Annotated in this window: 55 protein-coding genes (2 of these 55 cut by a window edge); 12 read left to right on the top strand and 43 right to left on the bottom strand. The window is 68.0% G+C overall.

Features of this window, described 5'->3' with window-relative positions:
- Together BM172_RS16425 and BM172_RS16420 are read left to right on the top strand one after the other, a co-directional pair.
- On the top strand, nucleotides 1-3,554 hold the 3' portion of the coding sequence (locus tag BM172_RS16425) for an NHL repeat-containing protein (protein ID WP_026636726.1). Its footprint begins 31 nt before the window's first position; only the last 3,554 of its 3,585 coding nucleotides appear in the window; the start codon falls outside the window, past its left edge; its stop codon occupies nucleotides 3,552-3,554.
- Complete coding sequence (locus BM172_RS16420) at nucleotides 3,554-5,650, top strand: pentapeptide repeat-containing protein (RefSeq protein WP_026636727.1); 2,097 nt, start codon at nucleotides 3,554-3,556, stop codon at nucleotides 5,648-5,650. The genes BM172_RS16425 and BM172_RS16420 overlap by 1 nt, the downstream gene beginning before the upstream one ends.
- Before the next feature lie 444 nt (nucleotides 5,651-6,094).
- Here BM172_RS16420 and BM172_RS16415 read toward each other — a convergent pair whose 3' ends face one another.
- The 18 genes from BM172_RS16415 to BM172_RS16330 form a co-directional block, all read right to left on the bottom strand.
- Entirely contained in the window at nucleotides 6,095-6,565 is a 471-nt protein-coding gene (locus BM172_RS16415) for a chemotaxis protein CheW (RefSeq protein WP_026636728.1), read from the bottom strand.
- Between the two features lie 43 nt (nucleotides 6,566-6,608).
- Nucleotides 6,609-7,646 carry a flagellar motor protein MotD gene (gene motD, locus BM172_RS16410; RefSeq protein WP_051549125.1) on the bottom strand — a complete coding sequence of 346 codons (1,038 nt, stop codon included), beginning with the start codon at nucleotides 7,644-7,646 and terminating at the stop codon, nucleotides 6,609-6,611.
- The gene (locus BM172_RS16405) at nucleotides 7,643-8,383 is read right to left on the bottom strand and encodes a flagellar motor protein (protein ID WP_026636729.1); all 741 of its coding nucleotides are present in this window, start codon (nucleotides 8,381-8,383) and stop codon (nucleotides 7,643-7,645) included. Before BM172_RS16405 ends, motD begins: the two co-directional genes overlap by 4 nt.
- Before the next feature lies 1 nt (nucleotide 8,384).
- A complete protein-coding gene (locus BM172_RS16400) occupies nucleotides 8,385-10,337 on the bottom strand; it encodes a chemotaxis protein CheA (protein WP_026636730.1) in 1,953 nt (650 codons plus the stop codon).
- Nucleotides 10,338-10,350: 13 nt separating this feature from the next.
- Nucleotides 10,351-10,983, bottom strand: coding sequence for a protein phosphatase CheZ (locus BM172_RS16395; RefSeq protein ID WP_051549127.1), 633 nt, complete (start codon nucleotides 10,981-10,983; stop codon nucleotides 10,351-10,353).
- Nucleotides 10,980-11,387, bottom strand: a complete 408-nt coding sequence (cheY, locus tag BM172_RS16390) for a chemotaxis response regulator CheY (RefSeq protein WP_026636732.1) — start codon at nucleotides 11,385-11,387, stop codon at nucleotides 10,980-10,982. Before cheY ends, BM172_RS16395 begins: the two co-directional genes overlap by 4 nt.
- Nucleotides 11,388-11,571: 184 nt before the next feature.
- Complete coding sequence (locus BM172_RS16385; RefSeq protein WP_026636733.1) at nucleotides 11,572-12,351, bottom strand: RNA polymerase sigma factor FliA; 780 nt, start codon at nucleotides 12,349-12,351, stop codon at nucleotides 11,572-11,574.
- Nucleotide 12,352: 1 nt separating this feature from the next.
- Nucleotides 12,353-13,315, bottom strand: a complete 963-nt coding sequence (locus BM172_RS16380; RefSeq protein WP_231504255.1) for a MinD/ParA family ATP-binding protein — start codon at nucleotides 13,313-13,315, stop codon at nucleotides 12,353-12,355.
- On the bottom strand, nucleotides 13,312-14,658 hold the full coding sequence (flhF, locus tag BM172_RS16375) for a flagellar biosynthesis GTPase FlhF (RefSeq protein WP_026636734.1): 1,347 nt from the start codon (nucleotides 14,656-14,658) through the stop codon (nucleotides 13,312-13,314). Before flhF ends, BM172_RS16380 begins: the two co-directional genes overlap by 4 nt.
- A 179-nt stretch (nucleotides 14,659-14,837) precedes the next feature.
- A complete protein-coding gene (flhA, locus tag BM172_RS16370; RefSeq protein ID WP_026636735.1) occupies nucleotides 14,838-16,937 on the bottom strand; it encodes a flagellar biosynthesis protein FlhA in 2,100 nt (699 codons plus the stop codon).
- Nucleotides 16,938-16,958: 21 nt separating this feature from the next.
- Nucleotides 16,959-18,092: a flagellar biosynthesis protein FlhB gene (gene flhB, locus BM172_RS16365; protein WP_026636736.1), complete on the bottom strand. Its 1,134-nt coding sequence runs from the start codon at nucleotides 18,090-18,092 to the stop codon at nucleotides 16,959-16,961.
- A gap of 15 nt (nucleotides 18,093-18,107) precedes the next feature.
- On the bottom strand, nucleotides 18,108-18,878 hold the full coding sequence (gene fliR, locus BM172_RS16360; RefSeq protein ID WP_026636737.1) for a flagellar biosynthetic protein FliR: 771 nt from the start codon (nucleotides 18,876-18,878) through the stop codon (nucleotides 18,108-18,110).
- Nucleotides 18,875-19,144 carry a flagellar biosynthesis protein FliQ gene (gene fliQ / locus BM172_RS16355; RefSeq protein WP_026636738.1) on the bottom strand — a complete coding sequence of 90 codons (270 nt, stop codon included), beginning with the start codon at nucleotides 19,142-19,144 and terminating at the stop codon, nucleotides 18,875-18,877. The genes fliR and fliQ overlap by 4 nt, the downstream gene beginning before the upstream one ends.
- Nucleotides 19,145-19,241: 97 nt before the next feature.
- Nucleotides 19,242-19,982 (bottom strand): flagellar type III secretion system pore protein FliP, encoded by a 741-nt coding sequence (gene fliP / locus BM172_RS16350; RefSeq protein ID WP_035324188.1) that lies wholly within the window; start codon nucleotides 19,980-19,982, stop codon nucleotides 19,242-19,244.
- On the bottom strand, nucleotides 19,982-20,353 hold the full coding sequence (locus BM172_RS16345; protein ID WP_026636740.1) for a FliO/MopB family protein: 372 nt from the start codon (nucleotides 20,351-20,353) through the stop codon (nucleotides 19,982-19,984). The genes fliP and BM172_RS16345 overlap by 1 nt, the downstream gene beginning before the upstream one ends.
- Before the next feature lies 1 nt (nucleotide 20,354).
- Entirely contained in the window at nucleotides 20,355-20,642 is a 288-nt protein-coding gene (gene fliN / locus BM172_RS16340; protein ID WP_231504260.1) for a flagellar motor switch protein FliN, read from the bottom strand.
- A gap of 59 nt (nucleotides 20,643-20,701) precedes the next feature.
- Nucleotides 20,702-21,718, bottom strand: coding sequence for a flagellar motor switch protein FliM (gene fliM / locus BM172_RS16335; RefSeq protein ID WP_026636742.1), 1,017 nt, complete (start codon nucleotides 21,716-21,718; stop codon nucleotides 20,702-20,704).
- Nucleotides 21,719-21,725: 7 nt separating this feature from the next.
- Nucleotides 21,726-22,241 carry a flagellar basal body-associated FliL family protein gene (locus tag BM172_RS16330; protein WP_026636743.1) on the bottom strand — a complete coding sequence of 172 codons (516 nt, stop codon included), beginning with the start codon at nucleotides 22,239-22,241 and terminating at the stop codon, nucleotides 21,726-21,728.
- Between the two features lie 293 nt (nucleotides 22,242-22,534).
- Here BM172_RS16330 and BM172_RS16325 point away from each other — a divergent pair, with 293 nt between their 5' ends.
- The gene (locus tag BM172_RS16325; protein ID WP_231504256.1) at nucleotides 22,535-22,729 is read left to right on the top strand and encodes a type II toxin-antitoxin system HicA family toxin; all 195 of its coding nucleotides are present in this window, start codon (nucleotides 22,535-22,537) and stop codon (nucleotides 22,727-22,729) included.
- A complete protein-coding gene (locus BM172_RS16320) occupies nucleotides 22,726-23,067 on the top strand; it encodes a type II toxin-antitoxin system HicB family antitoxin (protein ID WP_026636745.1) in 342 nt (113 codons plus the stop codon). Before BM172_RS16325 ends, BM172_RS16320 begins: the two co-directional genes overlap by 4 nt.
- A 9-nt stretch (nucleotides 23,068-23,076) precedes the next feature.
- Here BM172_RS16320 and BM172_RS16315 read toward each other — a convergent pair whose 3' ends face one another.
- From BM172_RS16315 to fliE, 7 genes are read right to left on the bottom strand one after another with little or no spacing between them, the layout of a single operon-like run.
- Nucleotides 23,077-24,117: a flagellar hook-length control protein FliK gene (locus BM172_RS16315; RefSeq protein ID WP_026636746.1), complete on the bottom strand. Its 1,041-nt coding sequence runs from the start codon at nucleotides 24,115-24,117 to the stop codon at nucleotides 23,077-23,079.
- A gap of 14 nt (nucleotides 24,118-24,131) precedes the next feature.
- Nucleotides 24,132-24,566 carry a flagellar export protein FliJ gene (gene fliJ, locus BM172_RS16310; protein WP_026636747.1) on the bottom strand — a complete coding sequence of 145 codons (435 nt, stop codon included), beginning with the start codon at nucleotides 24,564-24,566 and terminating at the stop codon, nucleotides 24,132-24,134.
- Nucleotides 24,563-25,921, bottom strand: a complete 1,359-nt coding sequence (gene fliI / locus BM172_RS16305; RefSeq protein ID WP_026636748.1) for a flagellar protein export ATPase FliI — start codon at nucleotides 25,919-25,921, stop codon at nucleotides 24,563-24,565. The genes fliJ and fliI overlap by 4 nt, the downstream gene beginning before the upstream one ends.
- On the bottom strand, nucleotides 25,918-26,565 hold the full coding sequence (locus BM172_RS16300; protein ID WP_026636749.1) for a FliH/SctL family protein: 648 nt from the start codon (nucleotides 26,563-26,565) through the stop codon (nucleotides 25,918-25,920). The genes fliI and BM172_RS16300 overlap by 4 nt, the downstream gene beginning before the upstream one ends.
- Complete coding sequence (fliG, locus tag BM172_RS16295; protein WP_197022902.1) at nucleotides 26,565-27,554, bottom strand: flagellar motor switch protein FliG; 990 nt, start codon at nucleotides 27,552-27,554, stop codon at nucleotides 26,565-26,567. Before fliG ends, BM172_RS16300 begins: the two co-directional genes overlap by 1 nt.
- A gap of 7 nt (nucleotides 27,555-27,561) precedes the next feature.
- Nucleotides 27,562-29,259 (bottom strand): flagellar basal-body MS-ring/collar protein FliF, encoded by a 1,698-nt coding sequence (gene fliF, locus BM172_RS16290; protein WP_026636751.1) that lies wholly within the window; start codon nucleotides 29,257-29,259, stop codon nucleotides 27,562-27,564.
- A 55-nt stretch (nucleotides 29,260-29,314) separates the two neighbouring features.
- Nucleotides 29,315-29,644 (bottom strand): flagellar hook-basal body complex protein FliE, encoded by a 330-nt coding sequence (fliE, locus tag BM172_RS16285; RefSeq protein WP_026636752.1) that lies wholly within the window; start codon nucleotides 29,642-29,644, stop codon nucleotides 29,315-29,317.
- A 270-nt stretch (nucleotides 29,645-29,914) separates the two neighbouring features.
- On the opposite strand from fliE, the gene BM172_RS16280 reads away from it, so the two are divergent.
- Nucleotides 29,915-30,988, top strand: a complete 1,074-nt coding sequence (locus BM172_RS16280) for a fimbrial protein (RefSeq protein ID WP_051549129.1) — start codon at nucleotides 29,915-29,917, stop codon at nucleotides 30,986-30,988.
- A gap of 155 nt (nucleotides 30,989-31,143) precedes the next feature.
- On the opposite strand, the gene BM172_RS16275 is transcribed toward BM172_RS16280, so the two are convergent.
- The 17 genes from BM172_RS16275 to flgB form a co-directional block, all read right to left on the bottom strand.
- A complete protein-coding gene (locus BM172_RS16275; protein ID WP_026636753.1) occupies nucleotides 31,144-32,610 on the bottom strand; it encodes a sigma-54 dependent transcriptional regulator in 1,467 nt (488 codons plus the stop codon).
- Nucleotides 32,611-32,977: 367 nt separating this feature from the next.
- Complete coding sequence (locus BM172_RS16270; RefSeq protein ID WP_035324191.1) at nucleotides 32,978-33,556, bottom strand: PilZ domain-containing protein; 579 nt, start codon at nucleotides 33,554-33,556, stop codon at nucleotides 32,978-32,980.
- Nucleotides 33,557-33,681: 125 nt separating this feature from the next.
- Nucleotides 33,682-33,963, bottom strand: a complete 282-nt coding sequence (locus BM172_RS16265) for a flagellar protein FliT (protein WP_026636755.1) — start codon at nucleotides 33,961-33,963, stop codon at nucleotides 33,682-33,684.
- Nucleotides 33,960-34,379: a flagellar export chaperone FliS gene (fliS, locus tag BM172_RS16260; protein WP_026636756.1), complete on the bottom strand. Its 420-nt coding sequence runs from the start codon at nucleotides 34,377-34,379 to the stop codon at nucleotides 33,960-33,962. The genes BM172_RS16265 and fliS overlap by 4 nt, the downstream gene beginning before the upstream one ends.
- 15 nt (nucleotides 34,380-34,394) lie before the next feature.
- The gene (gene fliD / locus BM172_RS16255; protein ID WP_026636757.1) at nucleotides 34,395-35,789 is read right to left on the bottom strand and encodes a flagellar filament capping protein FliD; all 1,395 of its coding nucleotides are present in this window, start codon (nucleotides 35,787-35,789) and stop codon (nucleotides 34,395-34,397) included.
- A 60-nt stretch (nucleotides 35,790-35,849) separates the two neighbouring features.
- Nucleotides 35,850-36,986: a flagellin gene (locus tag BM172_RS16250; RefSeq protein ID WP_026636758.1), complete on the bottom strand. Its 1,137-nt coding sequence runs from the start codon at nucleotides 36,984-36,986 to the stop codon at nucleotides 35,850-35,852.
- A 245-nt stretch (nucleotides 36,987-37,231) separates the two neighbouring features.
- Nucleotides 37,232-38,422, bottom strand: a complete 1,191-nt coding sequence (gene flgL, locus BM172_RS16245; RefSeq protein ID WP_026636759.1) for a flagellar hook-associated protein FlgL — start codon at nucleotides 38,420-38,422, stop codon at nucleotides 37,232-37,234.
- A gap of 11 nt (nucleotides 38,423-38,433) precedes the next feature.
- Nucleotides 38,434-40,311, bottom strand: a complete 1,878-nt coding sequence (gene flgK, locus BM172_RS16240; protein WP_026636760.1) for a flagellar hook-associated protein FlgK — start codon at nucleotides 40,309-40,311, stop codon at nucleotides 38,434-38,436.
- 48 nt (nucleotides 40,312-40,359) lie between these two features.
- Nucleotides 40,360-41,340: a flagellar assembly peptidoglycan hydrolase FlgJ gene (gene flgJ / locus BM172_RS16235; RefSeq protein WP_231504257.1), complete on the bottom strand. Its 981-nt coding sequence runs from the start codon at nucleotides 41,338-41,340 to the stop codon at nucleotides 40,360-40,362.
- A 1-nt stretch (nucleotide 41,341) separates the two neighbouring features.
- Nucleotides 41,342-42,430 (bottom strand): flagellar basal body P-ring protein FlgI, encoded by a 1,089-nt coding sequence (locus BM172_RS16230; RefSeq protein WP_177218829.1) that lies wholly within the window; start codon nucleotides 42,428-42,430, stop codon nucleotides 41,342-41,344.
- A 146-nt stretch (nucleotides 42,431-42,576) separates the two neighbouring features.
- Nucleotides 42,577-43,263 carry a flagellar basal body L-ring protein FlgH gene (gene flgH, locus BM172_RS16225; protein WP_035324193.1) on the bottom strand — a complete coding sequence of 229 codons (687 nt, stop codon included), beginning with the start codon at nucleotides 43,261-43,263 and terminating at the stop codon, nucleotides 42,577-42,579.
- An 8-nt stretch (nucleotides 43,264-43,271) separates the two neighbouring features.
- Nucleotides 43,272-44,057: a flagellar basal-body rod protein FlgG gene (gene flgG / locus BM172_RS16220; RefSeq protein WP_026636764.1), complete on the bottom strand. Its 786-nt coding sequence runs from the start codon at nucleotides 44,055-44,057 to the stop codon at nucleotides 43,272-43,274.
- A gap of 41 nt (nucleotides 44,058-44,098) precedes the next feature.
- Complete coding sequence (flgF, locus tag BM172_RS16215; RefSeq protein WP_026636765.1) at nucleotides 44,099-44,839, bottom strand: flagellar basal-body rod protein FlgF; 741 nt, start codon at nucleotides 44,837-44,839, stop codon at nucleotides 44,099-44,101.
- A 68-nt stretch (nucleotides 44,840-44,907) separates the two neighbouring features.
- Nucleotides 44,908-46,128: a flagellar hook protein FlgE gene (gene flgE, locus BM172_RS16210; RefSeq protein WP_026636766.1), complete on the bottom strand. Its 1,221-nt coding sequence runs from the start codon at nucleotides 46,126-46,128 to the stop codon at nucleotides 44,908-44,910.
- Nucleotides 46,129-46,181: 53 nt separating this feature from the next.
- Complete coding sequence (locus BM172_RS16205; protein ID WP_026636767.1) at nucleotides 46,182-46,835, bottom strand: flagellar hook assembly protein FlgD; 654 nt, start codon at nucleotides 46,833-46,835, stop codon at nucleotides 46,182-46,184.
- 18 nt (nucleotides 46,836-46,853) lie between these two features.
- Nucleotides 46,854-47,273 (bottom strand): flagellar basal body rod protein FlgC, encoded by a 420-nt coding sequence (gene flgC, locus BM172_RS16200; protein ID WP_026636768.1) that lies wholly within the window; start codon nucleotides 47,271-47,273, stop codon nucleotides 46,854-46,856.
- Nucleotides 47,273-47,671: a flagellar basal body rod protein FlgB gene (gene flgB / locus BM172_RS16195; protein ID WP_026636769.1), complete on the bottom strand. Its 399-nt coding sequence runs from the start codon at nucleotides 47,669-47,671 to the stop codon at nucleotides 47,273-47,275. Before flgB ends, flgC begins: the two co-directional genes overlap by 1 nt.
- A 307-nt stretch (nucleotides 47,672-47,978) precedes the next feature.
- On the opposite strand from flgB, the gene BM172_RS16190 reads away from it, so the two are divergent.
- From BM172_RS16190 to BM172_RS16160, 7 genes are all read left to right on the top strand, one after another.
- Nucleotides 47,979-49,679: a ShlB/FhaC/HecB family hemolysin secretion/activation protein gene (locus BM172_RS16190; protein WP_051549131.1), complete on the top strand. Its 1,701-nt coding sequence runs from the start codon at nucleotides 47,979-47,981 to the stop codon at nucleotides 49,677-49,679.
- Nucleotides 49,680-49,832: 153 nt separating this feature from the next.
- Nucleotides 49,833-51,407 carry a filamentous hemagglutinin N-terminal domain-containing protein gene (locus tag BM172_RS16185; RefSeq protein WP_026636770.1) on the top strand — a complete coding sequence of 525 codons (1,575 nt, stop codon included), beginning with the start codon at nucleotides 49,833-49,835 and terminating at the stop codon, nucleotides 51,405-51,407.
- Between the two features lie 204 nt (nucleotides 51,408-51,611).
- A complete protein-coding gene (locus tag BM172_RS16180; protein WP_026636771.1) occupies nucleotides 51,612-52,922 on the top strand; it encodes a methyl-accepting chemotaxis protein in 1,311 nt (436 codons plus the stop codon).
- Nucleotides 52,919-53,602 carry a flagellar basal body P-ring formation chaperone FlgA gene (gene flgA, locus BM172_RS16175; protein ID WP_026636772.1) on the top strand — a complete coding sequence of 228 codons (684 nt, stop codon included), beginning with the start codon at nucleotides 52,919-52,921 and terminating at the stop codon, nucleotides 53,600-53,602. Before BM172_RS16180 ends, flgA begins: the two co-directional genes overlap by 4 nt.
- Nucleotides 53,603-53,683: 81 nt before the next feature.
- Complete coding sequence (gene flgM / locus BM172_RS16170) at nucleotides 53,684-53,992, top strand: flagellar biosynthesis anti-sigma factor FlgM (protein WP_026636773.1); 309 nt, start codon at nucleotides 53,684-53,686, stop codon at nucleotides 53,990-53,992.
- Entirely contained in the window at nucleotides 53,989-54,432 is a 444-nt protein-coding gene (locus BM172_RS16165) for a flagella synthesis protein FlgN (RefSeq protein WP_026636774.1), read from the top strand. Before flgM ends, BM172_RS16165 begins: the two co-directional genes overlap by 4 nt.
- Before the next feature lie 90 nt (nucleotides 54,433-54,522).
- Nucleotides 54,523-55,797, top strand: coding sequence for an EAL and HDOD domain-containing protein (locus BM172_RS16160; RefSeq protein ID WP_231504258.1), 1,275 nt, complete (start codon nucleotides 54,523-54,525; stop codon nucleotides 55,795-55,797).
- A gap of 199 nt (nucleotides 55,798-55,996) precedes the next feature.
- On the opposite strand, the gene glpK is transcribed toward BM172_RS16160, so the two are convergent.
- Nucleotides 55,997-56,086 carry the 3' portion of a glycerol kinase GlpK gene (gene glpK, locus BM172_RS16155; RefSeq protein ID WP_026636776.1) on the bottom strand. It continues 1,410 nt past the right edge of the window, so 90 of the gene's 1,500 nt are visible here — the last part of the coding sequence; its start codon lies beyond the right edge, outside the window; it ends in the stop codon at nucleotides 55,997-55,999.

Below are 56,086 nucleotides of genomic sequence, written 5' to 3'. Positions count from 1 at the left end.
ATCTGCTGCATTTCGATGCCGCCTCTTCGCTTCAGCGCGATCGCACGCTCACCTACTATGCCGGCCTGGAGCCGCACCGCATCCACGCCCACAGCAAGGCCACGCGCGCCGATGCCCGCGTCGGCAATCCGCTGCTGCAGCGGATGCCCGACGCGCGGCTGAGCCACTATCTTGAAGTGGACCTGCCATCCGACGCGGTCATGGTCACCTATCTGGCGCGCGCCACCGAGGTCGACGGCGCGGCCACCGAGGATTTCCTCTCGCTGGCCGTGCACGTGCCGCGCGAAGGGCGGCGCCAGCTGCGGGAAAACCGTCTGCTGCGCGGCGCTCCGCACGAGCTGCACCCCAAGCTCGCCTGGCTGCTGGAAGACGAGGAGCTGGGACAGGGGCTGCACAGCCTGCTCCGCGGTGACGCCATGCGGCTGGACACCGACCTGCTGCACGACTTGATCGATCCGTTCGAGACCGCCTCCACCCTGCTGTTCCAGCATCCGTCGCTGATCAACCTCAACACCGAGCACGGCGGCGCGATTCCCGCGCTGATCCTGCGCGAATGCGTCGGCCGCGCGCTGCGCAAGCGCAGCCGCCTGGTCGACGAGATCCGCCGCCTCGGCGAGGCATGGTCGCGCCGCGTGCCGCTGCTCGACGAGAACGGCAAGGTGGTCACCGATGCCGAAGGCATCATCTTCACCATCGACGTGCACGAGAACGTGCGCCGCCAGATGAGCGCACCGATGGGCCTGGCGCTGAAGTATTCGCAGCAGATGGAAGAACTGCAGGGCCAGACCTGGCGCATGCAGTACGGCCAGACCGTGGACGAACATCGCCCGGTGCGGGCCACGAACCTGGGCAAGCGCCCGCTGCTGCGCGCCGACCAGACGCGCTGGACGCTGAAGGCGCTGGGCACGATGAATGGCGTAAGTACCGGCGCGGTCAGTTTCGATCCGCCGCGCGAAGGCGGCTGGAGCATCGAGGAGGGCTGGTCAACGGAAGATGCCGTGCCGCTGACCAGGGACGTCATCGATGCCTTGGTGCAAGGCCGCATGTTCGTGCACATCGAGACCGCGGACGACGCCAGGTCCTGGGAGGGCGCGTTCACCGCGCAGCCGCTCAAGGGGGATCGGGAAACCGTGTTCGAAGCCGCCTACACCAGCGGCAGCGGCGGCGGCGAACTGGTCAGGGTGACCGTGCGGCTGGACGAGCTGCTGATGGATCTGTACCTCCACGTGCAGATGCGCTCCACCTCCAGGAAGCTGCTCAAGGCCGCCCACCTGTACGTGCGCGAGCCCAGCGGGGTGGAGCGGCACGCATGGAGCGCCGCGGTCACCGCCAAGGGCAAGTACGGGCAGCTGCGCGTGGACATGAAGAACGAATGGCTGCGGCACCTGGTCGCCTATGCCGAGTTCTTCGACACCGCCGGCCGCGTGATCACGCCGCAGGGCTGGTCCGGACAACTGCCGTCCGTGCTCGCGCCGGAGTTCGACAGCCACGCCACCAAGCGCTACATCGGCCTGATCGGCCCGATCACCACGATCTTCGGCGTACCGCTCCCGGCGGACACGCAGACGCTGAGCATCAACGTTCCGGAATCGGCCTCGTCGGTCAAGCTGTACTGGGGCGGGCTGGGTACCGGCGAATACGACGCAACGGCCTGCCCGCTGGGCATCATCAGCACCGCGGTGCTGGAGATGGCCTTGCCCATCTACCTGCTGATCAAGGGCTCGTCGGAGAAGAACACCGGTTTCATCAGCTCGCTGATGAACGATCCCAAGGTCCGCTTTGCGATCTACTCCCTGGGCATCGGCGTGTTCTCCGGCTATCTGCTCAGGGACGCGCAGGATCCGGGCAAGGCCATCGCCAGGGTTTCGGCGAAGGTACTGCCGGTGCTGGCGAAGCTGGAGGCGAAGAAGTTCTCCCTCTACCTCGCGCGCAAAGCCGGCGAAGCCGTCGCCAAGCGTGCGGTGCCGCTGCTCAATCTGGCCTTCCTGGCGCTGGATACCACCATCACGCTGATGCAGCTGGGGCAGACCACGGCTGCGATCCTGCAATCGCCGTTCTGCTACACCACCGAACTGACCCGCACTTTCGACCTGCGCGGCCGCGTACTGCCGGACCCGGCCTTCCATAAGTTTCCCGATCATCACGACCGCATGGTGGTGCGCGTCCTCTACGACACCGGCAATACCTTGCCGGTGCAGGAGATCCGCCTGCCCGGCGAGACCCTGTCCGAGCCGTTGCCGTTCGAGTTCAACAACATCGCCGCCGGCGGCCGGGTGAAGGTGATGGTGTTCTTCTACGCCGCCAACGGCTGGCAGTCGGCCATGGGCGCGTCGGGCTGGGTGGATGCCAAGGGCGCCAACGGCAGTTCGGTGCTCAACATCGACGTGGTGGTGAAGAACGCGCTGATCCCGCTGTCGCGCCAGTCGGTCTACCAGCACCGGCAGTCGATCGTGTTCGAAGGCGGGCGCCATCGCTGGAAGCAACGTCCCGCGCCCACCGCCACCATCACCACGCCGCCGGCGGACGACGGTCACCGCCTGCTGTCGATGGGTGGCATCAGCGTGACGCAGCGGCCGGCCATGCTTGGCTATTCCTGGCAGGCCAACGGCCTGAACCTGCCGCGCGACCGCCCCGGGCCGCCCTCCGACGGCGTGATGCACGCCATGCAGAACCTCTCGCTGCTGGAAGATCCGGAGGCCTCGTATGCCATCTCGCCGCTGGGCTTCTCCATGCCTTGCGGCGTGGCCTACGACCTGGGATCCGCCGAGGACGGCACCGGCGCGAACTTCTACCTCGATCCCAGCGGCGACGACTACGACGGCACGAACAATCCCGCCGGCGGCTATCACCTGCGCCGTATCGCGCTGTCGCTGCAGGGCAAGCCGCGCTTCGAACCGGGCGCGCGGGAAAGCTGGGGCCGGTTCTCCACGCCGGTGGACCGTTTTGTGGTGCATCCCCAGGGCTACGTGGCCGGTGTCAGCGCCGATACGTCCAAGCTCTATCTGCTGAAGCTGCCGACCGCGCCGAAGAAGAACGAGGAAGCCACCGTCGCCAGCCCCTACTGTGGCGAAGGCGATCGCGTCGGACTGCTGCAGCAACCCTGCGCGATCGCCGTCGCGCTGGACGGGCGCCTGCTGGTGCTGGAGCAGGGCAACCGCCGCATCCAGAGCTTCGACATTTCCGGCAATCCCGTGCCCTACTTCAAGCCGGCCGGCCAGGCGGAGAAGTCCGCGGTGCTGCCGCTGCGCCAGACCGGCGCCGCGGCCACCACGTATCTGGACCTGTCGGTGGAAGCCAAGGGCTATCTGTTCGTGCTGGCCTACGACGACAACGGCAGCCAGCCCGAGCACTACCGCATCGACATCTACGAGCCGGACGGCAGCTTCCTGGTCAGCACGCCACGCGTCGCGGCGGCGCGCATCGCGGTGGACCTGGCGCGCAGCCTCTACACGCTCAACTGGGAAACCTTGAGCGGCCCCGAATGCCGTACCGAACCCTCGCTGAGCATGTGGCTGCCGCCACCGCCCCCGGCGCTGGGCAGGAGGAAAAAATAATGTTCGTCTTCGAAGGCAAGTGCAGGCTGATCACGCCCGGCCAGACCGTGCGCTTCATGTTCCATGTGGACCACAAGGCCGGACAGCTGCGGATTCAGATCGACGAGCGCGAACCGGACACCCACTCCTTCGCGGCATGGGCCGAGCTGTTCAAGGGCCTGTTTCCGTTTCCGGCGCCGCGCGGACTGCTGTCGATGCTTGCCGAAGCGCCACAGGAGCCCGAACCTGGGAACATCGCCCTGCTGGCGAACCTGGCGGGCATCGGGTCGGGCCTGCAGGGCAAGCTCGACTTGCGCACCGACGCCTGGGGCGTGTCGAGCATCCTGCAATCGAAGAGCTGCGAGAAAGCCGATTTCTCCCCGCAGGGCAAGACCGTGATCGACCTGCGCGACACCGATTTCTCGGGCGTACGCTTCGTCGACACCGACTTCTCGCAGGCGATCCTGAGCGGCGTCAATTTCTCCAGGTGCAGCTTCGAGAACTGCACGTTCGCACGCACCCAGCTGTCCCTCCTGCGGCTGATCGGAGCCGATCTCACCAGGCAACCCTTGCGCAATCTCGACCTGAGCGGAGCGAAGCTCGACGAGGCCAGGCTCGACGGCAACTACGTCATGGGCTGCAAGCTGCAGGGCGTCTCGCTCAGGAAGGCCTCGCTCAACCGCACCCAGTTCATGTCCTCGAACATGACCTACACCACGCTCGACGGTGCGACGGGCACGCTGCCGCTGTTCGGCGACTGCGATCTCGCCTTCGCATCCCTGAAGCAGGTGAAGTTCGCCAAGCCGGTCTTCAGCGGCTCCCAGCTGGTGAGTATCGAAGCGGCGGACGCCAGCCTCGCCGATGCGCGGTTCGGCCGCGTCACCCTGGAGGACCTCACCGAACGCCTGGTCCTGAAAGCTGGTGCGGGCAGCAATCCGATCGATAACCCGGCCGCGATTCACCTGGCCGATTTCAGCGGGGCCACGCTCACCGGCGCGCGCTTCGACGGCGCGGGCATCACGCAGAGCAAGTTCGACGGCGCCAGAATGCAGAAGGCCATTCTCGGCGGCGCCAGGATGCGCTGGGTGTCGTTCAAGGACGCCGAGCTGGAAGGCGCGGACTTCGGCGCCAGGGAGGCGGAGTACATGCAAGGCCACCGCATGCGGGACCCCGTGCCGGTGGCCAGCTTCGAGGACGTGGATTTCGACAATGCCAACCTGCATGCCACCAACTTCCGCGACGCGATACTGACCGGCAAGGTGAGGCACACACGCCTGCCGCGCCGCGACACCTCCAAAGCCCAGCGCATGTGCCTGGCCGGCGCCAGGTTCCGCTCGGGCCTGCTGGGGCTGGACTGGTCCCATGTCGATGCCAGCGGCGCGACGATCGCACTGGACCTTCCGGCGGGCGTGGAGATCAAGAACTTCAAGGCCAGGCAGGCGATCCTGCCCCAGGTGGATTTCGCCGGCCTGCGCCTGCCGAACGCGGATTTCGAAGCCGCGGACTTGCGCAACATGCGCTTCGGCAATTGCGAACTGCGCGATGCCCGGTTCAACAAGGCAATCCTCGAAGCCGCCGACTTCACCGGCGCCAACCTGGAGGGTGCGGATTTCAGCCATGCCTCGCTGATGAATGCGAACTTCTCGGGCGCGTGGATGTGGAGTTCGAAGTTCAACGGCGCCGTGCTCACGGAAGCGAATTTCTCTTCGGCCATGCTTGCCGAGGTGGACTTCAAGAGCATCGGCGACAACCGGCTGAGCTACGTGAATTTCTCCGGCGCCTGCCTGGTATCGGCGACCTTCACCAACATCAAGGCACCGCGCTCCGGCAACAAGCAGACGAACTTCTCCTCGGCCTGCCTGGCCGGCGCCGATTTCGTCGGCGCCTCGCTGATGGACGTCGTCCTGACCCGCGCACAGATCTCCTCCAGGAGCGGCACCATCACCGCCCTGCACCGCCTGCGCCCCGAGGGCAAGGAGTTCGACTACACCGCCACCAAGCTCGACCCCCAAAACACCGGCCTCCACACCACCTGCCCCGACGGCAAAGGCGGCCCCTGCAGCCTGGAACAGCTACGCGCCGTCCCGATACCTGCGCAATGGTCGAAGTCCGATTGAAGCAAGCAAAAAGCTTTTTTGCGCTCCCGCAAATCCCACACCACGCTCCACCCGCCTCTCACCCTGCCCTCTCCCCGGAGGGGAGAGGGGTGCAAGGGTGTGGCAAAGGCGCAGCGCTAAAGCTGGCCTCAGTCCCAGCTCTTAGGCCATTTCTTTTTGGTTACTTTTGCTTTGGGCCAGCAAAGAAAAAGTAACTCGGGCGCCGGCAGGCGTCCGAAATGCCCGCTGCATAAGCGGCCAGGTCACCGGATCGCGACCATCAGGCGATACGGAAACTGGATTCCGGCCTGCGCCGGAACGACGAGCAAAAGGAACGCCCGCTGCGTAGCGGCCAGGTCACGGCACCGCGACCATCGAGCGATACCGCTACTGGATTCCTGCCTGCGCAGGAATGACGAGCAAAAGGAACGCCCGCTGCGTAAGCGGCCAGGTCAGCACCCGGCATCAGGCCGCAGCCTCCAACTCCTCCGGCAGGCGGCACAGCCGCCGCACATCCAGCAGCGCGACAAACCCACCCGGACAAGGCGCCACCGCCACCACCGGATCATCCTCGCGCGACGTGCGGCCAGCCGGCGCCGCCAAGGTCTCGCCACTCACGTCGAGCAAATCGCGCACCGCATCCACCCGCAACCCCACCAGATGCCCCTGATGCGACAACACCACGATGCGGCGGCGCGAACCGTCGCCTTCGTCGACAGGCAAACCCAACCGGCGGCAGCCATCCAGCACCGGCACGATACGCCCGCGCAACTGGCGAATCCCCAGCAGATCGCACGCCGCGCCCGGCACCGGCGTGATGTCGCCATCGCGCACCACCTCGCTCACCTGCTTCAGCGGCGCCGCATACGGCTGCCCGGCGAGATGGAAGATCAGCCAGCCGCGTTCGGCGGGCGCAGCGGTGTGGTCCTGACTCATGCGTAAGTCTCTTGGTATGTCATTGGCTCGGCCTGCGCGCGCATCAGCCGTTTTCGGCCGGAGCGATCTGCACGGTGCGCAATTTCGCCGCCACCGGCAGGCTGCCGGTCGGTACCGCGGGCACGGCGACGGCGGGAATCGCTGCCGGCAATGGAGAATGCCCTGCCGGCGGTGCGATCTCATGCGCGGCACGCGCATTCGGCCCGATCGCGGCCGGAGCCGCCTCCGCCATCGCCGGCTCCGCGCGATCCGCATCGCTGTAGAAACGCGCCGGCCCCTGCTGGTCGCCCATCACCACCACCAGCACGCGGCGATTGCGGTTGCGGCCCTCTTCGTTCGCGTTATCGGCAGCGGGACGGTATTGGCCCCAGCCCATGATGCCCATGCGATTCGGATCCACGCCGTTGTCGGCGAACAGGCGCGCCACGCTCGCCGCGCGCGCGGCCGACAGCTCCCAGTTGGACGGAAACACTGCCGTATTGATCGGCTTGTCGTCGGTATAGCCTTCCACGCGCAGCGGATTCGGGAACGGCGCGAGAATGCCTGCGACGCTGCGCAGCGTGGTGTCCGCATCGGGGGACAGCTTCGCCACGCCGCTGGGAAACAGGATGTCGGTGCGGATCTCGATCTCCAGCCAGCTCTGCGTGCGGCGCACCACCACCAGGCTGCGGTCGATCAGCGGCTGCAGCGCCTGCTGCACTTCGTCCTGGATGCGCTGCAGGTTTTCCTGCGCCGCCTCGCGCGTGGTCAGCGAGCCCTGCGTCATCTGCGGCGGCAGCGACTGCGAGGGCAACGCCACGGCCAGGCGCGGGCGCAGCGAAGGCGGCGTGGTCGAGGTCGAGCGCTTGGCCGGCACCGGCGCGGGGGCGGTCGCGCTGTTGGTCTGCACCGGCTGGATCTGCTTGTTGTTGCCGTTGAAGGCCTCGATGATCGACTCGGACATCACGCGGTACTTGCCCTCGTTGACCACCGAGACCGCGTACATCACCACGAAGAACGCGAGCAGCAGCGTCATCAGGTCGGCGTAGGGAATCGCCCAGGCCTCGTGATTGACGTGATCCTCGTGCTTCTTCTTCCTCATGTGAGGTAGCCCTGCAGGCGGCTCTCGATCTGGCGCGGGTTGTCGCCGCGCGCGATCGAGACCAGGCCCTCGATGATGATCTCGCGCATCTTGCCCTGCTTGTGGATCATGCCCTTCAGGCGCGAGGACATCGGCAGCATCAACAGGTTGGCCAGTGCCACGCCGTAGATGGTGGCGACGAAGGCCGCGGCGATGCCGTGGCCGAGCTTGCTCGGATCGGCCAGGTTCTGCATCACCGCCATCAGCCCCATCACGGCGCCGATGATGCCCATGGTCGGCGAGTAGATGCCGGCCTGCTCGAACACTTTCGCGCCGGCCAGGTCCTGGTGTTCGCGCGTGTCCTGCTCCACTTCCAGCACGCCGCGGATCGCCTCCGGCTCGCTGCCGTCGACCAGCAGCTGCAGGCCCTTGCGCACGAACGGGTCCTGCTCGGAATCGATCTGCGGCTCCAGGCCGAGCAGGCCCTGGCGGCGCGAGATCTCGCTCCAGCCGATCACCCGGCTGATCAGGTCGTTGGGCACGTGGCGCGGCGGCTTGTAGATCATCGGCAGCATGCCGATCGCGTGCTTGAGCACCTTGCCCTGGGTCTGCACCAGCAGCGCGGCGATGGTGCCGGCGAACACGATCACGAAGGCGGCCGGGTTCCACAGCGCTTCCACGCTGGAACCCTTGAGGATGGTGCCGAGGATCACGACCACGAAGGCCAGGATCGTGCCGACGATGCTAACCAGATCCATGTCAGACCACCGCTTCTGGAGAGAGGGAAACGCGCGTCGCCAGCTGCCACGGGCCGCCCTCGCCGGCCAGGCCGGCCAGGTCCAGCACCAGGGCCAGGCGGCCGTCGCCGGTGATGGTCGCGCCGGCCACGCCCGCAGTGCCTGCGAACAGCGGGCCCAGCGGCTTGACCATCACGTCCTCGCGGCCGAGCACGTCGTGCACCAGGCAGCCCAGGCGCTGGTGGCCGATGTGCAGCACCACCACGTGACGTCCCGGCGTCGGCGCTGCCGCCGACCATGCAGCGAGATCGCCCAGCGGCAGCGCGCGTTCGCGGTGCGCGGCGATCAGGCAGCCGTCGAGCAGGCGATCCTGCCCCGGCGACAGTTCGAAGACTTCGTCCACATTGCTCAGCGGCATCGCGAACAGGCGCGTACCGACGCGCACCATCAGCACGCGCACGATGGCCAGGGTCAGCGGCACGGTGAGCTCAAGCTCGCTGCCCTGCCCCAGCTTCGAGCGCACCTGCAAGGTGCCGCCGAGCTCGGCCACGCGCGTCTTCACCACGTCCATGCCGACGCCGCGGCCGGAGATGTCGGAGACCTGCGCGGCGGTGCTGAAGCCGGGACGGAAGATCAGTTCCAGGCATTCGGTCTCGGACAGGCGCGCGGCCTGCGCCGCATCGATCACGCCCTTCTCCATCGCCTTGCGGCGCAGGATGTCCGGGTCCATGCCGCGGCCGTCGTCGGCCACCACGATCACGATGCGTTCGCCGCGCTGGCTCGCCGCCAGGCGCACGCGACCCTTGCGCGACTTGCCGCTGCCTTCGCGCACGTCGGGCGTTTCCAGGCCGTGGTCGACCGCGTTGCGCAGCAGGTGAATCAGCGGATCGGCCAGCGCCTCGACCAGGCTGCGATCGAGGTCGGTGTCCTCGCCTTCGAGCACCAGCTCGATCTCCTTGCCGAGCTGGCGGGCGAGATCGCGCACGATGCGCGGAAAGCGCTGGAACAGACGCCCCACCGGCTGCATGCGCATGCCCAGCACGGCGCCCTGCAATTCGTCGGCGACGCGATCGAGCTCGCCGGCGGCGGTGGCGAACGGCTCGTCGCCGCTGCTGGCAGCGAGACTGAGCAGGCGGTTGCGCACCAGCACCAGTTCGCCGGCGCGGTTGACCAGGGCGTCGAGCCGGCCGGTGTCCACGCGCACGGTGGCTTCCGGCGGCGGCGCGGCCTTCGCCGCGGCTTTGGCCGGTGCCGGCGCGGCGGCGGCCTTCGCCGCGGAGCCTGGCGCGGCGCCCTTGCCGTGCAGGCTGTCGAGCAGCGCCTCGAACTCGCTGTCGTCGATCGTGTTGGAAGAGGATGGTGCCGGCGTGCCCGGCGCCTTGCCCTTGCCGTGCAGGTCGTCGAGCAGTTTTTCGAATTCCGTATCGTCGATCATGTCGGACGCGGGCGGCTGGACCGGTGCGCCTGGCGCGCCGCCCATGCCGTAGAGACTGTCGAGCAGCGCCTCGAACTCGCTGTCGTCGATGGTGCCGCTCTCTTCCGCCACCGGCGCGGGTGCCGGTACGGGAGCGGGCGCCGGGGCCGGAGGGCGCACCGCATGCGGCTGCAGGCGCACCAGCAGCGCCGCCGGCGCCACCGGCATCGCCGACGACGATGCCAGCGCGGCCATCATCGCGTTGACCAGGTCCAGCGCTTCCAGCAGCGCATCCATCCGCGCCGCATCGATCAGCACATGGCCTGCGCGCGCTTCATTGAGCAGGTCCTCGGCGTGATGGCACAGCTGCACCATCGGATCGATGCCGAGGAAACCCGCGCCGCCCTTCACCGTGTGGAAGGCGCGGAATACCGCATTGAGCAGTTCGGCGTCGCGCGGCGCTTCTTCCAGCGCCACCAGCTGTTCGCCCAGGCGCTGCACCAGTTCCCCGGCCTCGACCAGGAAATCGTCGCGCAGCTCGCTGTCCAGTGAGGGATCCATCAAGCCCCCGCGCTCAGAAACCGAATTCGCTGAGCAGGCGGTCCGCCTCGTCCTGGCTGTTCACCTTGGCCGCGGCCACCGGCGCTTCGCCGCCGGCCAGCGCGCCGGTCAGGCGCACCAGTTCCAGCAGCGAGGATTCCACGCTGCCGATGAAGGTGGACACTTTCTTGATGCGCTGGCCGGACAGGTCCTGCCAGGACTGCGCCATCACCATGTCGGACAGGCCCTCGCGGCACTGCGCGGCGAACTGGCGCGCTTGCGTCGCCAGCTCGGCGGCTTCGCCGCCGCCGGCCAGCACCGCGTCGGCGCGGTCCTCCAGCGCCGTGGCCTGCGGCCGCATGCGTTCGGCGAAATCGATGCTGCGATGCGCGGCCTTGGCGCTCATCTCCAGCACGTCGTGCAGGTGCTGGCGCGCGTCGGCGACGCTGCCGGGCACGCCTTCCTGCGCCAGCTCGCCGCCGAGGCGGCGCACCGCTTCGTGCAGGTCGCGGGCCAGCAGGCCCAGTGCGCGGAACAGGTGCTGCTCGCGCTGGCGCACCATGGTGTCCAGCGCCAGCTCGAAAGCGGCGCCGTCGGGGCTGGCCAGCAGTTCCTGCACTTCCTGCGGCAGCGCCGCGCTCATGGGGGTAATCATCACGGCGCTCATGCGCTTGCTCCTTGCGCGGCGAGCCGCTCGAAGATCTTGTCCAGCTTTTCCTTCAGCGTAACCGCGGTGAAGGGCTTGACGATGTAACCGTTCACGCCGGCCTGGGCGGCGGCGATGATCTGGTCGCGGTTGTTCTCGGCGGTGACCATCAGCACCGGCAGCCCCTTGAGCGCGGGCTCGGCGCGGATCGCGCGCAGCAGGTCGATGCCGGTCATGTTCGGCATGTTCCAGTCGGTCACGACCATGTCGAACGACTGCTGCTTGAGCACCGTCATCGCGTTGACGCCGTCGTCGGCTTCCTGGATCAGCGCATTGGTGAAGCCCAGCTCCACCAGCAGGTTGCGCACGATGCGCCGCATGGTGGAGAAGTCGTCCACCACGAGGATCTTCATGTTCTTGTCCAAACGCCTCTCTCCAGATCTTAGATTGCGTATTGGTTGAAACGCTGCGCTTTAGCCCCTCTCCCCTCGGGAGAGGGGTTGGGGTGAGGGTTCGGGCGGAGTGGTGCGTTCCACTCCGCCCGAACCCTCATCCGCCTGCCGGCACCTTCTCCCGGAGGGAGAAGGATTCCAGCCTGGAGCGAACGCTTTAACCGGTACTCTTCAACTTCCGTGCCTTGCTGCTATCAGCCGCCGCACCCTGCTCCCGCCATCCCGTCATCCGCGCCCGCAACCGAATCAACGCCTGGCCATGGATCTGGCACACCCGCGATTCCGTCACGCCGAGCACGGCGCCGATCTCCTTCAAATTCAGTTCCTGCTCGTAGTACAGCGACATCACCAGCTGCTCGCGCTCCGGCAGGCCGCCGATCGCCTCGACCAGCGCCCCGCGCATGCCCTCCTGCTCGAAGCGGTCCTGCGGCCCCAGCCCTTCCTGGTCGGCCACGTCGAGCGCGGCGCCGTCTTCGTCGTCCTCCGGCGCGGAGAGACTGAGCAGGCGCGCGCTGGCCGCGTCGGCCAGGATCTGGTGGTACTCCTGCGCGTCGATGCCCAGCCGCCGGATCACCTCGGCGTCGGTGGCGTCGGCGCCCGTCTCGTTCTCGATCTGGCGCACCACCTCGGACACCTCGCGCAACTTGCGGTGCACCGAGCGCGGCGTCCAATCGGTCTTGCGCAGCTCGTCCAGCATGGCACCGCGGATGCGGATGCCCGCATACGTCTCGAAGCTCGCCATGCGGTCGGTCGCATAGTTCCGCGCCGCCTCCAGCAGGCCGATCATGCCGGCCTGCACCAGGTCGTCCACGTCCACGCTGGGCGGCAGCCGGCCCATCAGGTGATAGGCGATGCGCCGCACCAGCGGAGCGTGCCGACGCACCATCTCCTCCGTGCTTTCGCGTTGCAGTTGCAGGTATTCGGAAGCCACGCTCATCTCACATCCCCCCGCCAATCGGGTCCGGCGCCGGGCCGACCTGGCCGCCGAAAAAGGCGATGCGGTCGCGGCCCGTCCGCGGGGGTTCCCCCCATGTATCGACCGCACCCGCCATTTGCTTGAATCCCCGCGCGGACCGGCTGGCCGGCCACAGGTCCACCACCGCGCCCTGGCGCCGGATCGCCTGGCGCAGGTGTTCGTCGTAGGGCACCGTACCCATGAAATCGAGCGCCACATCCAGGAACCGGTCGCATACGCGGGCCAGCTTGTCGTACAGCTGCCGCGCCTCGCCGGCGTGACGCACCATGTTCGCCACCACGTGGAAGCGCCGCACGCGGAAGTCGCGGCTGAGCACCTTGGTCAGCGCGTAGGCGTCGGTGAGCGAGGCCGGTTCGTCGCACACCACCAGCACCACGTCGTCGGCCGCCGCGGCGAACATCACTACGTTGTCGGCGACGCCCGCGGCGGTATCGACGATCAGGAATTCCGGCGGATCCGGCAGCTCGTCGAAGGCGCGAATTACCGCCGCGTGCTCGCGCGTGTCCAGCTGGGCCAGGCGCCGCGCGCCGGAGCCGGCGGGAATCACCTTCAGCCCGTGCGGCGCCGGCAGCATCAGCTCGCGCAACGTGCAGCTGCCGTCGAGCAGGTGGCCGATGTGCCGCGCCGGCTGCAGGCCCAGCAGCACGTCCAGGTTGGCCATGCCCATGTCGGCATCCAGCAGGGCGACCTCGCGCCCGGCCATCGCCAGCGACATGCCGAGGTTCACCGCCACCGTGGACTTGCCTACGCCGCCCTTGCCGCCGGCGACGGCAATCGCGCGACAGCGGCGCGGCGGCGTGGCCGGCAGCGCACCGCCACCGGACATCGCGGCGGCGGGCCGGCTGTCGTCGCCGCCCGCGGAATGGAAGGCGGAGAAAAGATTGTTCAGGCCCCAGGCCTGGTTCATCGCCAGCGTCGTCATCATGCGCCCGCCATGGCCATGCCGAAGCGCTCGGCCATATAACCCTCGTCCACCGCCGGCGCATTGCTCTTGAGCACCTGCGCGGCGCGGCACACCAGCACGCGCGCGTCGGCGGTCGCCAGGTCTTCCGGCACGCGCTGGCCGTCGGTGGTGTAGTCCAGCGGCAGGCGGTGGCGGATCAGCGCGGACAGCGCGCCGCCGAGGCTGGGCGCTTCATCGAGCTTGGTGAGAATGCAGGCCTGCGGCTGCTGCGGCAGGAAGGCGCGCACCATGTCGTCGATCGCCTGCGCCTGCGCATTGGCCGCCAGCACCAGGCAGGTGCGCAGCTCGCCGGCGGCACGCAGCAACTGCATCTGCTGCTCCAGGCGCGGATCGCTGCCGGCGACGCCGGCGGTATCGACCAGCACCACGCGGCGGCCGCGCAGCACGTCCAGCACCTCGCGCAGGCTCTCGGCGTCGTGCGCCGGGAACACGCGCGTGCCGAGCAGGCGGCCGTAATGCTCCAGCTGCGCGGCGGCGCCGATGCGGTAGTGGTCGGTGCTGACCAGCGCCACCTGCGAGGCGCCATGGCGCAGCACGGCGCGCGCGGCGAGCTTGGCGATGGTGGTGGTCTTGCCCACGCCGGTCGGTCCGACCAGGGCGACCACGCCGCCGCTGGCGGCGACGTCGTAGCCGGTGATGGCGAGCTGGCGGCTGAGCACGCCCAGCGGCAGGTAGCGCGCCTGGTCGGCGCTGAGGCGGTCCGGCAGTTCGTCGGCGAGCCGGCGCGCCACGTCGGGTTCGATGCCGATGCGCGTCATGTCGCGCAGCACGCGGCCACGCAGCGGATGGCGGCGCTGCAGATCGTTCCACGCCAGCGAAGCCATCTGCGATTCCAGCAGTTCGCGCAGGCTGCCCAGCTCGGCGCGCATGCGCGCGGTGTCGAGCGCGGCCTGCTCCACCATCGGATGCAGCGGCGCGGGTTCGGCGGGTGCAGCAGTGATGGGCGGCGCGCTCGCGGGAGTCGGAGCGACCGGCGCCGGCGCAACACGCGCCGCGGCAGCCGGCGCAGGCGCCGGAGCGGCAACCGGTGCCGGCGGCGGCGATGCACGCCGCGCTCTGGCCGGCAGCCGCGGCGGCAGCGGCAGCGGCGCTTCCTCGCGCACGACGCGCACTTCGGTCGGCAGCGGCTCGCCCGAACGGGCGGCCTCGCGCACCAGCGCTTCGTCGTAATCGACGGCGGCAATGATCTCCACGCCCTCGTCCAGGCGGCGCGTGGAAAGAATGACCGCGTCGGGGCCTTGTTCCTCGCGCACTTCGCGCATGGCCTGGCGCATGTCGGGCGCTACGAAACGCTTTATTTTCATGGATGGTTTTTCCTCGCGCCCAGGGAATTGGGAATCGGGAATAGGGAATCGGAAAACCTCGCAAATGGGAGGTAAGACGCGCCTGAAAAGAAGTGTGTCGTCGCCGGCGAGCACAGAGCTCTCCGTGTAAGACAACCCTGCTTTTTCGATTCCCTATTCCCCATTCCCAATTCCCCCACTCACCGTCCCAGCGCCTGCACCAAACGCACCCGACGGTTGTCGGGCACCTCGTTGTAGGCCAGTACGTGCAGGTTCTGTGCCACGTGCCGCGTGAAGCGCGCGAGCCACGGACGCAGCTGCGGCGCGACCAGCAATACCGCCGGTTCGCCGCTCATTTCCTGGCGGCGCGCGGCGTCGGCGACACCGCTCTGCAGGCGGTCGGCCAGGCCAGGTTCCACCGCGGCGCCCGCCACGCCGCCATTGGCCAGCGAGCCGAGCAGGATCTGCTCCAGCTCCGGCGCCAGCGTGATGACCGGGATCTCGGTGCCCAGGCCAGCGATCTCCTGCACGATCTGGCGACCGAGCGCGACGCGCACGGCGGCGGTGAGCGCGCCGGGATCCTGACTCTGGCCCGCATGCTCCGCCAAGGATTCGACGATGGAACGCATGTTGCGCACCGGCACCCGCTCGGCCAGCAGGTTCTGTAGCACCTTCACCACCACGCCCAGCGACATGCGCTTGGGCACCAGGTCTTCGACCAGCTTCGGCGCGACGGCGGCCAGGCGGTCCAGCAGCTGCTGCACGTCCTGGTGGCTGAGCAGCTCGTGCGCATGGCCCTGCAGGATGTGCGACAGATGCGTGGCGACCACGGTGGCCGGATCGACCACGGTGTAGCCCAGCGCCTGCGCGTTGTCGCGCTGGCCGGCCTCGATCCACACCGCTTCCAGGCCGAAGGCCGGATCGCGCGTGGCGATGCCCTGCAGGGTGCCGTGCACGCGGCCGGGATTGATCGCCAGCAGCCGCTCGTTGTGCACCTCGGCCTCGCCCATCGGCACGCCCATCAGGGTGATGCGATAGGTGTTGGGGCCTAAGTCCAGGTTGTCGCGGATATGCACCGGCGGCACCAGGAAGCCCAGCTCCTGCGACAGCTTGCGGCGCACCGACTTGATCCGCCCCATCAGCTCGCCGCCCTGGTTCTTGTCGACCAGCGGGATCAGCCGGTAGCCCACCTCCAGGCCGACCGGATCGACTCCGGCGACGTCTTCCCAGCCCAGCTCCAGGCGCTCGGCCGGCGGGGTGGCGGGCGTGGCTTCGGCGATCGCTTCCTCGGCCAGTTTTTCGCGCGTCTCGCGCTCGCGCTTGACCATCATCCAGGCGGCGCCGCCGCAGATCGCGCCCAGCAGCAGGAAGGCGATGTTCGGCATGCCCGGGACCAGGCCCATCACGCCCAGCACCACGCCGGCCACGGCCAGCGCGCGCGGCTGGCCGAACACCTGGCCGAGCACCTGCTTGCCCATGTCCTGCGCGCGCGACACGCGCGTGACGATCACCGCGGTGGAGATCGACAGCATCAGCGCCGGCACCTGCGCGACCAGGCCATCGCCGATGGTCAGCAGGGTGTAGGTCTTGGCCGCGTCGCCGGCGGACAGGCCGTGCTGCATCACGCCGACGAAGAAGCCGCCGACGATATTGATCACCAGGATCAGGATGCCGGCCGTCGCGTCGCCGCGCACGAACTTGGAGGCACCGTCCATCGAACCGTAGAAGTCCGCTTCCTCGCGCACTTCCTGGCGGCGCTCGCGCGCCTGTTCCTGGGTGAGCAGGCCGGCGTTGAGGTCGGCGTCGATCGCCATCTGCTTGCCGGGCATCGCGTCCAGGGTGAAGCGCGCGGTCACCTCGGACACGCGCGTAGCGCCCTTGGTCACCACCACGAAGTTGATGATGGTGAGGATGGCGAACACCACCAGGCCGACCGCGAAGTTGCCGCCGATGACGAACTCGCCGAAGGCCTCGATCACCTTGCCCGCCGCGCCCGGGCCGTTATGGCCATGCAGCAGCACCACGCGGGTGGAGGCGATGTTCAGCGCCAGGCGCAGCAGCGTGGCCATCAGCACCACGGTAGGAAAGGCGGCGAATTCCAGCGGCCGCATCACGTAGATCACCGCCAGCAGGATCACCAGCGACAGCGCGATGTTGAAGCTGAACAGGATGTCCAGCAGGAACGGCGGCATCGGCAGCATGACCATCGCCAGCGCGGCCAGCATGACGATGGGCGCGCCGGCGCCGCGGCGGCTGATCTGCTTGAAGGTGTCGAACGCGCTTGCGCTTGCGGCAGCCATGGAGCGGTGTCCTGGAAGAAATCAGCGATAGGGGCCGAGCAGGTCCGGATCGACCTGCGGCGAGGGAGGCACGGGCGGCGCGTCGCCATGCGCGACGGCCTGGCGCAGCTGGAACACATAGGCCAGCACCTGCGCCACGGCGACGTACAGCGCGGCGGGGATCTCGCGGCCGAGCTCAGTGGTGGCGTATAGCGCGCGCGCCAGCGGCGGCGCTTCCACCATCGGGATGCGATGGCCGGCGGCGGCCTGGCGGATCTGCATGGCCAGCACGTCCACGCCCTTGGCGATCACGCGCGGCGCGCGCATGCGGTTTTCGTCGTACTTCAGCGCGACGGCGAAGTGGGTGGGATTGGTCACCACCACGTCGGCCTTGGGCAGCTCCTGCATCATGCGGCGGCGCGCGAGCTGGTGCTGCACCTGGCGGATGCGACCCTTGAGCTCGGGATTGCCTTCGCTTTCCTTGTTCTCGTCGCGCACTTCCTGCTTGGTCATGCGCAGGCGCTTGCCGTAGTCGTAGCGCTGGTAGGCGGCGTCGATGCCGCCGATCAGCGCCAGCATGGTGCCGAACAGCAGCGCCGCGTTGCCCAGCTGCGACAGCGACAGCGCGATGCCCGCGCCCACCGTGCCGCGCCCGCTGGCCTGCATCGCCGCCTGCCCGCGCCACAGGAACCAGGCCAGCGCCGCGCCGATGAAGAGCAGCTTGAGCAGCGACTTGACCAGCTCGACCAGGCCACGCATCGAGACCAGCCGGCCCAGCCCGGCAATCGGATCGAGCCGGTCGAACTTCGGCTGCAGCGCCTGCGCGCTGAAGCTCAGGCCGCCCAGCAAGGTCGGCGCGGCGAAGGTGGCCAGCAGGGTGGCCAGCGCCACCGGCGTGATCAGCGCGATCGCCTCGCGCAGCGCGGCGCCGAGCACGCGCGCGGGCAGTTCGCCGGAGAACAGCGCCTCGCGGCTGTAGCCGAAGCCCAGTTCGTAGATGCGCCTTGCATGCACGAAAGCGCGCTCGCTGCCGCTCATCAAGGCGGCCACGCCAGCCAGCACGACAAGCGCGCCGGAAAGATCGCGCGAGCGCGGGACGTCGCCTTTCTCCCGCGCTTCGCGCAGGCGTTTTTCCGATGGTTTTTCGGTGCGTTCCTGGTCATCGCTCTCGGACACGTCAGGCTCCCGTCCTCATTGACCCAGCAGCTCGCGCATCAGCGACCACGCGCTCTCTTCCAGCGAGCCGAAGGCCCCGGGCAATGCGCGCAAGGACAACCACAGGGCGATGAAGCCCAGGCACAAAGTGATCGGAAAACCCACTGCGAACAGATTCATCGACGGGGCCGCGCGGCTGATCGCGCCGAAGCCCATGTTCACCACCAGCAGCGCGGTCATCGCCGGCAAGGCGACGCGTACCGCGCCGGCAAACAGCTGGCCGCCGAACAGGGCGACCGCGTGCAGGCCGTCCGGCGAGATCGCACCGGCACCCGGCGGCAGCGTGCGGAAGCTGTCCGCCAGCAGCTCGATCAGGCGCAGGTGTCCGTCCATCGCCAGGAACAACAGAGTCACCAGCAGCAGATAGAACTGGTTGAGCACCGGCGAACTGCCGCCGCCCTGCGGATTGACCACTTCGGCGAAGCCCAGGCTCATGCTCTGCGCCACCAGCTGGCCGCCGAAGGCGACCGCTTCGAAGGTCAGCCGCAGCACGAAGCCCACGGCGGCGCCGATCAGCACCTGGCCGGCCATGGTCGACACGCCGGTCGAGCTCATCGGGTCGACGCGCGCCGGCGCCAGCGGCGCCAGCACCAGGGTGAGCAGCACGATCAGGCCGACGCGGATGCGCGCCGGCAGCACCGTCGCACCGAACACCGGCGCAACCAGGAACAAGCCGGCGACACGGCCCATCGCCCACAGCACGCTGCCGAGCAGGACCGGCAGCTGGGCGAGGTCGAGCGTATTCACCGCACCGCTCCGGGCAGTCCCTCGATCAGGTGCCGGGTGAACTGCACCAGGGTGCGCAGCATCCACGGGCCGGCGATCAGCGCCACCAGCGCCATCGCGATCAGCTTCGGGATGAAGCTCAGGGTCATTTCGTTGATCTGCGTGGCCGCCTGGATCACGCCGATCAGCACGCCCACCGCCAGCGCGGTGAGCAGCAGCGGCGCGGCGACCAGCATCGCGATGTAGAGGGCGTGCTGGCCGAATTCGATGACGGATTCGGGCGTCATGCCAACCCCAACAATGCGAGGCGCTTGGATACAGCGATGTTGGGGTTCGCCTGCGGCTCACCCCAACCTACGCCGGGGGTTTGACGGATATGGGGATTCACGAAAAAAAACTCCCCGCCAGCGTCCCCAGCAACAACGACCACCCATCCACTAGCACGAACAGCATGATCTTGAACGGCAGCGAGATGATCATCGGCGACACCATCATCATGCCCATCGACATCAGCACGCTGGCCACCACCAGGTCGATGATCAGGAACGGGATGAACAGCAGGAAGCCCATCTGGAACGCGGTCTTCAGCTCGCTGGTGACGAAGGCCGGCATCGCCACGCGGAACGGCACGTCGTCCTTGCCTGCGTACGGCTGCTCCTTGGCCAGGCGGGTGAACAGCTGCAGGTCGGCGTCGCGCGTCTGATCCAGCATGAAGCGCTTGAACGGCGCGGCAGCGGCGGGAATGGCCTGCTCCGCGCTCATCTGGCCGTCCATATAGGGTTTGACGCCGTCGGCATAGGCACGCTCAAGCACCGGCGACATCACGAACAGCGTGATGAACAGCGCCAGGCCCAGCAGCACCTGGTTCGGCGGCGTCGACTGCGTGCCCAGCGCCTGGCGCAGGAAACCGAGCACGATGATGATCCGCGTGAACGAGGTCATCATCAGCAGGATCGCCGGCAGCAGGGTCAGCACCGTCATCAGCGCCAGCATCTGCAGCGACAGTGTCCAGCTCTGGCCGCCGCCGGCGGCATTCTGCACATTCAGCACCGGGACGCCGGTGGCCGGATCGGCCAGCAGCGGCAGCGGCGCGAGCAGGAGGATCAGCAACAGGAAGTACTTCATCACTTGCGCTTCCACAGGCCGAGCAGGTCCGCGAACGCGGGCGCCGGCGGCGATGGCGGGACATCGGCGGCCGGCGCCTCGCCCTCGTAGACATGCAGCGTGCGCAGGCCGCCCTGCCCCACGCCGACCAGCAGGCGCTTGCCATCGGCTTCCAGCAGCAGCACGCGCTCGCGCGCGCCGACCGAGGCCGACTCGATGCAGCGGATGCGCCGCCCGCCCGGATGCACGCGCCCCTGCAGGCGCCGGCCGAACCAGCCGGCGGCGAAGATCAGCAGCATGATCCCGGCCAGGCTCAGGATGACGCGCAGCAGCTCCGGGCCCACGCTGGGATCGGCCGCGGGCGCGGCGGCCATGGCAAGCAGGGTCAACATGTCAGCGCAGCTTCCGCACGCGTTCGGCGGGGCTGATCACGTCGGTCAGGCGGATGCCGAACTTCTCATTGATCACCACCACTTCGCCGTGCGCGACCAGGGTGCCGTTGACGAACACGTCCAGCGGTTCGCCCGCGGCGCGGTCCAGTTCCACCACCGAACCCTGGTTGAGCTGCAGCAGGTTGCGGATGCTGATGCGCGTGCGGCCGACTTCCATCGCCAGCGTGACCGGCACGTCCAGGATCAGGTCGAGGTTGACGTCGCCGTTCTCGCCGGCCACGCCCAGCATGGTCTCGTATTCCGGCCGGCCGGCCGGGTCGAGCAGGGTGGCGGAGTCGTTGGTGGTGCTCATGCGTTGGGATTCCCGGTGGAGAACTCGGCGGACGCGCGCGTTTCGCGGCGGCCGGCGGGGGTCTGGAAACGGACGGCCTTGTGGCCGCCGGTGCGGCCGAGCTGGCCGCGGAAGATCGGTACGTCCTCGGCGAACACCGTGCACAGCTCCGGCAGGTTCACCGGGATCACGTCGCCGGGGCGCAGCTTGAGGAAATCGCCGATCTGCAGGTCGGTCTCCAGCAGCAGCGAGCTGAGCTCGACCTCGGCATCCAGCACTTCCTGGTGCAGGCTCTGCAGCCAGCGTTCGTCGCGCTCGACGCGGTCGCTCTGCACGCCGGCGTCGAGCAGCACGCGGATCGGCTCGACCATGGAGTACGGCAGGGTCAGGTGGATCTCGCCGCCGCCGCCGTCTACTTCCACATGGAAGCGCGACACCACCACCGTCTCGGTGGGGCTGACGATATTGGCGAACTGCGGGTTGATCTCCGAGTTGAGGAACTCGAAGTTCAGCGGCAGCACCGGCGACCAGGCCTCGGTCATCGCGGTGAAGATCTCGGCCAGCACGATCTGGATCACCCGCGTCTCGGTCGGCGTGAAGTCGCGGCCTTCGATGCGTGCGTGGTAGCGGCCGTCGCCGCCGAAGAAGTTGTCGATCACGCTGAAGACCAGGCGCGGCTCCATCACGATCAGCGCGGTGCCGCGCAGCGGTTTCACGCGCACCAGGTTCAAATTGGTCGGCACGGCCAGGCCGTGCACGTATTCGACGAACTTGGACATCTTCACGCCCAGCACGGAGACCTCGCAGGTCTTGCGCAGTACGCCGAAGATGCCCGTGCGGAAGTAGCGCGCGAAGCGGTCGTTGACCATCTCCAGCGTGGGCAGGCGGCCGCGCACGATGCGGTCCTGCTGGGTGAAGTCGTATTGCAGCACCGCGTCCTTCGGCGGCGGTTCGTCGCCGCCGGTGGGCACGTCGCCGCCGTTGACGCCATTGAGCAGGGCGTCGATTTCTTCCTGGGAGAGCAGGTCGCTCACGGCCGCCTCACTGCATCACGAAGCTGGTGAAGTACAGCGCTTCCACGCCGGGATGGCCGGTGCGCTCCTCGACGATCTTCTGCACCGCGGCCAGCGCCTTGGCCTGCAGCTTCTGCTTGCCGGCGGTGTCGGACAGCGCGGTGTAGTCCTGCGCGGAGAACAGCATCACCAGCGCGTTGCGGATCACCGGATCGGCTTCCTTGGCGGCCTGCAGCGCCGCCGGGTCGTGCGACATCAAGGTCACGCCGACCTGCAGGTAGCTCAGGCCGTCGGCCTTCTGGAAATTCACCACGAAGGCCGGCTCCATCGGCAGGTACGCCTCCGGGCCTTCCTTCTTCTTCTCGACCTTGGCTTCGCTGCCGGCGGCGCCCTGCGCGGCGTGACCACGCAGCGTGTACAGCGCGTAGCCGCACACGGCCGACACCATTACCAGGGCCGCGGCAAGAATCAGGACGGTGCCCCGCCCGCCACCCGTTTTCGGGGCGGGTGCGGCGACGGCGGGACTGGGCTCAGCGTTCGACATGCAAGACCTCGGATTGGCACGGTTCCTTGTCGGCATCGCTGGGGAGCGAAGCCTGGCGGAGGTCTTGTAGCAATCGGCATGCCATCGCAAGGAATGGCTCAACGGCGCGGCTTGCGGCCGCTTGAGCGGGCGAGGCGGCGTTTTATTGACGCGCGGCGGGGAGCTGTCGCGACGCCGTCATGGCGGGGCATTTTTCGGATTTAGTGGTACCATGAATCAGTACCATGGGGGCATGAAGAATCAAGCAGGCAAGGACGCTGGGCCTCATCTTCAACCGCCCCGCTTCCGGCAACGTGAAATGGGCAGATGTGGAGGCCCTGTTCAAGTCACTGGGCGCGACGATCACCGAAGCGGAGGGCTCCCGCGTAACGGTCGTCCTGTTCGGCGAAGTGCACGTGTTCCACCGCCCTCATCCGCGCCCCGATACCGACAAAGGCGCGGTCGCCGGCATCCGCAAATGGTTGGAGTCCCTCGGAGTGAAGCCATGATCAACGTCATGACCATCGACGGCCACAAGGCCGTGATCGAGTACGACCCGGACATCGAGATGTTCCGCGGCGAGTTCACCGGCCTGAACGGCGGCGCCGATTTCTACGCCACCGACGTGGCCGGCCTGCTGCGCGAAGGCAGCGCATCGCTGCGCGTCTTCTTCGAGACTTGCCGGACGAACGGCATCGAGCCGTACAAGAACTTCTCCGGCAAGTTCCAGGCGCGCATCCCGCCCAAGCTGCACGAACGTGCCGTGACGGCTGCCGCCGCGCGCGGCGTCAGTCTCAACCAGCTGCTGCAGGCCGCGCTGGAGCATGAAGTGCTCGGCGCCACCTGAGGCCGCGCTTCAGGCAAACGTATCCAGCAGGCCCACCGCAACCCTGGTCGCGCTTATGCCTTCGACCGGATCCGCCTCCGCGGCGAGCGCATCCTGCGGATCACCCGCATGGCCCTGCCCCCGCTCTCCCGTTTCCTGCTGCCCCACCTGCGCCTGGCCCAGCGACAAGCCATGCCCCGCCAGCATCATGTCCAGCTGCCCCAGCGTCTGCTGCACGGCAATGACCGCCGCCGGATGCTGGGCGGTGAAGGCGACATCGACGCGGCCGTGCTCGGCCACGCTGACTTTCACATCGAGCTGGCCCAGTTCTTCCGGGCGCAGGCGGATGCGTGCCTCCTTGATCTCCTGGCCGCCGAGCCAGGCGACCTGCTGGCCGAGCTCCTGCGCGAAGCCGGCGCTGCCGGCGGGCGCGTCCATCTTCAGATTGTGAGCGGCCGCCGGAGCACTGGCGGCCGGCGCTTGCGGCGTCATGGCGGCGGCCAGCGCGTCGATACTGCCGGGCTCGCCGGACTTGTGCGGTTCCGGCGCGGCGGCAGTCGCCGCGGCGACCAGCGCGTTGGCATCCACGTTGATGGAAGGCGCCTGCGTCGTCGTCGCGCCCACGGCGTTCGCGGCATCGGCCACCAGACCCGGCAAGCCGCGCTGCGCGCCGCCCTTGCCGGCATCCGGCGACAGCGCCTGGCCATGTCCCGCACCGGCGGCATGGGCCGGCACGGAAACACCTTGCCCCAGCAAGGCCAGCATCGCGGCGGCCAGCGCGCTGCCGTTCTGCTCGGCCGGATCGGCCTTCGCATCGTCCTTGCCGGCCAGCGGGCTGCCGGTGTCGATCGAGGCCAGCGCGACCTTGGCCGGCAACACCGGCGGCACGGCCTCGGCGGCGAGCAGCGAGGTGCCGGCCTGCTGGCGCATCGCCTGGTCGAACTGGCGATCGAAACCGTTCTGGCCGGTGGCATCGGCCGCGCCTGACGGCGCGGCCTTCCCGGCAGCGGCATGCGCGCCGGCGACGGCGGTTTTCGGTGCGGAAGTGGGCATGGATACGTTGGCGGTCATGGCGGGATTACCTGCTAGCTGCGGCGCCGCGGGTTGCGGTGCTGCATGCGTTCGTCGATGTCGTTCTGTTCGCGGCGCTCTTCGCTCTTGCGCTCCTGCTCGCGCGCCTGGCCGATCACGCTCTCCAGCGCGCGCTCGCGAGCATGCGCGGCGCGCCAGTTGGCGCCGGCCTGCTCGAGCAGGCGGCGCTGCCGCTCCACGTCGAGCAGCTGCTGGCCGATCGCGCGGTCGATACGCTCCACGAATTGCTGCCGGTTGAGCAGCGCGCTGACCGACACCGCGGCCGCGCCGTCCAGCGCGTACTCGGCGCGATAGCGGCGCAGTTCGGACAGCTGGTGTTCGGCCGCGCGCAAGCGCTCCTGCTGCTCGGCCAGGCGCTGCGCGGCGGTTTCGCGTTTTTCCCTGGCGTGATCGGCGGCCGGCGCCAGGCGGACGGAGCGCGGCTTCACGCGGCAGCCTCGGCGGCAATGCCTTCCAGCGCCTCGATCGCCTGCGCCAGCGGCATGGGATCGTCCACCTCTTGCTGCAGGAAGCCGCGCAGCTGCGGCCACATGGCGATCGCCTTGTCCACCTGCGGATCGGAACCCTTCTGGTAGGCGCCCACCGCGATCAGGTCGCGCTGCTGGCGGTACGCCGAATAGACCTGGCGGAACTGCTGCGCCGCGCGCAGGTGCGCACGCTCGACCACGGCCGGCATCACGCGGCTGATCGAGGCCTCGATATCGATGGCCGGATAGTGGCCGGCCTCGGCCAGGTCGCGCGACAGCACGATATGGCCGTCCAGGATCGCGCGCGCCGCATCGGCGATGGGGTCGTGGCGGTAATCGTCGCCTTCGGTCAGCACCGTATAGAAGGCGGTGATCGAGCCGCGTCCTTCGGCATCGTTGCCGGCGCGCTCGACCAGGGCCGGCAGCAGCGCGAAGACCGACGGCGGATAGCCCTTGGTCGCCGGCGGCTCGCCGATGGCCAGGGCGATTTCGCGCTGCGCCTGCGCATAGCGGGTGATCGAGTCCATCAGCAGCAGCACGCGCTGTCCGCGGTCGCGGAACCATTCGGCGATGGCGGTGGCGTACTGCGCGCCGCGCAGGCGCTTGAGCGGCGGCGCGTCGGCCGGCGCGGCGACGATCACCGCGCGGGCACGGCCCTCCTCGCCCAGCGTGTGTTCGACGAACTCCTTCACCTCGCGGCCGCGCTCGCCGATCAAACCGACCACTACCACGTCGGCATCGGTGTAGCGGGTCATCATGCCCAGCAGGGTCGACTTGCCGACGCCGGAGCCGGCGAACAGGCCCAGGCGCTGGCCGCGGCCGACCGTGAGCAATGCATTGATCGCGCGCACGCCGGTATCCAGCGGCGCATCGATCGGCTTGCGCGCCATCGGGTTGATCGGTTCGCGCTTGAGCGAAGCGTGCTCGTCGACATCGAGCGGGCCGGCGCCGTCCAGCGGCACGCCGTCGGCGCCGATCACCCGGCCCAGCAGCGCCGCGCCCACCGGCAGGCCGCCGGTATGCGAGCACGGGCGCACGCGCGCGTTGGGCAGCACGCCATGCATCTCGGTGACCGGCATCAGCAGCAGGCGGTCGTCGGCGAAACCCACCACTTCGGTATCCAGCTGCGCGCCGCCCGCGGCCGCCACCAGGCAGCGTGCGCCCAGCGGCGCCTCGCAGCCTTCCGCTTCCAGGGTGAGCCCGACCACGCGGCGCAGGCGGCCCTCGACTACCAGCGGCGTAGCCGCCTCGGCGCGGCGCGCGCGGCGCGCCAGGCGGTGGCGCCAGCGTTCGCCGGTGGCGGAGCCGTCGCTCATGCCATCTCGTCCTCGGGATCGGCCGCGCCTTCTTCATCGCCGAAGATCGCCTCGGCGATCGCCGCGAGCCGCGTCTCCGCGCGCGCATCCAGGCGTGAGCTCTCGCTTTCCAGCAGGCAATCGCCGCGCTGCAGATCCGGATCCGGCAGCAGTTGCCAGTGCGGCTCGGCCGCTTCCAGTTCGCGCAGCAGCGCAAGATCGTCCGGATGCAGATACACGCGCAATGCGCGCGTCGCCGCCGGCAAAGCCAGCGCGGCCTCGCGCACGGTGCGCACGATCAGCATGGGCGAAGTCTTCAGTTCATGCGCGACGACGCGGCGTGCGATCACCAGCGCCAGTCGCGCCAGCTCCTGTTCGGTGGCGTCGTCCAGCGCGTCCAGCGGGCGCGCGGCCGCATGCAGAATGCCGTCCAGGCGCGCCAGCCGCTCGCGCAGTTCCGCTTCCGCGGCGGCGCGGCCTTCGGCGAGGCCGGCGGCATGGCCGGCTTCGCGCGCTTCGCGTTCCAGGCCTTCGAGGTCGGCCACCGTCGGCAGCACGGCCTGCGCTTCCGCCGCGGCGGCGGCCGGCTTGGGCTCGCCCACCTCGGGCAGCTCCCAGCGACGGAAGTCCTTGAGCTGTTCGCGCGAGAAAAAGGTGGAAGCCATCAGACGAAGTCGTCACCGCCGCCGGTGAGGCTGATCTGCCCCGTGTCGGCCAGCCGGCGCGCGATCTGCAGCACTTCCTTCTGCGCCGCATCGACCTCGCTCAGGCGCACCGGGCCCTTCACTTCCAGGTCGTCGCGCAGCATGTCGGAGGCGCGCTTGGACATATTGGCGAAGATGCGTTCGCGCACACCGGGCTCGGCGCCCTTCAGCGCGGTGACCAGGCGCGCGGACGGCACTTCGCGCAGCAGCATCTGCATGCTGCGGTCGTCCAGTTCGGCCAGGTCCTCGAACACGAACATCAGTTCCTCGATGCGGCCGCCGAGCGCCGCATCGTGGCCGCGGATCGCGGCCATCAGTTCCGTCTCGCGGCTGGTTTCCATCGCATTGAGAATGTCGGCCGCGGCCTTCAGTCCGCCGACGGTGGCGGACTTGAGCTTGTTGGTATTGCCGGAGAACTGGCGTTCCATGATCTCGTCCAGCTCGTTGAGCGCGTGCGGCTGCACGCCGTCGAGCGTGGCGATGCGCATCACCGAATCGCTGCGCACGCGCGGCGGCAGGTAGCCGATCACCTCGGCCGCCTGGTCCGGCTCCAGGTGCGCCAGCACCAGGGCGATGATCTGCGGATGCTCCTGGCCGATCATCTCGGCGATGGCGCGGCTCTCCATCCACTTCAGCGATTCCAGGCCCTTGCTGCTGCGGCCGAGCAGGATGCGGTCGATCAGGCCGCCCGCCTTGCTCTCGCCCAGCGCGTTGACCAGGATCTTGCGGATGTATTCCTCGGTGCCGACCCCCAGCGAGGTGTGGCGGCCCATGTCGTCGGTGAGGCGGCCGAGCACATGCTCGACCTGTTCGCGCGAGACATTGCTGAGGCCGGCCATGGCCTGGCCCACCGCCTGCACGTCGCGCGCGTTGAGGTGCTTGAGCACCTCGGCCGCATCCTGCTCGCCCAGAGTGAGCAACAGGATCGCTGCTCGTTGAGCACCCGTGATTTCGATATTAGCCGCCATCTTCGCTCACCCAGCTCCTGACCACCTGCGCCACCTGCTTGGGGTTCTCGGTGACCATGCGCTTGGCCATCGCCACGCGCGCTTCGTAGTTCATGCCCGGCGGCGGACCGAGCCGCCCCGGCGCCATGTCGTCGTCCGCATCGTCGATGCGCACCGATACCGTCGGTATGCCGGCGCCCGCGGGCAGCGCCTGCAGAGCGGTTCCCGGCGTCCCCTTGAACACGCCGCGCAACAGCGGGCGCAACAGGCCGAAGGCGATGATCAGTGCGACCAGCACGCCGCCGCCCTGCTTGATCAGGTCCATCACACCCGGCCGCTGCCAGAACGGCGTCTCCGGCAGCGGTTCGTTGCCCGGCGCCTTGTGGAACGGCTGATTGATCACCGTGACACTGTCGCCGCGCTGCTGATTGAAGCCGACCGCGTTCTTGGCCAGATCCGTCAGGTGCTCGAGCTCCTGCGCCGTGAACGGCACGCTCTTGTTGTTGCCCTTGTCGTCGGTGGTGGCCTTGTTGTCCACCGCCACCGCCACGGTAAGACGCGCCAGGCGGCCGGCCGGATCGCTGACGTGACTGACCGTGCGGTCCAGCTCGTAGTTGCGCGTGGCGCTGCTGGAGCTTTCGCCGCCACTGTTGGCATTGGCCGTGGTGGCATTGGCGCTGGCATTGGCCGCGCCGGCGTTCGGCTTGGCCGCAGTCGGCTGCGCCACCGTGGTCGGCGGCTGGTTGCTCAGCGCACCCGGCACCGCGCCGTTGGAGGAGCCGTCGCGGCGCTGCTCGCTGCTGACCTGTTCGCTGCGCAAGGCCGGGTTGTCGTGATTGAACGTCTCGGTGGCCTTCTCGGTCTGGCTGAAGTCCAGGTCCGCATAGACCTGCGCGCGCACCTTGCCGGGACCGACCAGCGGCGTGAGCAGTTCCTCGATGCGCTGCGCGTAGGTGTTCTCCATGCGCGTGGCCAGGCGCAGGCGACTGTCGCCCACCGCACTGGGGTTGTCCGGATCGCTGACGGTGAGCAGCTGGCCCTGCTGGTCGACGACGGAAACCTGGCGCGGGTCCAGCTCCGGCACGCTGGAGGCCACCAGGTGCACGATCGCAGCGACTTGCGAGGCGTCGAGCTGGCGCCCCGGGAACAGCGTCACCAGCACCGAGGCGCTGGCCTGCTTGTTATCGCGGATGAAGGCCGAGGGCTTGGGCAGCGCCAGGTGCACGCGCGCGGCGCGCACCGACTGCAGGCCGGCGATGGTGTTGCCCAGATCGGTTTCCAGCATCTGCTGGTAGCGCGTGCGCTCGGCCAGGTCGCTCATGCCGAACGGCGAATCGGCGCCCGGCACGGTTGCGCTGGTGCCGGCACTGCCTTGCGGCAGGCCTTGCGCGGCGAGGCGCAGGCGCACGGCGGGGAGGTCCGCCGCAGGCACCGAGATCGAAGCGCCGTCGGGGCCGAGCTGATAAGGCGTGTTGGAAGCCTGCAGCGCCTGGGTGATCGCAGAAGCGTCCTTGGAATCCAGCCCCGCATACAGCAGCGCGTAATTAGGCCCGCGCGACCACAGCACCACCGCGACGCCGAACGCCACCGCCGCGGCGACGGCAACCAGCAGCAGCAGCTGCCGCGTCGCCGGACTCTGCGCGAGTTGCTTCAGCGGATCCAGGCGCTTGCCGTTCGGGTCGGTCTGCGCGATGGCGTTTTCGGCCATGAAAACTGCTCGTTATCGGTGTGAGAGAAGTGGCGGAAGTGGACGCTGCGCGCCGTCACACCGGCATGTTCATGATGTCTTTGTAGGCATCGACGAGCTTGTTGCGCACTTCGGTCATCGCGCGCAGCGAGAGATCGGCCTTCTGCACGGCGACCATGGTGCGGCCGAGATCGGCGCCGGCATCGCCGCGTTCGAACGAGGCCGCCAATTTTCCGGCTTCCATCTGGGTCTGGCCGACGGCGGCCATCGACTGCTTGAGCAGCGCGCCGAAATCGCCACCCTGCTGGCCCGGCACCACGCTTTGCGCTGCGATTTCGGGCATCGGCATGCGGGTGGACATCTGTCGCATCTGGGACAGCAGACTGTTGACGTCGATCTGGGTCATGACGGAGTTCCGACGCGTGTAGTGGTTACCAGGGGGATGAATGCACAAGCTGTGCCATGGGCAGAAACAGGTGCACTCAGCACATCCTGATGCCCCTTCATTCGTACCCCGGTACCGGTGCTGAAGAGCGATAAGCGCTTGCGCAGCGCCTGCTGTACGACTGGAAATATCAGGTGGGACTGAAGCTTGGCACTCGTATCATGTCCGGTTCGCGATCAGACCGGGCCTCATCATCGGGCAACTTTCCACCTTCCTTGCCGAGCCACTGCGATGACCTTACTCATCAGGAATGCTGTTCTCACCGCCATGCTCGCCTTGGTTGCCCTGGCTATGGCGCTGGTTCCCTGCAAAGCTTTCGCAAAAAGGGGAGACCCCGCCTACTGGTGCACCACGACGATGCCGGCCGCCCTTCCGCTGACGGTTAACCAGCTTGATGTGAGCGTGCTGAGAGATCTTCCTGCAGGCTCGCCGATTCCCGGCACGCGTGTCCAGATTGACCTTACGATGCAGTGCAAAGCCGGGGCTTTCGATACGACAACCAATAACGTCGTCGTTGATCTCTATACCGATACGGTACCCAGCCTGGTGCCGGGGTTCACCAACATATACACCTGGTCAGGCGCACTGCAGGGCGTCGGTCTGCGCATTCTCAATGCCTCGGGCCAGGCATTGCCCATCGGACCAGTACCCGCTGCCGACTGCACGCATCCCAATGCGATACAGGTCAGCACCGGCACGAATTCCACCACCACGTTCAAGTTCACCGGTGCGCTGGAACTGGTCAAAACAGGCAATACCGTGGCCTCGGGCAGCCAAAGCATCACCTTCCGACCGGGTGTCTGCGGACAAGTCTGGGGAAATCAAAGCGGCGAGCAGAGCGACTGGACCATCGCCACCACCATCAGTAAACCGGCAGCCACCACGTGCACCGTTGCCAACAGCAGTATCTCCGTCACCATGCCGACGGTATCCGGCACCGCGATGTCGTCGGTGGGTGATGTCTCGGCACCCACGTCGTTTCAGATCGGCCTCAACTGCAGCGCCGGCGCTACGCTTTTCATGACGCTCACCGACAACAGCGCACCGAGCAATACAAGCGACAAACTGACGGCGACACCCGACTCGACGGCAAAAGGCGTGGCGCTGCAGGTCTTCAGGACGGACGGAACCACCGTGAGCTATGGCCCGGATTCGTCACTGCCCGGCACGACGAATCAGCATCTGATCGGAGCCACGCCAAACGGTGCGCTGCAGATACCTTTCACGGTGAAATACCTTCGCACCGGTGCCGTCAGCGCCGGCTCCTTGAACGGCAAAGCCACTTTCACGCTGTCTTATCAGTAGCGGAAATTGCCGCCGCTTCACCTTGCTCCGTCCAACCCGAACTCTGCATGCGCTGGACCGCACAGGCATCCCGGCCAATCTGCGCTGCGATGTCCGCGACGTAGATAGAACGATCTAAATCCGGCGCGCAGACCACCGCGCCGGATCGGCCAAATTCAAGGCACCTGCAAGCCCGTCTGCAATCCGTACTTGCGTAGCTTCTCCACCAGCGTCGTGCGTTGCATGCGCAGCAGCTTCGCTGCGTGTGCCACGACGCCGCCTGTCGCATCCAGCGCCTGACGGATCAGGCCGACCTCGATATCCGAAAGGTGATCCTTCAGATCCAGCCCGCCTTCCGGAAGGATCGCAGCCGAGGGTTCGTGCACCACCGAAGCGGCGATCGGCGTGGGAGCGACCGGAGCGCGGCCTTCCATCACCGCCAGCAAAGCGGCGCCGGTGACTTCTTCGCCGGCAGGCACGCCACGATATTTTTCCGGCAGATCGCCCGCGCGCACTTCGCACGAGGGATAGAGGATCGCCATCCGCTCGACCAGGTTGCACAGTTCGCGCACGTTGCCGGGCCAGCTATGGCAACGCAGTGCGTTCATCGCGCTGGCACTGAAGCGCACGCCGCCGAGGCCGCGGCGCAGCAGGCGCTGGTTGAATTCGGAGATGAGCTCCGGCAGGTCTTCCAGGTGCTCGCGCAGCGGCGGCATCTCCAGCGGGAACACGCTGAGGCGGTAGTAGAGATCTTCGCGGAAGCGGCCGTCGGCGATGGCCTGCTCCAGGTTGCGGTGCGTGGCGGCGATGATGCGCACGTCGCAGCGCTGGGTGCGGTTGCCGCCGACGCGCTCGAACACGCGCTCCTGCAGCACGCGCAGCAGCTTCACCTGCATCGGCAGGCTCATGTCGCCGATCTCGTCGAGGAACAGCGTGCCGCCCTCGGCCAGTTCGAAGCGGCCTTTACGCGCGCTGATCGCACCGGTGAAGGCGCCCTTCTCGTGGCCGAACAGTTCGCTTTCCAGCAGCTCCGCCGGGATCGCGCCGCAGTTGATCGCGATGAACGGCTTGTCGCGGCGCTGCGAGGATTCATGGATCGCGCGCGCCACCATTTCCTTGCCGGTGCCGGATTCGCCCAGCACCAGCACGGTCGAATCGAACGGCGCGACCTGACGGACCAGCGCATTCACGCGGCCCAGCGCATTGGAGGCGCCCACGATGCGATGCATGCCGGACTGGCCCTGTGCGCCCTTGAAGCCCAGCCGGGCCGGCGCCGAGAGGCGGCGCAGCGCATCGAGCAGCGGCTCATAGCGCAGCGGGAAGGACAGCAGTTCCACCGCACGCGAACGCGAGCCCGGCAGCGCGCCGGGCAGCTGCGCGGCCAACGGCGCATCGTTCGCCACCAGCAGCGGCAGATGCAGCGCCTGCTCGCCCAGCGTGTCGAGCTGGCGCTGGAAATCGTCGAGGTCCACCACGTCGCCGATGTAGATCGCGCACCAGTCGCCCTTGCCGCCGTCTGCCGTCTCTTTGCCGGCGAAGCGCGGGCGATACCCCAGGAACTGCAGCGCCGAGGCGATCGTTTCCGCCCGCGCGGCGTCCGCTTCAATGACCAGAACGTCGATGTCTTGGACTTCGTTTTGCACGCAAACCCCCTGCCCATGGTGGTGACCGGCGTTCCTTTGCCCTGTCACTCGTTTTTTTCTGACCGATGGCGTCAACGCTCCGACGTTGCCGCCGTTGGGCAATACGCAAGATCGGGGCCAACAGGGTGGCGGGTCTATGACGCGGGCTATGGACGGGGTCGGTTTTCCGACTCGGCGCGTGTCCTGAAAACGTATTCGCGGCGTCGACGAGGGCACTTAAACCGTTGAGCGACCGGCGCTAAATGAACGAATGCTGACGCCCCTGGGACTTGTGCCAAAGCACATGCCAACTGTCAGACACGTCAAAAAACTGAACTTCCGAGCCATCGTTTTTGTGATGTCAATCACATTGGACAGGCGAGCTCTTTCACGCCGTGGGCACATGGCCTTGCCGAGTGACTGCCACTCTGCGTCGGTGATGGCGAAAAACCATCCGTTCCAGCCCTTCGCTCAAGTGTTCGGAATGATTCTCAAACGTCGCGAAGACGCGGCCGTCGGGAAAACGGCGCTCCACCCGCACCGGCAGTTCCAGCGGGAAGCTCGGGCAGCCGTCCAGCCGGATGCGCAGCAGCGCGCCCTCGCCGGCCGGCGCCAGTTCGGGTGGCAGCAGCACTCCCAGGGCATTGAAGCGCAGGGCATGATGGGGCCGGGTCAGCGCATCGGGGATCAGCACGCGGTTGATGATGTGGATCAAGGCAGTGAGCTTGGCGTCCATCCGGGCCAGGTCCTGCACCAGCGGGCTGTCCTCGTCGGATACGTCGGCGCTGCGCTCATCGAGCACGTCCAGCATGCCCAGGGCCGACAGGTTGCGCTCGGCGTAGCCGGCCGCCACGCGCTCGTCCAGCGGCAGGGCCAGCGGCTCCAGCTCGGCCAGCCAGTCGCCTTCGCAGGCGAGCAATTGCTGGAATTCATCCCAGGCGCTGGCGTTCATGGCTTCGTTTTCCATGGCGATACCGCCTTATCCCGGCGTAGGTTGGGGTGAGCCGCAGGCGAACCCCAACAGTGCGAAGCGTCGGGGATCGCCATGTTGGGGTTCGCCTGCGGCTTACCCCAACCTACACGTATCGGACTTCAATGACTCGTATAGGCGGCGATGGCCTGCGAGCGCCCGTGCGCTGCCTGCCATTCCTGCGCCACTTTATCGCGCTCGCGCTCCACCACCTCGCACAGGCGGCGGTTGTAGTCGATCAGCGCGCGCAGGGCGGGCTCATCGTTGCGCTCGGCGGGGAGGACCTGCTCGAGCAGGCGCTCGCGTTCGTCCTGGATCGCGGCAAAGCGCTCCCAGTCGCCCTGCTCGGCCATGTCCAGCATGCCGCGGCTCAGCGCCATCACCTGCTCCAGGCCGCCGCTCACGGCGCGGCCTGCGCCGGACGCTGCGGCTGGCGCGCGTCCATCGGAATGCCGGCCCAGGCCCGGCGCAGCTTCTGCATCAGGTCGGAGACCTCGTCCAAGGCGCGCGGGTCGTCATGCAGGTTGGCGTGCAGCAGGCGGCGGCCCATGTAGTCGTAAAGAGCGCCGAGCTGGCCGACCAGCGGGGTCTCCACCTTGGGGTCGAGGCTGCCGCGCAGCTCGCTGATGATGTCCAGGCAGCGCGAGATCAGCTCGCCCTTGGCGGCCACCTCACCGTGCAGCATGTGGCCGCGGGCCTTGGTCAGGCGCTCGATCGCACCGTCCATCAGCATCGCGATGAGGCCGTGCGGGTCGGCGGTCTCCACTGTTCCGTGCGAACGCACCTGCTGGTAGGCGCCGGCGCCGTATCCGAATCCCATGGTATGGCTCCTCGCTTACTTGCTGCTCTTGGTGAGCGCGTCGAACTGCTGGGTGAGATAACTGCTGGTGCTATTGAGCTTGGTCAGCAGGGTGTCCAGCGCGGTGAAGCGCTTGGTGTACTGCGTGGTGAGCGCATCCATGTCGGCGTTGAGGTTGTCCTGGCGCGTGCCCAGGTCCTTCAACTGCTTGTTGAGGTTGTTGGTGCGCGTGGTCAGCACGCCGGTGGAGGCGGTCCAGTCGGTGAGCGGGCTGCTGAGCCTGGTCGCCATGCCGTTGTCGCCGGCGAACAGGCCGCTGACCTTGGTGCCGCCATCGCTCAATGCGGTGGACAAGGCGCCGGTATCCAGCTTGAGCGTGCCGTCCACCTGCAGGGTGATGCCGATGGAGTTGAGCATGGCGCCGTTGCCGCCGGCTCCGCTGACGATCGAGGACAGCGTGCTCTTGATGCTGTTGAGCGTGGCGTCGCCGATCAGCGCGCCGGTGTTGGTGCCGCTCGGATCGTAGGCGGTCAGCGACTGGTAGGTGCCGACGAAGTTGTTGTACGCCGTGACCAGGTTGCCCACCGCGGTGGACGCGGCCGAGCTGTCGGTGCTCACCGAAAGCGTCGCCGTGCCCTGTTTCCACAGGCTCAGCGTGACGCCGTCGATGGCGCCGGTCACCGTGTTGCTGGCGCTGGTCGCGGCCATGCCGTCGATGGTGAATTTCGCGTCCTGCGCGGCATTGACCACCGACAGGCCATTGCTGCTCGAGGCGGGGTCGTAATTGAGCGCCGCCAGGCCGCCGTCGCCGCCGCTGCTGCTCACCGTGAAGGCATTGGCCTGGCCGGTGGCGGTGCTGCTGAGCACCAGGTGCGCGCCGTCCGAGCCGGTGACGATGGTGGCGGTGACGCCGGGATTGCCGCTGCCCTTGTTGATCGCATCGCGGATCTGCGAAAGGGAAGACCCATCGCTGCCGATATCGACGCTCATCGACTTGCTGCCGACCGCGATGGTCAGCGTGCCGGTGCCGACCTTGGCGTCGCTGCTGGCCACGCCGGCGGACTGCACCTTCAGCGCGGTCGCCAGCTGGCTGACATTGATGTTGTAGCTGCCGTTCATCGCGCCCGTGGTCGAGGACACGCTGAATACGCTCGCGTCGCTGGTCGCGGCCTTGCGGGTCTGGAAGGCGGTGCCGTCGCTCAGGCCCTTGAGGGCCGTCTGCAGCGCGGCCAGCGCCGAACTGACCTGGCCCAGCGCGGAGATCTGCGTCTTCGCCGTGCTGGTCTGGGAATCGATCTGGTCCTGCAGCGGCTTTTTCTTGGCCGCCACCAGCTGGCTGACCAGGCCATTCACGTCCAATCCCGAACCGACGCCGGCGGCGGTAAGCGTGCCGCCCGTGGAAGAAGAAGTGGAAGAGGTGGTGATCGCCATGGTCGCTGGATTTCCTTATGAAAAGGACGGCCGCGCTTCGCGCGCGGCCGTCCGCTGGAGTTACTGCAGGAGCTTGAGCACGCTCTGCTGGCTGGAGTTGGCCTGGGCCAGCACCGACACGCCGGCCTGCTGCAGGATGTTCGCGCTGGACATGTTCGCGGTCTCCGCGGCGAAGTCGGCGTCCTGGATCTGGCTGCGCGACGAGTCGAGGTTCTGCGAAATGGTCTGCAGGTTGGAGATGGTGGACTGGAAGCGGTTCTGCACGGCGCCCAGGTCCGAACGCAGGTTGCTCACCGACTGCAGGGCGGCGTCGACGCGGCGGATGGCGTCGTTGGCGCCGGACACGGTCGAGATCGAGGCGTCGGACAGGTGCTTGCTGTCCAGGGCATGCGTGGCCTTGTCGGCGGCGGCGAAGCCCAGGGCGGTGGCGCCGGAAGCGTCGACATCGGCGCCGAAGGCGGCGACCGAGATCTTGCCGGTGGCATCGGTGGAAGCCTGCGCGTCCACGCCCGCATCCTTGAAGCCGGCGTTCAGGGCGTCGCTGACGTCCTGCGCGGTGTTGTACACCGAGCCGCTCTTCAGGGTGACATTGGTGGTGCCGATCTTCACCGTCTGGTCGGCGGCGAGGGTCAGCGGATAGGTCGGGGCGGTGCCGCTGGCGGTCACGGCAGCGGTGTCGACCTGGCCGACCTGGTTGGTCTTCATGCCGACGCTGAAGTTGACGCTGATGGTCTCGCCGACGTTGGCGCCGACCTGGAACGCCACCGTGCCGGCACTGCCGTCCAGCACCTTGGTGCCGTTGAAGTTGGTCTGCTGCGCGATACGGGTGACTTCGGCCAGACGCTGCTGCACTTCCTTGTCGAGCGCGGCGCGGTCGGTGGTCGAGTTGGAACCGGTGGCCGACTGCACGGCCAGCTCGCGGATGCGCTGCAGGTTGTTGGTCACTTCGTCCAGCGCCGACTCGGTGGTCTGCGCCATCGAGATGCCGTCGTTGGCGTTGCGCACGGCCTGGTTCAGGCCGTTGATCTGCGTGGTGAAGCGGGTGGAGATGGCGAGGCCGGCGGCGTCGTCCTTGGCGCTGTTGATGCGCATACCGGAGGACAGGCGCTCGATGGCGGTGCTCAGCTTGCTCTGCGTCTTGGCCAGGTTGTTCTGGGCATTCAGCGAGCTGATGTTGGTGGTAACGCTCATGACCATGGGATTTAGCTCCGTTTGGGTCGTAACCGGTAAAGGGCCGGCGGTTCTTGTCTCAGCGGGAATTCCTGCTGGAACATCGCCGCCTCAGTCACTGTTTCGACCGGTCCTCATGGAACTTGAGCGGGTGGGGAAAATGGGTTAGGGCCGCGGCCGGGAGTGCGATGCAAGGCACGGAAACCGGTCCGGTGGACAGGCTTGCCTCGATACCGCTCTCCATGTCGGCCTGACGCATCGCTCTTCCCCGCTTACTTCAGGTAGTCGAACAGCGTCGACCCCTGCACCTTGGTGTAGGTCATCTGCGCCGCCTGCAGCGCGGTGTTCTGCAGATTGAGCTTGCTGATGGCGTCGTAGTAGTCCAGGTCCTGCACGTCCGACAGCGCGCCCTGGTATTGCAGCGACAGGTCGCCGTTGAGCGACTGCTGCTGGTCCAGCGCATTCATGCGCCCACCGATGGCGGCGCGCGTCTGCGTCACGGTATCGATGGCCTGGTCGAGGTTGGAGAACTGCGCATTGAGCGCGTTCTTCATCGCCGGCCCGCCGCCGGTGGTCTTCAACGCGCCGATGATGTTGTCCAGCGTGCTGAAGATGTCCTGCTCGCCCGAAGGCCCCACGCTGAAGCTGTCGCCCGCCGCTGGCGTGCCGCTGATGCCTACCTGCACGCCGCGGAACGCGACCACCGCATTGCCGTCGTCGGCATAGGTGCCGCTGCTCACCACGTTGTTGGAGGCGTCGCGCACTTCGTAGGCGGTGGCCGAGGTGAAGGCGATGGTGTAGTTGCCGTCGTCCCACTGCGTGCGGTCGGCCACGCTGATGGTCCCGGCCACCGCGGTGCCGGTATTGCCGGCGCCGGAGGACACCTGGAAGGTGCCGTTGCCGGTGGGGATATTCATGAACACCGCCGAGCCGGGGTCGCCGGTGGCCACCTGCATGCCGGGGCCGGCGGCGACCATGCGCTGGCCGTCGTCGCCGTTGTAGACCACCGCGCCGCCCTGGGCCGAGAACGGCTGGCCGCCCGTGCGGTTGCCGGCAAACAGATAATCGCCGTTGCCGTCCTTGCCGTTGGCCAGGCCCATCAGCTGGGTGCGGATCTGGCTCAGTTCGGCGGCGATGTCGGCGCGGGTCTGGTCGGTCTGCGTGCCGTTGATGCCTTGCAATACCAGCGTGCGCACGCGGGTCAGCGCATCGGAGGTGGTCGACAGCGCCTGGTCTTCCAGGCCCAGCCTTGCATTGGCCGAGGTGATGTTGCGCTGGTACTGCGCCACGTCGGCGTCCATATGGCCCAGTTCCAGCGCGCGCGCCGCGCCCACCGGATCGTCGGACGGCTGGTTGATGCGCTTGCCGCTGCTGATGCGGTTCTGCAGGTCGGACAGGCTGGCCTGCCCGTCGAGCATGCTGCTGACCGACTGCTGGGCCATCCAGCTGGTGGAGACTCTCATCGGATGCTCCTTCAGTTGCGCACGGCGCTGAGCAGCGCGTCGAAGATCTGGCTGGCGGTGGAGATCACCTGCGCCGAGGCCTGGTACGCCTGCTGGTAGCGCACCAGGCTGGCGGCTTCCTCGTCGATGTTCACGCCGGACACGCCCTGCTGCGATTGCAGCGCCTGCTGGTACACCGCGTTCTGCGTGGTCAGCGCGTCCTTGGCCAGGGAACCTGCGCTGCCCACCTGGCTGGTCAGCTGCCCGTAGGCGCGGCCGACGCTGGTGGCGCCGTTGTCGAGCACGCCCAGGTTCGCCACCTTGCCCAGCGCCAGCGCATTGCCGTTGTCGCCGCGCGCATTGGTGTTGGCTTTCAGGGTGAACGTGTCGTTCGCCGCGGGCGTGCCGTTGAGGGTGAGACTCCAGCCGTTGGCATTGATCGGCTGGCCGGGCGTATACGTCTGCGCGGCGCCGCCGTTGATGGTGTAGCTGGTCGGCGAAGTGAACACGATATTCGCCGTGCCGAGCAGGCCCGCATTGGACGGATCGGTGACGGCGATGCCGCCGATGCTGCCGCTGCCCTTGTTGGCCGCACCGGCCGAGCCAGCCAGCGGCGCCGCCGCCGCGATCTTGTTCGGGTCGGTGATGGCCGCACCGAAACCCGCCGCTGCCGCGGCGGTGGGCCGCACCTGGAAACTGTCGCCGGCGCTCGGAGCGCCGCCCACCACCAGGCTCAGGCCATCGGCCTTGAACGGGTCGGCGGCGGTGCCGGTACCGGTCATGGCCACCGCATTGCCGGCGGTATCGCGCAGGCTCCACGCGCTGCCGTCGTAGCGCAGCACGTAGTCCTTGGCGGTCAGTGCGCCGACGCCGGAGATATTCGCGCTCAGCGTGCCCGTGCCCTGGTTGGACGCGCTGTTCAGCACCTGCGGCGCGCCTACGTTGAAGAAGGCGCCGCCCAGGTTGCCGTTGAGATCCATGCCCTGCGCATGCTGGGCATTGAACGCGCTGGCCATCGCCACCGCGGCGCGGCCGAGCTGGTTCTGCGCCGGGTCCAGCACATTGGTGCGGAAATCCAGCAGCGCGCCGAGCGAGCCGCCGCCGACCTGGCCGGTGATCACGCTGCCGCTGTCCTTGCCGACGATCTCCAGCCGGGTCGGGTCGTACTGGTTCGGCGCGGTGGCCAGCTGGTAGGCATTGGAACCGTTGACCAGGGACTGGCCGTTGCCGACGAACAGACTCACCGTGTGGTCGTCCTGCTGCACCACGGTGACGCCGACTTCGCCGGAGACTTTCTTGATCAGCGCATCGCGCTGGTCGAGCAGGTCCGAGGGTTCGCCCTTGCCGCTGGCATAGGCGGTGCGGATCTGCTCGTTGAGCTTGGCGATCGAAGTGCTGTCGCTGTTGATCGAGTCGACGGTGTCGCCGATCTGCCGCTGCACCTGGCCGTTCAACTGATTGAACTGGCCGGACAGCGCCTGGAAAGTGCTGCCCAGCGCATTGGCCCGGGCCAGCAGCACGCCGCGCGCGGCGGCATCGGCCGGCGCGTTCGACACGTCGCCGAGCGCGCCGTAGAACGCGTCCAGCGAGGTCTGCAGGTTGGTGCTGCCGGACAGCTGGTTGTTGATCTGCGCGGTGAGGCTCTGGTACGTCGCCGCGCGGCTCTGGTCCGACGAGGCCGTCCACAGCGCGGTGTTGAGGTATTGGCTGTAGGCGCGCTGCACCGCCACCGTATTGACGCCGGTGCCGACGTAGAAATTGCCCAGCTGCTGCGCCGGGCGCGCGCTGAACTGGACGGTCTGGCGGCTGTAGCCGTCGGTGTTGACGTTGGCCACGTTGTGGCTGACGGTGCTGAGGCCGATCTGCGAGGCCAGCAGGCCCGAGACGCCGGTGGAAAGCAGGTCAGCCATGGTGGGCGGTCCTTGTGGCGGTGCGTGTCATGGGGAGGAGGAGGCACGTCATGGCAACTGTGACGGCACGTCGCCATCCGACTTGAGCGCGGCCAGCGCCTCCAGGCCCTTGCGCATTTCCGGGCTGTTGGCGATGGCTTCGAGCTTGGCCGCATAGGCCGGGTCGGTGGCGTAGCCGCCATGTGCCAGCGCCTTGGCGAAGCCCTTGATGTCCTCGCCCTTGCCGATGGCGCCGGCATAGCGCGGATTGTTGGCCAGCACGTCGGCGTAATCGGAGAACGAATCGCCGGGCGTGCCGTAGGCGCGGAACTGGTCGCGCCTGCGCACCGCCACGCCGTCCTCGTATTCCAGGGTCGGCACGCTGACCTTGTCGCCGTCCCAGCTGCGCCCGGCCTTCATGCCGAACAGGTTGTTGCTGGTGCTGCCGTCGTGGTGCGCCGGCAAATGCTTGCCCCAGCCGGTTTCCAGCGCGGCCTGCGCCAGCAGCGCGCGCACCGATACGCCCAGCTTCTGCGCCGCGGCCTGGGCGTGCGGCGCCAGCGCCTGCACGAAGTTCACCGCATCGCCGGTGCCGGGCATCCATTCGGCCACCTTGCCGGCGACCTTGCTGGCGCCGTGGGCAAGCTTGTCCAGGGTGCTTTGCCAGCCGGACGCGGCATCGGTCGACGCATCCGGGGCGGCCGCGCCGTCCTTGCCGCCGAGCTGGCGCATCAGCATCTGCGCGATCCCTAAGCCATGGCCGCCGTTGGACAGGCTCAGCGAGAGCTGGTGATCGAGCAGGTCGCGATAGGCATCGCCCTGCTCGCTCTCGCCGATGCCGCCGCCGGGGCTGGCCTCGCGCATCGACTTGAGCATCATCTGGGTGAAGATCGCTTCGAATTGCTTGGCCACCTTCGGCAGCGCCGCCTGGCCGTCGCCCTGCGCCTGCGCGCGCAGCTGCTGGAAGCCGGAGAGTTCCGTCCAGGTATTGAGCGCGCCGCTGGCCGCGCCGAGGATGCCGCCATCGCCCATGCCGTTGCCCGGGGCCATCTCAGATCACCACCAGTTCGGCATGCAGCGCGCCGGCCTGCTTGAGCGCCTGCAGGATCGAGATCAGGTCGGTCGGCGAGGCCCCCACCTGGTTCACCGCGCGCACGATCGAATCCAGGCTCGCGCCGGGGCCGAACTTGAACATGTGCGCGCCGTCCTCGCTGACCTGCACGCTGCTGCTGGGCACCACCACGGTCTGGCCGCCGCGGCTGAACGGCGCCGGCTGGCTGACCTGCGGCTGCTCGCTGATGGTGACCTGGATGGAGCCGTGCGCCACCGCGGCGGCGCTGACCTTGACCTCCGAACCGATCACCACCGTACCGGTGCGCGAATTGACCACCACGCGCGCCGGCGCGTCGCCCGGCTGCACCTCCAGCGCCTGGATCATGCCCAGCCAGGACACGCGCTGGGCCGGGTCGGCCGGGCCGCGCACCGCCACCGAGCCGCCATCCACCGGCTGCGCGGTGCCGGCGCCGTAGGCGCGGTTCACCGCCTCGGCGATGCGCGCGGCGGTGGTGAAGTCCGGCGTATTGAGATTGAGCACCAGGTCGCCGCCCTGGCCGAACGACGAAGCCACGCTGCGCTCCACCGTGGCGCCGTTCGGCACGCGGCCGCTGGCGGAAATGTTCACCTGCACGCTGGAACCGCTCTTGCCCTGCGCGCTGATGCCGCCCACCACCACGCTGCCCTGCGCCATCGCGTAGACATTGCCGTCGGCGCCGCGCAGCGGCGTCATCAGCAGCTCGCCGCCGCGGATGCTCTTGGCATTGCCGATCGAGGCCACCGTGACATCGATGGCCTGGCCCGGCTTGGCGAACGGCGGCAACTGCGCGGTGACCGTCACCGCCGCCGCGTTCTTCAGCTGCGGCCGCACATTGGCCGGCACCGTGATACCGAACTGCTGCAGCATGTTTTCCAGGCTTTGCGTGGTGAACGGCGCCTGCGTGGTCTGGTCGCCGCTGCCGTCCAGGCCGACCACCAGGCCGTAGCCGATCAGCTGGTTGCTGCGCACGCCGGCGACCTGGGCGAGGTCGCGGATCTTGTCGGCGTGGACGGAGGCTGCGAGGAACAGCAGCGCGAAAAAAAGCATGACGCGTGTGCGCATACGAACGACCCGTGTAGGTTGGGGTGAGCCAGCGGCGAACCCCAACATGGCAGCCTCCATGATCGCCGCGCCTGTTGGGGTTCGCTGGCGCTCACCCCAAACTACGCCGACGTGTCGGTGCGAGAAAAACATCAGAACGGCATCCACTTGGAACCGAAGAAGCGCGACAGCCAGCCCTGCGTGTTCGCATCGGCCAGCGTCCCGCGCCCGGTGTAGCCGATCCGCGCATCCGCCACCCGCGTCGACGGCACGCTGTTGTCCTGGCCGATGTCCTGCGGGCGCACGATGCCGGAGATGCGCACCAGCTCCTGGCCCTGGTTGATGGTCAGCCACTTCTCGCCGCGCACCAGCAGGTTGCCGTTGGACAGGCGCTGCGCCACGGTCACCGTGATCGAGCCGGTGAGCTGGTTGCTCTGGCTGCTGTTGCCGCTGCCGTCGAAGCTGCGGTCGCCGTCGGTGCCGAAGCTCACGTCCTTGCCGCCGATGCTGATCGGGCGGCCGAGGATGGTCGGCGCGGCGAGGTTGCTCTTGTCCTTCTTGCTGGTGCTGGTCGACGCCTTCTTGCTCGCCTGCGTGCTCTCCACCAGCGAGATGGTGAGGATGTCGCCCACGCGATGCGCGCGCGGGTCGTTGAACAGCTCCATGTTCTGCGCTTCGTGATAGATCGAGCCGTCCGCGACCGGCTGCGCCACCGGTTCCTGCGGCGGCGTGGCCGCCCAGGCGGCATCGTCGCCGCGCGGCGCGGGCATGGCGCAGCCGGCGAGCTGGACCAGGGCGAGGATGGCGCCGCACAGGCGCAGGCGACGGAAGTTCGACATGGTCGTGCTCAGGTCTTGTTGGTGAGGAACTGCAGCATCGAATCCGCGGCGGAGATCGCCTTGGAATTCATCTCGTAGGTGCGCTGCGTTTCGATCATGTCCACCATCTGCTCGACCACGTTGACGTTCGAGCTTTCCAGCGAACCCTGCGCCACCGTGCCCAGGCCGTTGAGGCCGGGCTGGCCGATCTGCGGCGCGCCGCTGGAGGCGGTTTCCAGATAGAGGTTGTCGCCGCTCGGCTGCAGGCCGGCGGGATTGATGAAGTCGGCCAGCTGGATGGTGCCGATCTGCTGCGGCGCGGCCTGCCCCGACAGCGTGGCGCTGACCGTGCCGTCGGTACCGATGGTCACGCTCTGCGCGTTCTGCGGGATCACGATGGCCGGATCCAGCTGGTAGCCGGAGGCGGTGACGATCTGGCCGTTCTGGTCCAGGTGCAGCGAACCGTCGCGCGTATAGGCCACGGTGCCGTCGGGCTGGGTCACCTGCAGGAAGCCGCGGCCCTGGATGGCCAGGTCCAGCGAGTTGCCGGTCTGCTGCAGGTTGCCCTGGGTGAACAGCTTCTCGCTGCCGACCACGCGCACGCCGGTGCCCAGCATCAGGCCCGACGGCGACTGCGTCTGCTCGGTGGTCTGGCCGCCGGGCTGGCGCAGGTTCTGGTACATCAGGTCCTGGAACGATGCGCGCGAGCTCTTGAAGCCGGTGGTGTTGGCATTGGCGAGATTGTTGGAGACCACGTCCATGCGCGTCTGCTGCGCATCCAGACCGGTCTTGGCGACCCACAGGGAAGAAAACATTCGACTCTCCGCGCGGCCTTGGCCGCTTCAAGAAACTTCGGTCAACCCACCTGCAGCAGGCGCGTGGCCGACTGGGCGTTGTCGTCCGCGGTGCGGATGGCGCGCACCTGCAATTCGTACTGGCGCGAGAGCTGGATCATCTGCACCAGCGTCTGCGACGGATTCACGTTGCTCGATTCAAGCGCGCCGGCCTTCACCGTCACCGTCTCGTCGGCCGGCGCCACCCCGCCGCCGGCAAGATGCATCAGGCCGTCGTCGCCCAGCTGCAGCTGATCGGAAGCGGGCTTGACCAGCTTGAGCTTGCCGATCACCGAGGAGGTATCCGGTCCCTGGCCCTTCGGCACCACCGAGATGGTGCCGTCGGCGCCGATGCTGACCTGAGTCGCGTCCGGCACCGTGATCGGACCGCCGTCGCCCAGCACGGGATTGCCGCGCGCATCGGTGAGCAGGCCGTCGGCGGTGAGCTGCAGCTGGCCGGCGCGGGTATAGCCTTCGCCGCCGTCCGCACTCTGCACCGCCATCCAGCCGTCGCCCTGCACCGCCACGTCGAGCGGACGGCCAGTGTCCATCTGCGCGCCCGCATGCATGTCCCAGCCGATGCCCTGCGCCACGCCGTTGATGCGCGAACCGAGCCCCTGGCCCTGCACGGGCAGCGGCTTGAACGCGGACATCTGTGCCTTGAAGCCGACCGTGTCGGCGTTGGCCAGGTTGTGCGCCACTTCGGTCTGCGCACGCATCATTTGCGTGGCGCCGGTCATGGCTACGTAGATGGAACGGTCCATGGCTTCTCCCGGGGATCAGGAAACGGCGGACAGGGCGTGCTTGGGTCGCGCCCTGTCCGTGCGTTTCATCAGTTCCGGATGTTGATGATGGTCTGGGTCAGCTTGTCGTCAGTGGAAATCACCTGCGCGTTCGCCTGGTAGTTGCGCTGCGCCTTGATCATGTTCACCAGCTGGGCGGTGAGGTCGGCGGTGTTGGAGGCTTCCAGCGCACCGGACTGCACATTGCCGAAGTTGCCGTTGCCGGCCGCACCCATCACCGGCGTGCCGGAGTCGTACGACGCGGCCCAGTTGGTGTTGTCCATCTGGCGCAGGCCTTGCGGGTTGGCGAAGTTCGCCAGCGCCAGCTGGCCGAGCGACTGCGACTGGCCGTTGGAGAACTTGGCTTGCACCACGCCGTCGCTGGACACGTCGATGCTCGACAGCGTGCCGGTCGGATAACCGTCCTGGCTGATCGAGGTCACCGCGTAGTTGTTGCCGAACTGGGTGGCCTTGGTCACGTCCAGCGTGATCGCCATCGGATCGGAGCCCGGGCTGGCGCTGATCGCCGGGAAGGTCAGCTTGCCGCCGGCCGGCGTGGACAGCGCGCCGGTGCTGGTGAAACTCAGCTGCTGCGTGGCGCCGGTGTCCTTGCCGTCGATGAACAGATGCGCGTCCCAGGTATTGGCCGCGGCGTTGCGCACGAAGTACACGGTGCCGTTGTGGGTGGCGCCGAGCGAGTCGTAGGCGGTGAACGGGGTGGCCTGGTTGTAGCTGGTGGCGTCCTTCGGGTCGAAGGCGTTGGCCGGCGGCGTGGCATCCGACGGCAGGTTCAGCGCCATCTGCACGCTGCTCGTAGCCTTGGCCGCGTTCTGCGAGGTGACCAGGCGCAGGTCGGTCATGGTGCTGGTGTCGAAGCCGCCGGCATTGTTCGGCGGGAACACCTGCAGGTTCTGGCCGGCGCTGTTCACCACGTAGCCGTTGGCGTCCTGGCGGAACGCGCCGGCGCGGGTGTAGGACAGGCCCTTGCCGTCCTTGACGGTGAAGAAGCCGTCGCCGCTGATGGCGAAGTCCAGCGCGTTGTTGGTGTTCTCCACGTTGCCGGCGGTGAACTGCTGCGCCACGTTGGTCAGGCGCACGCCGCTGCCGACCTGGGTGGCGCTCAAGTTCTTGCCGGCCACGCTGTACAGCTCGGCGAATTCGGCGCGCGAACCCTTGAAGCCGGTGGTGGAGGTGTTGGCGATATTGTTGGCGGTGACTTCGAGATCCGAAGAGGCCGCCTTCAGTCCGCTGAGTGCGATGTTGAATGCCATGCTGCTGCTCCCCTGTGGAGACTGTGTGTGCGGGCCGCCCGGCCCCCGATGGATCAGTCGATGCGTGCGACCTGGTTCAACAGCACGCCGCCGAAACCGGCGACCTGCAGATAAGCGCCCTGCTCGCCCGCCATGCCGACGCTGTCGACCTTGCCGCTGACATAGGCCTGCACCGCGGTGGTGCCGACCTGCGCCTTGATGCCGTAGGTGCCGTCCGGCAGCGGCTGCCCGTTCTCGTCCTTGCCGTCCCAGTGGAAGTCGGCCAGGCCGACGTCGGGTTTGCCCAGGTCGATGGTGCGCACCACGTTGCCGGCGGTGTCGATGATCTGCACCGAGGCGGTCTGGCCGCCGGTGCCGACATTGATCGCGCCGTCGACGCCGGCGGTGCCCTCGAGCTTCGCGGCATTGGACGGCACGGTGACATTGCGTCCGACCAGGTCGCTCGCCTGCAGCAGCTGGTTGCCCTGCAGCGCGGTGCTCAAGGTGTCGAACGAGGTCTGCAGCGACTGGGTGGCCGAGACCTGCGCGATCTGCGCGAGCTGGCTGACCATCTGCGAGGAATCCATCGGCTGGGTCGGATCCTGGTTGCGCATCTGCTGGGTGAGCAGGCTGAGGAAATCCGCCTGGCTCAGCGTGCTGCCCTTGCTGCTCTGCACCGCCTGCGAAGCGGAGGAGCCGGTGGTGTTATTGATCGCGATGTCGGCCATGGTGTCGTCGGTTCCGCCTTACTTGCCTAGGTCCAGCGTCTTCTGCATGAGCTGACGCGTGCTGTTCATCACCTCGACGTTGTTCTGGTACGAACGCGAGGCGGAAATCATGTTGACCAGCTCGTCCACTGGATTGACGTTGCTGGCATAGACGTAGCCGTCGCCGTCGGCGAGCGGATTGCCCGGCTCGTAGCGGCTCTCCACCGCCGCCTGGCTCTCGGTGACGCCGAGTACCTGCACGCCCTGCGCGCCCTCCTGGTCCTTGGCGGCGAGGTTGCGCTGCACGGTGGCGAACAAGGGTTCCTTGGCGCGGTACGCCGCTTCCGGCGAGCCGGCCACGCTGTCGGCATTGGCGATATTGCTGGCCACGGTATTGAGCCGCAGCGACTGCGCCGCCATGCCGGAGCCGGCGACGTCGAAGATCTTGAACAGCGACATCAGCTCTGCCCTCCGGTGATGGCGGTGCGCAGCATGTGGATCTGCGCGGTGATGAAGGACAGGCTGGCCTGGTAGTGCACGCTGTTGGCGGCGAAGTTCGCCTGCTCGACCTGCGTGTCGACCGTGTTGCCGTCCATGCTGGGCTGCAAGGGCACGCGATAGGCGAGCTGGTCGTTCGCCTGCATGGCCGGATCGATGTGTCCGCTTTCCGTCGCCGCCAGCGGCAGCTTGCCGTCGGCGCCGGCGCTCATCAGGGCCTGGCGGAAATCCACGTCGCGCGCCTTGTAGTCCGGCGTATCCGCGTTCGCCAGATTCCCCGCCAGCACTTCCGCACGCTTCTGCCACAGGCCCAGCGCCTGGGTGTGGATGCCGAACAGCTTGTCGTTGATCTGGCTCATGGCCTGAAAGCTCCGCGCGGAAAGTCCGCCGGAGGTCTTGAGCAAAACGCATGCCATGGCCTCGCGAAGCCTTGTGGGGACTGGGTTTGCAGGGATGCGGCGAAATCCATCCGCCGAGCGCGTCGGAATTCCGACGCAGTCAGGCGCGGCTGATCCAAGGGCATCGGCGGAGGTCGCCAAGTCCGGAAAAATCCGGACGCCTGTCACCAACCGCTCTCGCACACTGCGCCGCCCTTTGAACATTCATTAAGGATTGAGCGGCGTGTCGCCACAGACTTTTGGCTGTCCCGATGTCCAACGCCCCCTCATGCGCCGCGGTCTCTTCCTACACCATTCCAGCCTGGCGCTTGCGCTGGCCTGTGGCATGGCCTGCGCCGGCATGGCCCAGGCGCAGGACGCGGCACCCGTGCAGCAAGGGCAGGAAGTGGAGCGGCGCCTGCGGCGGGAAATGGACAGCGCACAGGATGCCGTGGAGCAGAACAGCCGCGTGCTCAAGGGCGCGGCGACGCGCCGGCATGCGGCCTTTGCCGCACCGGCCGAAACAGCTTGCACGGTAGCGACCGACGTGGACTGGAACGACATCCGGCCCTTCCCCTGGCTGCCGGGTACCGTTTCGCTTCGCGGCATGTGCCTGGGTCCGAAGGGACTGCAGGAACTGCGGCGCTATCTGGGCGGCCAGCTGATCGAGCGCGGCTATGTCACCAGCATGGTGCTCATTCCCGAGCAGCGGCCAGCCGATGGCCGGATCGCCATCCAGGTGATTCCAGGCCGGGTCGGCAAGCTGATCGACAAGACCACGGGCCAACCGCTGCAGGCGCGCAACGCCCTGCCGTTTCGCCAAGGCGACCTGCTTAACCTGCGCGATCTCGACCAGGCCCTGGAAAACCTGCGCCGCGTACCCGGCCAGTCAAAGGCGAACCTGACCCTGACACCCGGCAGCGACATCGGCACCAGCGACATCGTGGTCGACCGGCAGCGCAGCAAGGAGCGCTGGCATGCGGTGCTGACCGCCGACAACGACGGCCAGGACGCCACCGGCCAGAACCAGCTCGGCCTGATCGGCATCGTGGATGCTCCGCTGGGCCGCGACGATCTACTGCTGCTCACGCAAAGCAACAACCTCAATGTCGGCAATCGTCGACAGATGTCGCGCGGACTGGGCCTGAACTGGTCGATGCCGGTGGGCTACTGGAACGTCTCGCTCGGCGCCAGCGGTTCGTCCTCGCGGCAGACGGTCGACCTGCTGCAAGGCGGGCAAATCGCCTACGCCAACAAGACGCGGCTGGTGCAATTGGGCGTCGACCGGGTGGTCGCCCGCAGCTCGCGCAGCCGCAGCACGGTCAAGCTGCAGCTCAATCGCCGGATCGATTCCGGCAAGCTCGGCAGCACAAGGCTGGACGTGCAGAGACGCGACATCACCGGCTATGCGGTGAGCTACGACTACCTGCGCTATCTGGGCCGGACCACTCTGCAGGCCAGTGCCGAGCTGCGCGGCGGCCTGCCTGAGTGGTCTGCACGCCCCGGTTACGTCGCCGGCCAGCCCCACTGGAACGGCCGCTATCGACTGGCTTCCGCCAGCCTCAACATCAATGCTCCGTTCGCCATCGGCGGCAAGCGCTTCACCTACGAAGGCACCCTCTCCGGCCAGCATGCATTCACGCCCTTGCCGTGGACGCAATACCTGTCGATCAGCAGCCGCTATGCGATGCGCGGCTTCGACGGCCGCTACGTGTTCATCGGCGAGAACGGCTGGGTTTCGCACAACGACGTGGTGTGGAACAGCGGCAGCAAGCTGGGCAATCCATACCTTGGTGCGGATGCCGCCCGGCTCAGCGGACCCTCGCTGGCGAATGGGGGCAGCCAGCACTTCAGCAGCGTGAGCCTGGGTCTGCGCGGCCAGGTGGCCCGTTTCGGTTACGACCTGTCGGCCGGCCGCGTGTTGAGCAAGCCCAAGGCGTGGTCGGACGGCGGCTTCAATGTGTCGTTGCGGATGACCGTCCGGCTCTGAGGCCCCCCGCTCTTTTTTGGCCGTCCACCATGGACGGCTGCGTATTCCGGCAGGCCAGGGATGGCGGCCGGCCAAGAGGGGTATTCAGCAATAGGCACTCATATGGCAATAAAGAACAAAAACATTCTGTCTCGCCGGGAGCTGTACGCGGCCATGGCCCTGGCCTTGCCGATCAGCTCGATGGCGGCGGTCGTATCCGCTTCCGGCGGTCCGTCGGTAGGCCAGGTCGGCAACGTACCGGTGGTGGAGATCGTCAAGCCGAACGGCGCGGGCGTATCGCACAACCAGTTCGGCCAGTTCGACGTCGGCGCGCAGGGTGTGGTGCTCAATAACAGTGGCACCGCCGCCACCTCGCAATTGGCCGGCCAGATCGCCGGCAACGGCAACCTCGCCGGCGGCGCGGCCAGCGTCATCATTGCGGAGGTGACCGGCAACGCCAAGTCGCAATTGAACGGCGCGCTGGAAATCGCGGGCCGGCAGGCGGCGCTGATCGTTGCCAACCCCAATGGCATCACCGCCAACGGCGCCAGCTTCATCAATGCCTCGCGCGTGACGCTCACCACCGGTACCCCGCAGCTGGATGCCGCCGGCAAGGTGGCCTCGATCGACGTGGCCAGGGGCGTCATCAGCATCTCCGGCAAGGGCATCGATGCCAGCGGCGTGGAAATGGCGGACCTGATGGCGCGCAGCATCGAGCTGAATGCGCAACTGAAGGCCAGGAATCTGCGCCTGGTCACCGGCCACAACAAGGCGGCCTACGGCGACGCCGCAGACTCCATCAGCGGTATCGACGGCGACGGCACTGCTCCGACGGTGGCCCTGGACGTGGGCGCCATGGGCGGCATGTATGCCAATGCCATTCGCATGGTGGGCACGGAAACCGGCGTTGGCGTGAATATCGCCGGCAAGATCAAGGCTGACAACACGCTCGACATGAAGAGCGGCGGGGCGATGCATGTCAAGGCCGGCGGTGAGTTGAAGTCGGATCGCGACATCCAGCTGGCCGTGGCTACCTCGCTGACCAACGACGGCATCATCGCTGCGAAGCGCGATGTCAGCACCAAGGGCAAGGAGTTCCGTTCCACCAGCGATGCGTGGTTTGCGGCCGGACGCAATACCGCCATCAATTTCTCCACGATCATCAGCGAGGGCAACAACGGTTCCCGGCCGGCAGGCGTGCCGGGCCGTAACTCGTGGTCGGAGCCGACAACCGAGAAGCCGAAGCCGGTCGAACCGGCCAAGCCTGTCTCGGAGACGAAGCCGGTCGAGCCCGCCAAGCCTGTCGCGGAGACGAAGCCGGCCGAACCGGCCAAGCCCGTCGCGGAGACGAAGCCGGCCGAACCCGCCAAGCCCGTCGCGGAGACAAAGCCGGTCGAACCGGCCAAGCCCGTCGCGGAAACGAAGCCGGTGGAACCGGCCAAGCCTGCCGAGGAAACGAAGCCGAGCCGTCAGGAATCCGTGGACAGCTTCGTGCAGCAGCTGCTGAATTCGATCTTCAACCAGCTCTCCTATGGGTATTCGTCATCGTCCTATGGGTACTCGCCTTCGAGCGCTTCGTCCTACGGTAATACGGCCTTGAATCGTCCGTCCTACGGCTATGGCTACGGCTACCCGTCCTATGGTTTCCCGCAGTGGCGGCCGGTGAACTACCAGCCGCGCCCGGTGTATTCGCCGTGGAGCCCCGTGGCCTCGTACGGCTACAGCCGGCCGATGTGGCGTTCATACTGAAAGATGGCAACCGATCCGAAAACGGCGGATCGGAATCCATGAAGAACGGCCGGAGCGCAAGCTCCGGCCGTTTTTTTTATGGCCCGGCCGGCAGACACCGGGCCGACAGCTCGCCTCCGGCATGGCACACCCCTTGCTTCCTCAAGTTCCGCCACATCCAGACGATCTCTACGCAGACGCGTAGACCCAAGGACCGCTCCACTCATGACCCTCATCCCGGCCAAACACCTCGCCGAGCTTGCCCAGGCCGCCGCCAGCGGCGACACCCAGCGGGTCGAGCAGCTCGCGCGCCGCCATCCGCGCCTGGCCGAGGCGCTGGCCCCGCTGCTGGCGCGCCTCGCGCCGCGCGAGCCGGCCGCCATCGCCCTGCAGTCGGTGGAACAGCAGAGCCTGGTCATGGGCACGGCGCAGACCGTGCTGCGCGCCCAGGAAGCCCTGCACCAGGCCACCGGCGAGGCGCGCGACAGCGTCAGCCGCTTGACGGAGCAAGGCGCCGGGATCTCGACGGCCCTGCAGCAGGCCGCCGGGGAAGTGGCGCAGGCCACCGCGCACAACCGCCACGGCGCCGAGACCGTCACCGAACTCGATGGCCAGCTGCGCCTGCTGCGCAGCGCGCTGTCGGCGATGAACCGCAACCAGAGCAAGCTGGCCGAGCAGGTCGCGCAGATCCGCAAGCTCACCTCCACCGTGCAGGAGATCGCGCACCAGACCAACCTGGTCGCGCTCAACGCCGCCATCGAGGCCGCGCGCGCGGGCGAGGCCGGCCGCGGCTTCGCCATCGTCGCCGACGAAGTGAAGCAGCTGGCCGAGAAGACCACCCAGGCCACCGACGAGATCGAAGCGGTGACCGCCTCCATCGGCGCCTTCTCGCAACAGCTGGACGGCGACGTGCGCCAGGGCGTGCAGCGCCTGGAGCGCGCGCAGGACCGCGCCGGCCATACCGCCGGCACGCTGGAGCGCGAAGGCGAGACGCTGCGCGCGATCGCCGCGCGCGTGCATAGCTCGCAGCAGGGTTGCGATGCGCAGAACGCGCGCATCGCCGCCGCCCAGGCCACCCTGGGCGCGCTGCAGCGGCGCAGCATGGAGGCGATCCGCCAGGCCGAATCGCTGGACCGCGCCGCGGTGCTGTCGCATCGCCTGTGCCTGGGCTGGCTGGACCATGTCGACACGCCGTCGGTGGCCAGCCTGAGCCTGAGCCTGCGCGAGTCGATCCAGGGCCTGCGTCAGGCGATGGAACTGGCCCTGCACGAACCGGCCGCGCTGGACCGCCGCTGGTTCGACACCGCCGCCTTCGACCGCGCCCTGGTTCGCCTGGGCGCGCAGCGCGCCGGGCATCCGGCCGCGACGACTCTGCTCGAAGCCGGGCAACGCCTGTCCGGCCATGCCGACAACTTCGTGCGGCTGATCGGCGAGGGCCAGACCACCCAGGCCGCGCAGCTGTCCGACCAGGTCGAACGCGAGCGCGAGGCCATCCATCAGCAGCTCGGCCAGTTGCTGGCTCAAGCCGAGGCATGAACCGGCGCGCGCATCCATGGTTGCTGCTCCTGCTGCTCGCGGCGGGCACGGCGCACGCCGCGGCGGACGAGCCGCGGCAGGTGGCCGAGCAATGGCTGCGCCAGCATTTCGACCAGCCGGGCAACCGGGTGGTGGCCCAGGCCGAGCCGGCGGATACGCGCCTGCAGCCGCCCCTCTGCGCGCAGCCCTGGCAGGCCTCTTTGCCCGATGGCGCACGCGCCGCGCCGCGCATGAGCGTGGAAGTGCGCTGCCCCGGCACCGGCTGGCGCATGCAGGTGCCGGTGAAGCTGCAGCTGTTCCGTGCCGTGCTGGTGGCGAACAAGCCGCTGCAGCGCGGCGACGGCGTCACCGCCGCCGACGTGCGCGGCGAGGAACGCGACATCACCCGGCTGGGCTATGGCTACATCGACCAGCTGGACCAGGTCGCCGGCCGCCTGCTGTCGCGCCCGCTGGGCGCCGGCGCGGTGCTGGCGCCGGCGGCGTTCGGCGGCCGCCAGACCGTGCGCGCGGGCGACCGGGTGCAGCTGATCGCCCGCCTGGACGGCATCGAAGTGCGCGCCGCCGGCGTGGCGCTGGGCGGTGGCGACACCGGCGCCCGCCTGCGCGTGCGCAACGACAGCTCCGGCCGCACCGTGGACGCCATGGTGCGGGACCCGGGCGTGGTGGAAGCCCTGCCATGACCCTGCCCGCCCCCGCTAAAGTTCACCCGCCCGCCGCCGATAACCGGTTTGAAGGGTCGACAAGCCCTTAAGGACACCCCCATGAACACGACCATTACCTCGAACGGATTGCCGGTTCTCCCGCAGGCCAAGGGCAACCAGAACAGCCCGGCCCAGGCGAGCCAGCCGGCGACCGAAACCGCTCCCGCGGCCCAGGCGGACGACAGCGTGAAGCTCACCGACTCGGCGCGCGCGCTGACCGAGGCGGCAGGCGACAAGGCCCCGGCCATCGACACCAAGCGGGTGGAGCAGATCCGCCAGGCGCTGGCCGACGGCAGCTACCGCGTCGACGCCGGCAAGATCGCCGACCGCCTGGTCTCGCTCGAAGGTCAGCTCAGCGGCAAGCCATGAGCGCCGACCTGCGCCACGAGATGGCCGACGCATTCGACGCCGTACTCGGCGACATGCGCCAGGCCGCGTCCCGGCTGACCGCCGCGCTCGCCGCCGAACGCGACGCGCTGGAACGAGCCGACGCCGACGCGCTGCATCTCGCCGGCCAGGACAAGCAGGCGCAGCTGGATCGCCTTGAACAACTGGATGCCGAACGCCAGCAGCTGGCGCGCGCCGTCGCCGCCACCACGCCCGCGCAGCGCGCGGCCTGGGAAGGCGTGATGAGCACGCTCGCCGACTGCCGGCACGCCAACCAGAGCAATGGCCAGATCGTCGGGCAGCGCCTGCGCCAGGTGCGCCAGGCCCTGGCGGTACTGACCGGTGGCGCCGAATCGGGCGTGTACGGCCCGGGCGGCACCCTTCGCATCGACCACCGCTCGCTGTCGCTGGCGGAAGCCTGAACTTGAACAGCCCCTTCTGAAGGACCCGCCGCGTATGGCGGGCGAAATCCACGGCCCTGCCTTGCAGGTCCATCGCTGGCCGACGTGTCCATGACCGATACCGCTGTAGAAGCCGCCCAAGCCCACGCCGCCGCCCTGGCCGGTACCGCCGCCAGCTCGCCGCTGCCGGTGGTGCGCATCCCGATGCTCGACCGCGACCGCCAGCTGATGGCGTACGAGCTGCTGCTGCAGGAAGACGGCGAGGGCGAAAGCGCGCTCGGCCATCGCCTGCTCTCCACCATCATCGACGGCTCGGTCACCCAGTGGGCGCGCGGCAACCGCGTGTTCGTGCGCCTGCCGCGCGAGCTGGTGCTGGAACAGGCCGACCAGGTGCTGCGCCATCCGCGCATCGGCCTGGTGGTGTCGCCGCGCGCCATTCACGACGTGCTGCTGCTCGAGCGCCTGCGCCAGCTGTCGGCGCGCGGCTGCGCCCTGCTGCTCGATCTCGAAGGCGACGCCGGCGACCTGCCCGGCGACGACGAGCTGCGCGTGCTGCTGGATCTCTCGCGCTACGTGCGCCTGGATGCCAGCCGCCTGGGCGAAGCCGCGCTGCGCGAGCGCTGCGAGGCGCTGCACGCGCGCGGCCTGCACGTGGTGGCCGGCCATGTGAACGACCACGACACCTGCAACCGCTGCATGGGCCTGCCGTTCGCCGGCGTCCAGGGGCCGTATCTGCTGCGTCCCGAGAAAGTGGACATGCCGGTGCTCAGCGCCAACCGGCTCAGCGTGCTGCGCCTGCTGCGCGCGCTGGACGAGGAAGGCAACGGCCCGGTGGAACTCGGCCAGATCATCCGCAACGACGTGATCCTCAGCTACAAGCTGCTGGGCTGCGTGAATTCGGCTTATTTCGCGCTGCCGCGCCAGCTGAAGTCGGTGGAGCAGGCGGCGATCTTCTTCGGCCTCACCCGCATGCGCAACTGGATCAGCACCATGGCGCTCAGCGGCATGGACGACCGGCCGCCGGAGCTGCTGCGCGCCGCGCTGATCCGCGCCCACATGTGCGAACAGCTGGCGCAGAACCTGTCGCGCGAGCAGCGCGAGATGGCCTTCACCACCGGCCTGTTCTCCCTGCTGGAAAGCCTGATGTGCGCGCCGATGGAACTGCTGCTGCAGCATCTGCCGCTGGCGCCGGACATCCGCTCGGCGCTGCTGGACCAGCAGGGGCCGTTCGCGCCGCTGGTGGACCAGGTGCAGCGCTGGGAAGCCGGCGAGCTGCGCGGCGGCGAAGCCTCGCCGCAGCATATCCGGCGCATGGCGGCGGCGTATCTGGAGGCGATCCGCTGGGCGGACCATGTGCATTCGTTTGCGGAGCAGAAGCCGCATTGAGATTAGAGCCCCTCTCCCTTCGGGAGAGGGGTTGGGGTGAGGGTACGGGCGGAGTGCAAGGGTGATGTGCACCGCTCCGGCCGCACCCTCATCCGGCTGCCGCCACCTTCCTCGCTCCTCAAAGCAGGGCACATCCATGTGCCCTCCCCGCGTGCTCCCGGTGGGAGAAGGATTCTGACTTGAGGGGTTGAGGCCCTGATCAGTCCGGCGTGAACTCCATCGTCGCCCGCACCGCCTTCTTCCAGCCGCCATAGAGCTTCTCGCGCTTCTCCTGCGCCATCGACGGCTT

Source organism: Dyella marensis (genome assembly GCF_900112865.1).
GTDB classification, from domain to species: domain Bacteria; phylum Pseudomonadota; class Gammaproteobacteria; order Xanthomonadales; family Rhodanobacteraceae; genus Dyella_D; species Dyella_D marensis_A.
Note: the sequence above shows the minus strand (reverse complement) of the source record. Positions and strands in the feature narration are given on the sequence as shown.

Bases quoted from the DNA above. Each gene is read 5' to 3' on its own strand.
- BM172_RS16230 (WP_177218829.1), bottom strand. From the start codon at position 42,430: ATGCTTTTTTTCGCGCTGCTGTTCCTCGCAGCCTCCGTCCACGCCGAC.
- fliF (WP_026636751.1), bottom strand. From the start codon at position 29,259: ATGGCCGAAAACGCCATCGCGCAGACCGACCCGAACGGCAAGCGCCTG.
- BM172_RS16415 (WP_026636728.1), bottom strand. From the start codon at position 6,565: ATGAGTCAGGACCACACCGCTGCGCCCGCCGAACGCGGCTGGCTGATC.
- BM172_RS16300 (WP_026636749.1), bottom strand. From the start codon at position 26,565: ATGGCTTCCACCTTTTTCTCGCGCGAACAGCTCAAGGACTTCCGTCGC.
- BM172_RS16280 (WP_051549129.1), top strand. From the start codon at position 29,915: ATGACCTTACTCATCAGGAATGCTGTTCTCACCGCCATGCTCGCCTTG.
- fliI (WP_026636748.1), bottom strand. From the start codon at position 25,921: ATGAGCGACGGCTCCGCCACCGGCGAACGCTGGCGCCACCGCCTGGCG.
- flgF (WP_026636765.1), bottom strand. From the start codon at position 44,839: ATGGACCGTTCCATCTACGTAGCCATGACCGGCGCCACGCAAATGATG.
- BM172_RS16395 (WP_051549127.1), bottom strand. From the start codon at position 10,983: ATGAGCGCCGTGATGATTACCCCCATGAGCGCGGCGCTGCCGCAGGAA.
- BM172_RS16270 (WP_035324191.1), bottom strand. From the start codon at position 33,556: ATGGAAAACGAAGCCATGAACGCCAGCGCCTGGGATGAATTCCAGCAA.
- BM172_RS16165 (WP_026636774.1), top strand. From the start codon at position 53,989: ATGAGCGCCGACCTGCGCCACGAGATGGCCGACGCATTCGACGCCGTA.
- flgK (WP_026636760.1), bottom strand. From the start codon at position 40,311: ATGGCTGACCTGCTTTCCACCGGCGTCTCGGGCCTGCTGGCCTCGCAG.
- BM172_RS16160 (WP_231504258.1), top strand. From the start codon at position 54,523: ATGACCGATACCGCTGTAGAAGCCGCCCAAGCCCACGCCGCCGCCCTG.
- fliS (WP_026636756.1), bottom strand. From the start codon at position 34,379: ATGGGATTCGGATACGGCGCCGGCGCCTACCAGCAGGTGCGTTCGCAC.
- fliD (WP_026636757.1), bottom strand. From the start codon at position 35,789: ATGGCGATCACCACCTCTTCCACTTCTTCTTCCACGGGCGGCACGCTT.
- BM172_RS16385 (WP_026636733.1), bottom strand. From the start codon at position 12,351: ATGAGCGTGGCTTCCGAATACCTGCAACTGCAACGCGAAAGCACGGAG.
- BM172_RS16345 (WP_026636740.1), bottom strand. From the start codon at position 20,353: ATGTTGACCCTGCTTGCCATGGCCGCCGCGCCCGCGGCCGATCCCAGC.
- flgG (WP_026636764.1), bottom strand. From the start codon at position 44,057: ATGTTTTCTTCCCTGTGGGTCGCCAAGACCGGTCTGGATGCGCAGCAG.
- BM172_RS16205 (WP_026636767.1), bottom strand. From the start codon at position 46,835: ATGGCCGACATCGCGATCAATAACACCACCGGCTCCTCCGCTTCGCAG.
- flgL (WP_026636759.1), bottom strand. From the start codon at position 38,422: ATGAGAGTCTCCACCAGCTGGATGGCCCAGCAGTCGGTCAGCAGCATG.
- BM172_RS16315 (WP_026636746.1), bottom strand. From the start codon at position 24,117: ATGACCGCCAACGTATCCATGCCCACTTCCGCACCGAAAACCGCCGTC.
- fliQ (WP_026636738.1), bottom strand. From the start codon at position 19,144: ATGACGCCCGAATCCGTCATCGAATTCGGCCAGCACGCCCTCTACATC.
- BM172_RS16250 (WP_026636758.1), bottom strand. From the start codon at position 36,986: ATGGTCATGAGCGTTACCACCAACATCAGCTCGCTGAATGCCCAGAAC.
- fliN (WP_231504260.1), bottom strand. From the start codon at position 20,642: ATGCTGGGCGTGGCCGGCGAGAACGGCGACGTCAACCTCGACCTGATC.
- BM172_RS16185 (WP_026636770.1), top strand. From the start codon at position 49,833: ATGGCCCTGGCCTTGCCGATCAGCTCGATGGCGGCGGTCGTATCCGCT.
- BM172_RS16380 (WP_231504255.1), bottom strand. From the start codon at position 13,315: ATGATGACGACGCTGGCGATGAACCAGGCCTGGGGCCTGAACAATCTT.
- fliE (WP_026636752.1), bottom strand. From the start codon at position 29,644: ATGACCCAGATCGACGTCAACAGTCTGCTGTCCCAGATGCGACAGATG.
- BM172_RS16400 (WP_026636730.1), bottom strand. From the start codon at position 10,337: ATGGATCCCTCACTGGACAGCGAGCTGCGCGACGATTTCCTGGTCGAG.
- BM172_RS16420 (WP_026636727.1), top strand. From the start codon at position 3,554: ATGTTCGTCTTCGAAGGCAAGTGCAGGCTGATCACGCCCGGCCAGACC.
- flgC (WP_026636768.1), bottom strand. From the start codon at position 47,273: ATGTCGCTGTTCAAGATCTTCGACGTCGCCGGCTCCGGCATGGCGGCG.
- flgA (WP_026636772.1), top strand. From the start codon at position 52,919: ATGAACCGGCGCGCGCATCCATGGTTGCTGCTCCTGCTGCTCGCGGCG.
- motD (WP_051549125.1), bottom strand. From the start codon at position 7,646: ATGAGGAAGAAGAAGCACGAGGATCACGTCAATCACGAGGCCTGGGCG.
- BM172_RS16190 (WP_051549131.1), top strand. From the start codon at position 47,979: ATGCGCCGCGGTCTCTTCCTACACCATTCCAGCCTGGCGCTTGCGCTG.
- BM172_RS16180 (WP_026636771.1), top strand. From the start codon at position 51,612: ATGACCCTCATCCCGGCCAAACACCTCGCCGAGCTTGCCCAGGCCGCC.
- flgE (WP_026636766.1), bottom strand. From the start codon at position 46,128: ATGGCATTCAACATCGCACTCAGCGGACTGAAGGCGGCCTCTTCGGAT.
- flgH (WP_035324193.1), bottom strand. From the start codon at position 43,263: ATGTCGAACTTCCGTCGCCTGCGCCTGTGCGGCGCCATCCTCGCCCTG.
- BM172_RS16320 (WP_026636745.1), top strand. From the start codon at position 22,726: ATGATCAACGTCATGACCATCGACGGCCACAAGGCCGTGATCGAGTAC.
- fliP (WP_035324188.1), bottom strand. From the start codon at position 19,982: ATGAAGTACTTCCTGTTGCTGATCCTCCTGCTCGCGCCGCTGCCGCTG.
- BM172_RS16330 (WP_026636743.1), bottom strand. From the start codon at position 22,241: ATGTCGAACGCTGAGCCCAGTCCCGCCGTCGCCGCACCCGCCCCGAAA.
- flgB (WP_026636769.1), bottom strand. From the start codon at position 47,671: ATGAGCCAGATCAACGACAAGCTGTTCGGCATCCACACCCAGGCGCTG.
- flgM (WP_026636773.1), top strand. From the start codon at position 53,684: ATGAACACGACCATTACCTCGAACGGATTGCCGGTTCTCCCGCAGGCC.
- flgJ (WP_231504257.1), bottom strand. From the start codon at position 41,340: ATGGCCCCGGGCAACGGCATGGGCGATGGCGGCATCCTCGGCGCGGCC.
- flhA (WP_026636735.1), bottom strand. From the start codon at position 16,937: ATGGCTGCCGCAAGCGCAAGCGCGTTCGACACCTTCAAGCAGATCAGC.
- BM172_RS16405 (WP_026636729.1), bottom strand. From the start codon at position 8,383: ATGGATCTGGTTAGCATCGTCGGCACGATCCTGGCCTTCGTGGTCGTG.
- flhF (WP_026636734.1), bottom strand. From the start codon at position 14,658: ATGAAAATAAAGCGTTTCGTAGCGCCCGACATGCGCCAGGCCATGCGC.